The sequence below is a fragment of the Nitratireductor aquibiodomus genome, from assembly GCF_900105565.1.
GTDB lineage: Bacteria > Pseudomonadota > Alphaproteobacteria > Rhizobiales > Rhizobiaceae > Nitratireductor > Nitratireductor aquibiodomus.
In genome coordinates this window covers 1-56,353 of the sequence record NZ_FNSL01000002.1, presented here as the reverse complement: position 1 = coordinate 56,353, position 56,353 = coordinate 1, and the positions used below count along the sequence as shown (strand labels likewise).

Here is a 56,353-nt window from a genome sequence, read left to right as displayed (position 1 = left end):
AGGTCGGCATCAAAGTGGAGATCAACATCATCACCGCGAATGAGTGGTACACGAAGATCTACCAGGCGCAGGATTTCCAGGCGACGCTGCAGGAGCACGTGAACCACCGCGACATCGTGTTCTACGGCAATCCCAATTTCTACTGGGGTTACAACAACCCGCAAGTGGTGGAATTGATTGCATCGGCCGAGGCGGGCAGCTCGGAAGCGGAGCGCGATGAGAAACTCAAGGAGGCGAACCGCCTTATCGCCGAGGATGCCGCCAGCGGATGGCTTTATCTCTATCCGCAGATTGTGGTATCGACCGCGTCGGTCAGTGGCTATCCGGTCAATGGCCTGAACTCGCAGTTCTTCGCGTACGATATCGTCAAGCAGGCTCAGTAACCGATCCGGCGAGCCGCCATACGGTTCCACATCGCGTGGAACTGTCCTGAGGGAGGTTCCGATCCTCGTTTACATCGCCCGGCGGCTCGCCATTCTGTTTTTCTCGCTTCTGGCGGCCTGTGTGGTTCTGTTCATACTGCTCAGGCTCCTGCCCGGTGATCCGGCCAATTCGCTGATCTCCGTTGGCGCCGACGAAGCGCAGATCGCGGCCGCGCGGCGGCAGGTCGGTTCCGATCTGCCGCTCGCCCAGCAATTTCTCCAGTTCATCACCAGTCTGGCGCGTTTCGATCTCGGCACGTCCTTTATCAGCCGCACGCCGGTGCTGCCCGAGATCATGGACCGTCTCGCCGTTACGCTGCCGCTGACCGTGCTGTCGTTCCTGCTGGCGCTGGTAATCGCCGTGCCGCTTGGCATTCTTTCGGCAGTCAAGGCCGACCGCTGGTATGGCGCGGCCATCTCGGTTGTCTCGCAGCTCGGCATCGCCATCCCCGTTTTCTGGGTGGGCATTCTTCTGGTCACGCTGTTTGCCGTCAATCTGCGCCTCTTTCCCTCCGGCGGCTTTCCGCCGCGCGGGTGGGGCGCGCCGGTCGAGGCGCTGCGCACGCTGTTTCTGCCGATCCTCACCATCGCCATCGTGATGTCCGCCTCGCTTCTGCGCTATGTGCGCTCGGCCACGCAGGATGTGCTGGGCAGCGACTATCTGCGCACGGCGCGCGCGCTTGGCGCAGGCTTTTCCGAAGCGCTGGTGCGCCACGGCATCCGCAACGGCGCGGTGCCGGTGATGTCGATTCTCGGCATCGAGCTTGCAACCGCCCTTCTGGGCGCGGTGGTGGTTGAACGGGTGTTCAACCTGCCGGGGCTCGGCTCCATGCTGCTGCTTGCCATCGAGCAGCGCGATTATCCGAACATTCAGGGCGTTCTCTTCATCTCCACGCTGCTGGTTCTCCTGATCGGTTTCCTTGCCGATCTCGGCCAGCGGCTGGTCGATCCGAGGCTGCGTGAGAGCCGGGGAGCGCGGTCATGAGTGGGCAGGTGGAAACGGCGACAATGCCGAACAGGCGCGGTTCCCTCACGCTTACTGTCGGGCTGGTTCTCGTCGGACTTCATGTGGCGGTCGCGCTGCTGACACTGATGTGGACGCCCTACGACCCCACGGGCATGTCCGGCGGGCGGCTTGAAGCGCCGTCGCTTGCCCACTGGGCCGGCACGGATCGTCTTGGCCGCGATCTCTTCACGCAGATCATGATCGGCTCGCGCATCGCTCTGATCGTCGGTTTCGGTGCGGTGGCCATCGCGGCCACGATCGGTGTGACGCTTGGCGTTCTGTCGGCTTTTGCCACGCGTTATCTGGATGACATTCTGGCTGCCGCCTTCGACATTCTGATCGCCTTCCCGACGCTGCTTCTGGCCATGCTGGTGGTCGCGGCAACCGAGAGCGCGAGCCTGTTTTCCGCCACGCTGGCGCTGGGCATCGCCATCTCGGCCATCGTCGCGCGGCTGACCCGCATTCTCGCCAAGCGCATCCTGTCGATGGATTACATCACCGCGGCGCGCACGGCCGGGGCCTCCTGGCCAAGCATCGTCTTCCGCCATCTCCTGCCCAATATCTGGCCCATGCTGGCGGTGAATTTCGCATTGCAGTTCGGCCTCGCCGTCATTGCGGAGGCTTCGCTCTCCTATCTCGGTCTCGGCGCACCGCCGCCCAACGCCTCGTGGGGACGTCTCCTTCAGGAGGCGCAAGGCACCGTCTACACCGCGCCCTTCGGCGCAATCGCGCCGGGCATCGCGCTTGTCACGCTGGTGATTGGCATGAACCTTCTGGCCGATGGCCTGCGCGACGCGGGCGACCCGACCCGGAGGGGCCGGCAATGAGCCTTCTCGATATTCGCGGCCTGACGCTGAGCACTGGCGGTCAGACACTGGTTTCCGATGTCTCCTTTTCCATCGCGCCGGGTGAACGGCTCGGCCTGATCGGCGAATCCGGCTCCGGCAAATCGCTCACCGCACTTGCCACCATTGGCCTTCTGCCGCGTGGGTTCCGGGTTCAAGGCTCCATCAAACTCGATGGTCACGAGGTCGTGGGAGCATCCGAAAGCGCGATGATCGCCCTGCGTGGTGCGACGGCGGCCACCGTGTTTCAGGAGCCGCTTACCGCGCTCAACCCCTTGATGAAGGTGGGGAAGCAGGTTGCCGAGCCGGTTGTCCGCAGGCATCGCCGCGCCGGCGAAACGGTTGATCGCGCAGCCGTCGCACGCGAGGTGCATTCGCTTCTCGAACGTGTTTCATTGCCGGACATCGACCGGATCGTAAAATCCTACCCTTACGAGATTTCCGGTGGGCAGCGGCAGCGCGTGGCCATTGCCATGGCGCTCGCCTGCCGTCCGAAACTGCTGATCGCGGACGAACCCACCACGGCGCTCGACGTCACCACGCAGGTGGAAATCCTCGATCTTCTCTCGGGTCTCGTTCGCGAGGACGACATGGCGCTTCTCTTCATCAGCCACGATCTTCCGGTGGTGGCGCGCGTGACGGAAAACGTTGTCGTGTTGCGCCGTGGCGAGGTGATCGAGCGCGGGCAGGTTCACGCGGTGTTCGATGAACCGAAACACGAATACACGCGTTCTCTGGTCGATGCGGCCACCGCGTTCGACAAGGCGCTGGGGCCTGCAAGATGAGCCTGATTTCACTCGACAATGTGGCCTTTGGCTACTCACGCAAACAGCAGGTTCTGCACGATGTCTCGTTCAACCTGCGCTCCGGCGTGAATGTTGGGCTGGTGGGGGAGTCCGGCTCCGGCAAATCCACGATCCTGAAGCTTCTGCTCGGTCTGGCACGTCCGACCGGCGGGCGAATTCAATTCGGCGACGCCGAACTCAACCCCGGCGACCGCGCCTTCATGCGCGATTACCGCAGGGCGGTTCAGGCTGTCTTTCAGGATCCCTATTCCTCGCTCGACCCGCGCCAGAAGGTGCAGTCGATCATCGCCGAGCCGTTGCGGGCGCTGCGCATTCCCGGGTCTCATCAGGAGGCGGTTGAAAAGGCGATCCACGATGTCGGCCTGCCGGTGGACGCCATCGACCGCTATCCGCATGAATTCTCCGGCGGTCAACGCCAGCGCATTGCCATTGCGCGCGCCATCGTCGCGCGGCCGCAACTCATTCTGGCGGACGAGGCGGTGAGCGCGCTCGACCTGTCGACGCGGGCCCGTATTGTCGATCTTCTCAAGGCGCTGTCGGAAGAGATGACGATCCTGCTTGTCTCGCACGATCTGGCCGTTGTCGCGGCGCTTTGCGAGGAGATCGTCATTCTGGAAAAGGGGAAGGTCGTCGAAAGCGGCAGGACCGCCGACATTCTTGCAAACCCCGCGCATCCCTACACGCAGAAACTTCTGGCGAGCGTGCCGCGAATGCCGGCCTGAGGCCGGCACCCGCAGTAAAAACTAGAGTTCGATCTCAACCCATAGCGGCTGATGGTCCGAGCCCTGCGCATCCATGTCGATCCATGCACGTTTCACGCTGCCGGCCATGTTGCTGCTAACCACGCAATGGTCGATGCGCTCGCCCGAGCCGATGAAGCTCACGCCTTCGTCCTCGTCATTGCCTGCAGCCACCCATGCGTCGGTGAAACCGCCGTCCTGCACGAGGCGGCCATGCTTCTCCACGCGGTCGCCAATCAGCAACGCGTATTCCTCGCTGTCGGGCGTGAAGTTGAAGTCGCCCATCACGATTGTGCGGCCGGGCACGGGCGGCGGCGGGATTTCATACCAGTCGCCGGCGATGTTTCCGCCCCATGCCGAACCACGATGCGACGCGTTGAGGAGAAGGTCCATCGCCTGATGCACCTGTGGCAGTCGCGTCTGCGGGCCGATGTGATCGAAATGCACGGAGCAGAAACGCAGTGGCCTCATATCCGTGTCCACCACGGTTTCGATCATGGCGCGTTGCTGGTGATACTGGTTCACCAAAGCCATCTTCGGCAGAAGATGGTTCATGGATGAGAGGATAGGCCAGCGCGACAACACCATGTTGCCGACCTGCCGGCGACGATGCGTGACCGTGCCGTCATCGCCCACGATGGAGGCGTCGATATCGATGCCCGGTCCATAGACCCAGTGATAATCGGGCAGGCGTGCGCCGATCTCGCGCGCCTGATGAACGAGGCCGGTGCGCGGGAAATGGGTTTCCACTTCCTGCAGGGCGATCAGGTCCGCGCCCTCGATTTCCGAGACGATACGGTCGATGTCGAACTGTTCGTCCTTGCCCTTGGAATACTGGATGTTGTAGCTGACGAGCTTCATTGAATGGCTCCGGAAACGGTGAGGTCGCTGGTCTTCTGGAAGGTTGCGGGCAGGGCACCTGTCTGGCCGGCTTTCGTGCCTGCGCCCGCGATGCGTTTTTCGGTGGTAGGGTCGAAGAGATGCACGCTTTCCGCCGTTATCGAGAGCGAGCAGGGTGTGCCTGGTGCCGGGTGCTTGCGCCCTGCGGAGTGCAGCACGAAGTCGCGCCCAGCGAGACGGCCATGCATCAATCGGCCACTGCCCTGCTCTTCGGAGAAGTCGAAAGCGACGGTCAGAAGGTTCGGGTCGTTGGCTTCGGGTGCGATCTTCAGGTCTTCCGGCCGCAGCCCGACGATCACCGACTGGCCGGCGATGCTCCTGCCGATATTGGGGTCTATCGGCAGGCGGAAGCTGGTGTTGTCGATCACCGCGAAGGTGCCGTCCTCGGACACGCCGCAGGGCAGGAAGTTCATGGCAGGCGAACCGATGAAACCGCCGACATAGACGCTTGCAGGCGCATGATAGACTTCTTCCGGCGTGCCGACCTGCTCGATCCGGCCCCCGTTCATCACCACAAGACGGTCGGCGAGCGACATGGCTTCCACCTGATCGTGTGTCACGAAGACGGAAGTGGCCTTGAGCGCGCGGTGAAGGCGGCGGATTTCAAGACGCATCTGTACACGCAGCTTGGCGTCGAGGTTGGAGAGCGGCTCGTCGAACAGGAACACTTTGGGCTCGCGCACGATGGCGCGGCCCATGGCGACGCGCTGGCGCTGCCCGCCCGAAAGCTGTGCCGGCTTGCGGTCGAGGAGCTGGTCGAGGCCGAGGCTCTTTGCTGTGGCTTCCACCTTCTGCATCCGTTCGGCCTTTCGCATGCCGCCAACCTTCAGCGCATAGCCGATGTTCTGCGCCACGGTCATGTGCGGGTAGAGCGCGTAGTTCTGGAACACCATGGCGCAGCCGCGCTCGCGCGGTTCGAGCCGGTTCACAACCGTGTTCTCGATGGCGATCTCGCCAGCGCTGATTTCCTCAAGCCCCGCGATCATGCGCAGAAGCGTGGACTTGCCGCAGCCCGAAGGGCCGAGAATGACGATGAACTCGCCATTGCGGATATCGAGGTCGACACCGTGGACGACCTGGTTTTTCCCGTAGAATTTCTCGACTTTGCGAATGTTGATATCGGCCATGACGACAGCCTTTCCTAACGTTATTTTTCGGTGCTGATGAGGCCGCGCACGAACCAGCGTTGCATCAGGACAACGACGAGCAGCGGCGGCAGCATGACGATGAGTGTGCCGGCCATGGCGACGTTCCAGTCGGCAATGGCGTCAGGGCCGGGGATGAGACGGCGCAACTCCATCACCACAGTGGAGTAGTTGGCCCGGTCGGTGATGATGAGCAGTGGCCAGAGATACTGGTTCCACGCATAGACGAACATGATGGTGGCAAGGGCCGCGATGTTGGTGCGCGACAGCGGCAGAAGCACTTCGATGAAGAAGCGGAAGGGGCCGGAGCCGTCCATCTTGGCCGCCTCCACCAGTTCGTCGGGAATGGTGAGGAAGAACTGGCGGTAGAGGAATGTGCCGGTGGCCGTGGCCACCAGTGGCAGGATCAGACCGGTGTAGGAGTTCAGCATGTTCCATTCGAGCGAGAGCTCGACGCCGGAGATTTGCGCGATGAGCCAGCTTATGCCCGTTGCATCGAGAATGGTCTGGAACGGGTAAAGCGCGTTGGCGGCCACCGAGTAGGTGGGCACGATGCGCACTTCCAGCGGCAACATCAGGGTGATGAAGATCACCCAGAAACACACCATGCGCAGGCGGTAGTTGAAGAACACGATGGAGAAGGCGCTGATGGCCGAGATGATCACCTTGCCGATCACGACGGCGATGGCGACGATCATGGAATTCATGAACTTCACGCCGAATTCGGCACGGGTCCATGCGGCGGTGAGGTTGGTCCACAATTCGCCGCCAGGCAGGTAATGCACGTCCGGCGAGTTGACCTCGGCGACCGTCAGCGTGGCGGCGACAAAGGCCATCCAGATCGGCACGACAAGCAGAAGCGCGCCGAGGATCAGGATCGCGTGGGTGACAATGTTGAGGAGTGGGGTGCGTTCGATCATGGCTGGCTCCTCACGTGTAGTGCACGCGGCGTTCGATGAAGCGGAACTGGAAGAAGGTCATGAGGATGACGAGCCCCATGAGAACCAGTGATTGCGCAGCGGCACCGGAGTAATCGAGCCCCTGAAAGCCATCCACATAGATCTTGTAGACCATGAGCTCGGTGGCGCGGGCCGGACCGCCTTCGGTCAGAATGTCGACGATGCCGAAGGAGTCCGTGAAGGAATCCGTCATGTTGATGACCAGCAGGAAGAAGATGTTCGGCGCGAGCAGCGGAAGCTGCAGATCGACCATGCGGCGCATCACGCGCGCGCCGTCCATGGAGCCTGCCTCGATCAGCGAGCGCGGAATGGACTGGAGGCCGGCGAGAAAGAAGATGAAGGAATAGGAGACCTGTTTCCACGCCTGAGTGATGATGATCGCGGTCATGGCATCGACGCCGGAAAGCGCCGGGTTCCAGAGGCCGGGGGAAAGCGTGTTCAGATAGGCGAAGACGCCCGACTGCGGATTAAAAAGAAAGCGGAACGCGAGCGCGGCGGCTGGTGCCGCGATGGCATAGGGCCAGATCATGCCGACGCGAAAGAAGCGATAACCGCGTAACTGCCGGTCGGCAAAGAGCGCCAGTACCAGCGCCAGAGACATGGCAAGCCCGGTCGAAAGCACGGCAAAGACGATGCTGCGCCAGATCGAGGCCCAGTAGGTCTCGTCGGAGAAAACCGCCTTGAAGTTGTCGAGCCCGACCCACTGATTGCCGCCGCCGAAGGGTTGTTCAAGGGTGAAAGCCCAATACATGGCCTGGGATGCCGGCCAGTAGAAGAACACGAAGATGATCAACAACTGGGGGGCGATGAAGAGATAGGCCAGCCAGTTGGCTTTGAAATAAGCGCGCTTTTGCATGGACGTTCCGGGGGTTGCGAAGGTCGCTGGAGGTCGGGCTCAAATGGAACGCGCCACGGCCTGGATGAGCCGCGGCGCGCTGTTTCTGGCCTGCCTCAGGGAAGCGTCTTGCCGTTGTAGGTACGCTCGAACTTGCGCAGGATCGTGTTGGAACGCTTGGCTGCGTCGTCCAGTGCTTCCTGCGGGGTCTTCTGTCCGCTCAGGACTGCCTGCATCTGCGAGGTCCACTCGGCGCGAATCTGCACGAAATTGCCGAGACGGATGCCACGGGTCAGCGGGGTGACCGGCGAGTAGGTGAGCGATTCGATGGCTTTCTCGCGGCCCTTGTAGGGGCGTTCGTCGTAGAAGCCTTTTTTGACCAGATAGTCGAAGCCTTCATCGGTCACCGGAATGTAACCGGTAACGGTGCTCCAGAACTCTGCAGATTCGGGCTTGGCGAGGAATTGGAAATACTCGGCAGCGCCGCGATACTGTTCGTCGGTCTTGCCCGAGAGCGTCCAGAGCGATGCACCGCCCACGACCGAGTTCTTGCGCTCCGTGCCCTCGTAGACTGGCAACATGGCAACGTCCCAGAGGAAACCCTCGCCGACCTGCTCGGTGACGGCCTGGTGGCTTGCGATGGAACCGAAGTAGTGCGCGCACTCGCCCGCTGCAAAGGCATCACGCGTGGAAAGGCCGGTTTCGCGTGTCTTGATGAGAAGAAGGCCCTCATCGATCCAGCGCTTGATGTCTTTCATGTGCTTGGCATGAAGCGTGGTGTTGAACACGATTTCGGCGTCAAGGCCGTCATAGCCATTGTTCTTCGTGGCGATCGGCTCGCCATGGACCATGGAAAACTGTTCGAGATCGACCCAGGAAGACGGCGCGTAGCCAGCGGGGCAGGCGTTGCCGGCTTCCTTGAGCTCGCGGAGAACCTGCTCATATTCTTCCCAGGTCTTCGGCGCTTCGTCGCGGCCGATGGATTTGTATGCGTCTACATTCCAGTACATCATCGCCGTCGAGGAATTGAACGGCATGGACCAGAGGCGGCCCTGCGAATCCGCATAATAGTTGGCGATGCCGGGAAAGTAGGAATCCCAGTTGATGTCAAAGCCGTGGTCTTCCATCAGCTTGTAAGCCGGATAAACCTGCCCGGAGAGCATCAGGTCAGGTGCCGAGACCTCGACGCCCTGCACGATGGTCGGATGCTTCTTGGCGCGGAAAGCGGCGATGGTGTTCTGTAGAGCCGTGGCATAGTCGCCCTGGCTGACGCAGGAAATTTCGTATTTGTCCTGGGAGGCGTTGAAACGGTCGCAGGTGGCCTGGACCTGGTCGCCCAACTGGCCTGTCAGGCCATACCAGTATTCGAATTTCACCTTCTCGGCCATGGCTGACGTTGTCAGCGCCAGAAGCGCGAATGTGCTTGCGATGAGGGTTTTCTGCATCTTGGTTCTCTCAGATGGGAAAGGAGCGGTCGCCGGCTTCAGCACCGGTCGCGCCTTGGCTATCGGTGCGCCTTGACAGTCGGGTGACCGCAAAATGAAAGTTATTTGAAAGCTGTGGATCGACTTCTTTAGCCGGCCACTTTTTCGCGCTCAGCACCGTCGTCGGCGTGCCTGCGCCGTTTGCCGAACAGGCCGTCGGCCATTTCCGCGTGGCGGTGAATGTAGTCATGGAAATGCACGAGCGTGCTGTGCTCGTCAGCCAGAACCACGGCGTACTGAGCGGGGCCATCGAGCCGCAGCGGCTGGCCGGGCATGCCTGGCAGGTGCGCGTTGACATCGTAGTGGTTGCCCGAAATCGTGGTCAGCGGGATGCCGTGCCACAGGCCCGTTGTCTGGCGGTGCACATGGCCGGCGATAACCTGACGAATGTCGGGGTGCGTCTTCAGAACATCGCGGAAGCGGTCTGATTCCTGCAGCTTGATCTGGTCCACGGGCATGTGGAGATCGTTTGCATGGTGATGCATGACGATGATGACGGGCTGGTCCTTCGCCTCTTCGAGGCGTGCAGCGAGCCATGACAACCGCGTTTCGCACAGAACGCCGCTGACAATCTCCGGCTCGGAGGAATCGATGACGATGACGCGATAGCCCTTCACATCGATGGCCTTCTGGATATGGCCGTTCTCGTCGTCGTGCAGGGTGCCGAAGACCTGCTTGAAGCGATCGCGGTGATCGTGATTGCCGAGCGTGAGAACGACGGGCATGTTGAGCTGGTCGATCAACCGGTCAAGGATCTCATAGGCGGGCACTTCACCACGGTCGGCAAGGTCGCCGGCAAAGATGCAGAAATCTGCGTCGCCATGGTTGGTGTTGGCGCTGTCGATTGCCGCCTGAAGGCGCCTGGTCGTGTCCAGGCCGTTTGTGGCGACACCCTCGGGTGAAAGATGGATGTCGCTCATGACGATGAATTTCAGCATGACTGTCCCGCTTTTGTGTTGGGTCTTGATTCATGGGCCGGGTGGCCGATGAGCAGCGGGTATCATTGCTCTGTGTCGGGCAACTGACAGATTTGTTGCGGCTGCACGACAGTGCGTTGACTGGAGGCGCGGAACCGGAAGAGAGGCTTCAGGCTTCGGCTGGGATGGCGTATTTCTCGATCATGGTTTCGAGGTAGCTCGCCGCTTCATCGCCCTTGAGCGCATCGCCCCAGAGACCTTCGGCGATGTCTTCATGCAGTTTCATCGCTTCGGGAGCGGAGGTGATGAGCGCCACGCCAACGCGAATGTTCGGCTGTTCGCCGAGCCGGAACGGGCTGATCGCCAGAACCGAACGGTCCTGTTGGCGGAATATCTGGAAACTCGTAGCCGGGACGGGCTCGCGCACGATGCCGATCTGGATGCCGATGGGCTGTTCGCGCAGCATGGAGAGGATGTATTCGGCTTCACGTCGGGCTTGGAGGCGGCGTTTGTTCACCACGTCTGGCGGCAGGTCATGCCGGCCGATCAGACCGTGCAACAGGAACCCTTCGAGATCGGACGAGGCGATCAGGCTCACGATCAGTGGCCGGCGGAGGCGAAACGCTTTCTTGCGCGCACGCAGGATGTCGATCAGTGCATCCACCACCTCTCCGGCGCTGCCTTCGGGGTCGATTTCCGGCGGCACGGATTCGCGCAGCACTTCCTGCAGCGCGTCGTCATAAGCATCCGAGGTGAGAAGATAGGAGACAGGACTGAACAGGCCGATCACCTGCTGGCAGTCGTCTTCGAGTTGCCGCATGCGCTCGAAAAAGGCGATGGCGCTTGACACATACTCCACGCCGACGCCCATCAGGCTTGGCAGCGAAACGCCCAGCACATCGGCGATGCTGGTGAGCATCTCGATCTTCCGAATTTCGCCTTTTTCCGCGCGATAAAGCGCGGCACGCGAGATGCCGAGCTTTTCTGCCAGTTCATCGGGAGCAAGCCCCTTGCCGAGACGATACGCGCGCAGCCGGGCACCGATGTCGCTGAATCTGATCAAGTCGCCCTGTGACACGCTTTTTTCTCGCAAGTTCCCGTTCCTTCCGTTATCGGGTGCCCTGTATCGGCTTGTCAACGAAGATGCTCAAATAAGCGTTGAAAGCTCATAAATTGGACAAAAATACAGTTCGTCTCAATTTTGAGAATTTCGTTGACAGGCTTTTTCGGGGCTCGTAGTCTGCGTTTTCAAAAATGCAATGGAGGCGGAACAATGAAACATCTCATTCGTAAACTGGCTGCAACGACCGTGATGGGCGTGGCTGGCGCGGCATTCGCGACAGGCGTCTGGGCGGCGGATTTCGTGGCCAAGATCGGTCACCTAGAATCGGCGCAGCAGTCGCGTCACGTTCATCTTGAGAAGGTGGCCAAGCTGGTCAATGAGCGCACCGACGGTGCGGTTGAGTTTCAGCTCTTCCCGCAGGGCCAGCTCGGCCAGCAGCGCGAAATGACCGAGGGTGTCCAGCTTGGCACGCTAGAGGCAACGGTTGCTCCGGCTGCCTTCCTTGGCGGCTTCAACCCTGCCGTCTCCATTATGGACATCCCCTTCCTGCTTCCCGACAATGACGAGACCGCACAGAAGATCCGCGGCGGTGCATTCGGTGAGGCGCTCTGCGATTCCTTCAATTCGCGCGGCGTGACCTGCATCGGTCTGTGGCCGAACGGCAAGAAGAACTTCACCTCTTCCAAGCCGCTCGCAAGCCTTGACGACTTTGCCGGCCAGAAGTTCCGCGTGATGGATTCCAACATCCTGATCGAGCAGTTCAACTCGCTTGGCGCATCGGCCATCGCGCTGCCGTTCGGCGAGCTTTACACCGCGCTTCAGACCGGCGTTGTCGATGGCGAGGAAAACCCGCTCGACACGATCCAGCGCATGAAGTTCTACGAAGTGCAGAAGCACCTCGTGCTTTCCGATCATGGCGCGATGGAAGACGTGATCCTGTTCAATCCGGCCTGGTGGGCAAGCCTGCCTGAGGAGCACCAGAAAACCATCGTCGACACGTTCAACGAGGTCATTCCGGACCTGATCGCCCACAAGGCCGAGGCCGTTGCCGCAGCGCTTGAGGAGATCAAGGCTTCGGGCATCGACATTCGCGAGATGAGCGACGACGAGAAGGCCGCGTTCCGCGACAAGATGTATCCGGCTGGCCGCGACGCCTATGTAGAGCGCGCCGGCGAAGAGGGCGAAAACCTGATCGCCGTCTATGAGAAAGAGTACGAGGCGGCCACCGCGCAGTAAGCGCGAGCCTCTAACCAAACCGAAGCATTGACTTTCATATGCCGGGCTCCACCGTGAGCCCGGCAACGGTTCCCTTTTTCCAAGGAATGAGACCTTGAAAGCACTTGCCATCATCAGAACAGCCGAGCGCGCCGCAGCGGTCTCCATCTTCCTTGTCATGGTCGCGCTCTACTTCGCCAATGTGCTGGCGCGGCAGGTTGGCGGCACGTTCGCCTCCGAGTTCGCCTGGGTCGAGGAAGCCGTGCGGCTGATGAGCCTTTTCCTCGTCTTTCTCACGGTCGGTCTTGCCCTTGAGAAGGGGCGTCACGCCGGCGTTCACACCTGGCGCGACCGCATCGCGCGGGCTACGGGCCTGCCGCTCAGAAAGATCGTCGACGCGGTCGGCTTCGTGTTCTGCATCTATCTCGTCTGGCTCGGCTACCAGATGACCGCCTTCGTTTACGGCATGGGCCAGAAAAGCCCGACGCTGAACATCCCGGTCTTCTGGATCTATCTCGCGCCCACCATCGGTTTTGCGCTCATGGCGCTGCGCTTCGCGCTCAGCTTCTTCGGCCGCATCGATCGTTTTGCCGGACAGGCGTCGGAGGAACAATGATCCTTTTCGCACTCGTCATCATCGTCGCGGTCCTGCTGCTGGTTCTCGGTTTCGAGATGTTTCTCGTGCTGGGCGTGCCGGCGCTCATGATTAAGGAATTCTTCTATGGAAACCTCCCCGATCCGGTGGTGATCCAGAAGGTTCTCGGCGGCATCAACCACACGACGCTTCTGGCCATCCCCTTCTTCATTCTCGCTGCCGAGCTGATGGGCGAAGGGCAGATCGCGCGCCGCCTTACAGGTCTGGTCAAGGTGCTCGTCGGTCATTTGCGTGGCGGCATGGGCTACACCACAATCGGCGGTTCCATGGCGTTCGGCTCGGTTTCCGGGTCAGCTCCGGCCACGGTCGCGGCTATGGCGCGCATGGTCTATCCGGAAATGCGCAAGGCCGGTTTCAGCGACAAATTCTCGCTCGGCCTGATCGTTTCCAGCGCCGAGACGGCGCTGCTCATTCCGCCGTCCATCACTTTCATCATCTATGGCTGGATGACGGGCACCTCCGTTGCCAAGCTCTTTGTCGGTGGTCTTGCCGTGGGGCTGGTGCTTGGTCTCGCCTTCGCCATCATGGCGGCTCTCGAAGCGCGGCGCTCCGGCGTCGAGCGCGGGCCGCGCACAAGCTGGAAGGAGCGCGTTCTCGCAATACGCGACGCCGGCTGGGCGCTCGGCATGCCGATCATCATTCTTGGTGGCATCTACAGTGGCTATTTCACGCCGACCGAGGCGGCGGCTGTCAGTGTCGTCTACGCAATCTTTGTGGAAGGGGTGATCTTCCGCGAACTGACGCTGCGCAAGCTTTTCGCCGTCACCGAGCGTGCTGCGATCTCCACCGCGATCATCTTCATTCTGCTGGCGATGGGCGGGCTTCTTTCCTATTTCATCACGCTGGCGCAGGTGCCTTCGGCCATCACCGCTTTTCTTGAAGCGATCCATGCCGGGCCGATCATGTTTCTGCTGATCGTCAATGTCAGCTTCCTGATCGCGGGCATGTTCATCGACCCGAATTCAGCGCTGCTGATCCTCGTTCCGCCGCTTTATCCGGTGGCTCTGGCGCTCGGCATTGATCCCGTCCATTTCGGCATGATCGTCACGCTTAACATCTCCATAGGCATGATAACGCCGCCCTTCGGGCTCGACATCTTCGTGGCGTCCTCGACGCTCTCGAAGCCGGTTCTGACGATCATTTCGGGCCTCTGGCCCTTCATCATCGCGAACCTCATCGTGCTGGCGATCATCACCTATGTGCCGGACATTTCCACCTTCCTGCCCAACCTCGTGTTCGGCTGACGGGAATGCCAGAAAGGATTGAAACGATGGACGACGTGCCGTCAATCAAGGCTTTCGAGCTGCCACTCTCGGTCAAGAGCAATGAACCGGTCAATGGCGAATACCGTCTTCTGGTTCTTGCAGCGCCACACGACATATTGAAGCGTTGCCGTGCAGGGCAGTTCTTTCATCTCCTGTGCCCGCAGGCGGGTGGTGAGACGCCATATCTGCGCCGCCCGATGAGCATTTACGGCTTCTATCCCGATCGGGGAGAGCTGCATTTCCTCTACAAGGTGACGGGAGCTGGCACCCGCGCGCTGGCAACGCTGGCGCTGGGCGACAGGCTCAATGTGCTGGGGCCACTCGGCGAGCCCTTCACCATCGCCGACGACTGGCAGAACCTCGTTCTGGTGGCGCGCGGCGTCGGGCTTGCCACGCTTGCACCGCTGGCGCTGGAGGCCAACCGGCTTGGCCGCAAGCTCACGGCCATCTGTAGCGCGCGCCATCCCGATTATCTGATGTCGACGGATTATTTCGCGTCGCTGGGCGCAGACGTCATAACCCTGACCGATGCGGAAGGCACGTCCGATCTGGACAATCTCGAAAAGGTTATCGAGGGGTTGATCGCGGACGGGCGCGCCGACGCATTCTACACCTGCGGGTCCAACCGCATGCTCAGGCTGTTGCAGATCATCGGCGAACGCCGCGGCATTCCCGGCCAGATCGCGCTGGAACAGCAGATGGCCTGCGGCATCGGCATGTGCCATTGCTGCGTGCGCCCGTTCAATCGCGGCGACCGGCAGGTGCATCTGAGAGTATGTCGCGAAGGCCCCGTCTTCGACATGATGGAGGCGATTGCATGGTAGATCTTTCGGTCGATATTTCCGGGCTCAAGCTCAAGAACCCGATCATGCCGGCATCCGGCACCTTCTCCGAGGATCTGGCGGAGGTGTTTGATCTCGACCGGCTTGGCGCGCATGTGACGAAGACCATCACCCGTGGCTGGCGCGACGGCAACCCGACGCCGCGCGTCTGCGAGGTGAACGGATCGATGCTCAACTCCATCGGCATTCCGAGCAAGGGCGTCGGTGCCTTCATCGAAAAGGTCGTTCCGTTCTACGCGCATTACGAGACGCCGCTTGTGGTCTCCATTTCCGGCAACACGGCGGATGAATTTGCAACCCTGTGTTCCGAGGTGAGCGTTCCCGGCGTCGCGGCCATCGAAGTGAACATCTCGTGCCCGAACATCGAGGAAGACGGCAAGGCGTTCGCCATCCGCCCATCCTCCACCCATGACGTGATGCGCAAGCTGCGCGCGGCGACCGAGTTGCCGTTGTGGGCGAAGCTCACCCCCAATACGGGCGAGACCTCGGAAGTAGCGCGCGCCGCGGAAGAAGGTGGCGCCGATGCGCTGGTGGTGGCCAACACCATCCTGTCCATGGCCATCGACATCAACACACGTCGGCCCAAGCTCGGCAATCTCATGGGTGGCCTGTCGGGCCCCAGCCTGAAGCCCATTGCGCTGCGCATGGCCTATCAGTGTGCGCGGGCGACCGGCATTCCCGTCATCGGCTGCGGCGGCATTTCCACCGTTGAAGACGTGATCGAATATCTGATCGCCGGGGCGAGCGCTGTTCAGGTGGGAACGGCCACCTTCATTCATCCGACGATCATGCTGTCGCTGATCGATGGCCTGGAAGACTGGCTCGCCAATCAGGGGCTTTCCTCGGTGAAAGACTTGATCGGCACGGTGATCGACGGCGAACAGGACGAGGCCGTCGTCTTCATGGAAGCGGCGCCATGAACGCGCAACCCGCTCCTTTTGCCGATGTCCGGGCGCAGGATCACGCGCTGGCTGCGCGGCTGTTCGATGATGTTGCGCGCCTGTCGCCGGATGTGGAAGGCGTCAGTCGTCCGGCCTTTTCCGAGATCGAGACGCGGACGCTGAAATATCTGGAGGATGTGGCGAAGGCCGAGGGGCTGGCGGTCTGGTACGATGCAGGCTGTAACGCGCTTTTCTCGCTTCCGGAGGATCGCGATGCCGAACGTTTCGTCGTCGTCGGCTCGCATGTGGACAGCGTGCCTTTCGGCGGCAATTTCGACGGGCTGGCCGGTGTTGTCGCGGGGCTCATCTGCCTGATCCGCGCCCGGCGCGAGGGCCGCCGTTTTGCTAAACCGGTGCATGTGCTCGCCATGCGGGGCGAGGAAAGCGCGTGGTTCGGCCCGTGCTATATCGGCTCCAAAGCGCTGACAGGCACGCTCGCAAAGCCCGAGATCGAAGCGCGGCACAAGGGCGATGGCCGCACGCTGGAAGCGCATATGGCCGATATCGGCCTGCCGGTCGAAGACATTCGCGCGGGCAAGCCGCTGATGGATGTGAACCGCATCGAGGCCTATCTGGAACTCCACATCGAGCAGGGACCATTGCTGATCGGCAAGAACATTCCGGCAGCCGCTGTCTCGGGTATTCGCGGCAATATCCGCTACCGCTCGATCACCTGCCACGGCGAAGCCGGCCATTCCGGCGCGGTGCCCAAAGCCTACCGGCGCGATCCCGTTCTGGCGATGGCCGATCTTCTGGTGCGGCTCGACGAGAGCTGGACGACGATCCTCAACAAGGGCGACGATCTGGTGCTCACAAGCGGCATCGTGGCGACCGATCCGGAAAAACACGCCATGTCGCGCATTCCCGACAGCGTGTCCTTCAGCCTCGACATGCGCAGCCAGAAGCCGGAAACGCTGGACGACATGCGCGCGCTCTTGAAGAGCGAGATAAAGGAGATCGAACGCGACCGGCGGGTGCGGTTCGAGCTTGGCGAAGAGCTTCGTGTCGAACCGGCGCTGTGCGACAAGGGGCTCGTCGCAGGCCTCGAAGAGGCCATGCGCCAGGTCGGACAGGAGCCTTTCGTCATGCCGAGCGGCGGCGGGCACGACGCAGCCGTGTTTGCCGCCGCCGGCGTTCCTTCCGCCATGGTGTTCGTGCGCAATCGCAACGGCTCGCACAATCCTCAGGAAGCGATGGAGATCGACGATTTCCTTGCCGGTGTGGACATCCTTTCCGCCTTTCTTGCGAGGGCGGAGTAGGCGTGTGGTTTCTCCCGCACGCGAATCCCTGCATTGCCGGGCTGGCTCAGGCAGGAGATAGCTGTTAGCGAAAAGGCCCGATCAACGAACAGGACCACGATATGTTCTCCAACACCTTTCCCGATCAGACTGCCATTTCGCAGATGGTCGCCCGCATGCTTCTGGAGATCGAGGCGGTGCATTTTCGCGCCGAGCAGCCGTTCACCTTCACATCTGGTCTTGCAAGTCCGGTCTATATCGATTGCCGCAAGCTGATTTCCTATCCGCGCGTTCGCGCCGCGATCATGGATTTCGCGGCATCGATCATTTTCCGCAATGTCGGCTTCGAGCAGTTCGACGCCGTGGCGGGCGGCGAGACGGCGGGCATTCCCTTTGCCGCCTGGCTTGCCGAGCGCATGGGATTGCCCATGCAATATGTGCGCAAAAAGCCGAAAGGCTTTGGCCGCGATGCGCAGATCGAGGGCGCGTTGAACGAAGGCGCGCGTGTGCTTCTGGTCGAGGATCTGACCACCGACGGTGGCAGCAAGATCAAGTTCGCCGAAGCCGTGGCGCGCACCGGCGCGCAGGTCACCGACACGTTCGCTGTCTTCTACTATGATATCTTCCCCGACACGCCGAAGCGGCTTGAAGCCGCCGGCATGCGCCTGCATCATCTGGCCACCTGGTGGGATGTGCTCGCCGTCTGCAAGGAAGAAAACCGCTTTTCGCCGGAAACGATCGCTGAGGTCGAAAAATTCCTGAATGCGCCAACCGAATGGTCGGCGAACCATGGCGGCATTTCAGAACTGCCGCAGTAAATCCCAAAGGACCTGGATCATGTTTGATACGTTTTTGAAGGATCTGAACGAGCAGGGCGGAAGCGTTCGCGCCTATGAAGGCTGCGCGGTCAAGGCCCATGCCCGCATCACCAGCGAGCCGGAAAACGCCGCTGCCCTTCTGCTCATCGCCTATGCCGCCCAGCGCTTTGTAGAGGCCTATGACGATCAGCCGCTCACCATGACGGCGGCGGACGAAGAGCTGGAGCTCTTCACCGAGATCGTCAACACGCTCGATGCCGCCTACAGGGATGGAGCCGAGGACGCAAAGCTTGCGGCCCTCAACAAGGCTTCGGCGCGACTGGCCGCCACGATCAAAGCCGGATAACAGGCTTCAAACCACTGGCATGTCACGCGCTCGCCGGATATCTCCGGCGAGCGATTTCGTTGCGCGCCGGTTTCGACCAAATAGCCGTTTCCTTTCCTCCACGCATGCGATAGCGTCGCGCCCGAATTCGCATGGGAGCCGGGTTTGCATCTGTATTTGAGGTTTTGCGCCGTGCTGGATCGGCTGGCGACGGCGTTTTGTGTCATTGCCTGCCTGGCCCTGACGGCCAGCGTGCTTGCCATCGTGGTGATGCGATATGGTTTTGGCATCGGCTTCATCGAGCTGCAGGATTTCGCTTCCTACACATTTGCCGTGCTTCTGATCTTCTCCGTGCCGGTCTGTCTTCGCAGGGGCGGGCATGTGCGCGTTGAGGTTCTTTCTGAGAATCTTTCACCCACCTACGCGCGTATCGCGGATGCGGTTGCGGTGCTCCTGTTTCTCATACCGGTGTTCGGGCTGATCATCTGGGCCGACTGGGCGGACCTTGCCTACTCCTGGTCCATCCGCGAGGCTTCGGTTGAAACGGGCGGGCTTCCGGGGCTGTTCATCGTCAAGACGGCCCTGCCGCTCGGGGCTGCGATGATGATCCTGCAGGGTATTGCGATGGTGCTCGCGCCGGACGCACAACGCACCGCCGAAGACGAGCCGGCCCTATGACCCTTTCCGAACTCTTTTTGTGCCTGATGCTGGTCGGGCTCTTCGCCGGCATTCTGAGTGGCATTCCGGCCATGCTCGCCATTGCCGGTGTGCCCTTCGTCGTCGCGGTCATTGCCAGCCTCTTCGGCGCGTTCGATCTGTCTTTTCTCGATTTCTTTCCAAGCCGCGTCTGGGGCGTGATGAGCAACACGCTTTTGATGTCGGTGCCGCTCTTCATTCTGATGGGGGTGGTGCTGGAGCGGTCGCAGCTTGCCGAGCGCATGCTGGAAGTGCTGCGTGAAATGCTTGGCGCATCGCCACGCGGCCTTGCCCTTTCCGTGTTGCTCTTCAGCGCGCTCATTGCGGCGTCCACCGGCATTGTCGGCGCGACTGTCGTCATGCTCGGCCTCGTCAGCCTGCCGGCCATGCTGCAGGCGGGTGTTTCGCCGCGCGTGTCGAGCGGCATCATCTGTGCCAGCGGCACGCTGGGCCAGATCATTCCGCCTTCCATCCTGCTCGTGCTTCTGGGCGACCAGATCGGCAACACCTATCTGGAGGCGCAGCAGAAGGCCGGAAACTTCGCGCCTGATGCCGTTTCCGTGGGTGATCTGTTTGCCGGCGCACTTCTGCCGGGTCTGCTGCTCGTCGGCCTCTATGGTATCTATATCCTGTTTACTCTGCGCGGCGCGCACGCGGCCATTGACGATACCGGACGCAAGCGGGTTCCGCTGAGCCGTATTCTGGGCGTCTTCCTGCCGCCGCTCCTGCTAATTCTGGCAGTGCTGGGGTCCATTCTCGGCGGTGTTGCGACCACAACGGAGGCGGCGGGACTGGGTGCCGTGGGCACGATCCTGCTGGCCGGTTACACGCGTGGCGGTGTTGGCCGGGCGGGGCGGGGCGTCATCCTCTCTGCCGTTGTCGCGGGCGGCGTGCTGGTGCTCCTGCGCGCTTTCGGGTTTGTACCGCCATCCGGGCTAGGCACTCCGGCCGGCTTCGTTGCGCTCCTTGCTGCCGCGCTGATCGCCGCAGGCGTCGTTTTCTCTGGCTGGCGGCTGATGCGTACGGATGTTCTCGTTCCCGCCGTCATCGATACGCTGCGCATCTCCGGCATGGTGTTCGGCATCGTCATCGCCGCCTCCATGCTGTCTCTGGTGTTTCGCGGTTTTGGCGGCGATGAGCTGGTGGCCGGTTTTCTGGAGCAGGTGCCGGGCGGCAAGTGGGGCGCGCTCGCGCTCGTCATGGTGGTGGTTTTCTTCCTTGGCTTCATTTTGGAAGCCGTGGAGATCATCTACATCGTCGTGCCGCTGCTCGGCGCGCCCATTCTGGCAACGGATTTTTCGCCCGTCTGGTTTGCCGTCCTGCTCGCCATGAACCTGCAGACCTCGTTTCTGACGCCCCCCTTTGGCTTTGCACTTTTCTATTACCGCTCGGTTGCGCCGCGCAGCATCACGACGATGGAGATTTACCGCTCGGTGATCCCGTTCGTGGCCATACAGCTTGTCGCTCTGGCGCTTCTCATCACATTCCCGGCTGTGGTTACATGGCTGCCGGACATGCTCTTCAGATAGTTGTTGTTCAGGAGGAAACCCGACATGAAACGCAGAACATTCCTTACGGCTGGGGCTGGTGCCACGGCTGCGGCGCTCGCCACCCCGGCCATTGCGCAGGGCAAGATCGAGTGGAACCTGCCCACCAGCTTTCCCAAGAATGCGCCGGGCGTGGGCACGAATGTCACCGGCTTTGCCGAGAAGGTGGCTGCCATGTCCGATGGCCGCCTGACCTTCAAGGTTTTCGGTGGTGGCGAGCTGGTTCCGCCCTTCGGTGTTGAAGATGCCGTGCAGCAGGGCAAGGCCCCTGTCGGGCACAACCCGCCCTATTATGCCGCCGGCAAGAACCCGTCGCTGCACTGGTTCACCGCGGTGCCCTTCGGCATGACGGCAGCCGAGCATTATGCATGGCTGCGCTATGGCGGCGGTCAGGAGCTGTGGGACGACATTTACGCCCAGCGCAACCTGAAGCCGCTCTATTCCGGCAATTCCAACACGCAGAGCGCCGGCTGGTTCAAATCCGAGATCAATTCGCTGGACGACCTCAAGGGTCTCAACATGCGCATTGCCGGTCTCGGTGGCGAGATGTACCGCAAGCTCGGCGTCAACGCCGTTTTGATGCCCCCGCCGGAGATTTTCCAGGCGCTCCAGTCCGGTGCGCTCGATGCTGCCGAATGGGTCGGCCCGTTCCTCGACCAGGCGTTCGGCCTGCAGAAGATCACCAAGAACTGCTACCTGCCGGCCTACAACGAGCCGAGCGCGGCACTCGCCATCGTCTTCAACAAGGACGCATGGGCCGAGCTTTCGCCAGACCTTCAGGCGATCTGTGAGGCGGCGGCCCTCGCGGCCAGCCAGGAGGCGCTGGCCCAGTTCGACTACCACAACGCCCGCGCCATGGCCGCGCTCGAAGCCGAGGGCGTCATCTTCCGCGATGTCCCGGACGATGTGGCCGAAGGCCTCAAGAGCGCGTGGGAAGAGGTTCGTGATGAACTGACCGCCCAGAGCGAGGACGTTGCCCGCGTGCGCGAGAGCTACGACACCTTCCTGGCCGAAAGCGTGAAATATGCCAACGCCATGAACATGCCGCTTCTCAAGCGGCGCTAAGAGAAGCAGCTTTTGCAGTGGGCGCGCGTTTTCGCCCACTGCAATCCAGAGTGCAGCATTCGTCGCAGTGACACGTCTGCCGAAATGTGTCACGAAGCTTCCATGAAACTCATGCGTGACATGCTGAAGGATCGCCTTGCGACTGGCCTGATTGCCGGTCTTCTGGCCTATTTCCTCATCATGCAGGGTTTTGCCGCCGCCTTCGCCCAAGGGACGATGGCAGGTACTGGCGGCATTCCCGGTTTCATCATCTGCACGCCGAGCGGCATTGGCCTTGCCGAAAGCGATGATCCTGCGCCGGCGCGCAGCGCGCATGACTGCTGCACCACGCTCTGCCAGACAGGCTGTGCCGTATCGCCGGCCCTGCCGGGTGAACATGCGGGGCTAGACTGTGCCTCCCGTGATGCTTTCTCCATTGCGCGCCTGCCCGGTGCGCTAGTTCTTCATCCTGTTGCGCTTGGCTTTCTTGCAGAGGCGCGCGCGCCACCGGTTTTCTCCATCTGACGCATTGAATCATGAAAACGTCCACGGGTGACCGTGGCCGGTATCTGCGCTTATGGAGACAAGACATGCGCATTTTGACCCGTACCCTAACGGCTGCAATGCTGTTCATTGCCGCCCCCGCATTCGCTGGCGATTACACGCTCGGCAAACTGGAGCTCGACCAGCCCTGGACCCGTGCGACACCGCCCGGTGCCAAAGCCGCGGGCGGCTTCGTTACCATCGTCAATGGTGGCGAAGAAGACGACCGTCTGGTCAGCGCCGAGGCCGCTTTTGCGGGCCGCGTGGAACTGCACACGATGGACATGACCGATGGTGTCATGAAGATGCGTCATCTGCCTGATGGCATCCCGGTGCCGGCGGGCGAGACGGTCAATCTCGCACCGGGCGGCCTGCATGTGATGTTCATGGAACTGAAGAAGCCGATTGCCGAGGGAGCGCCGGTTTCCGTCACGCTCACCTTCGAGAAGGCGGGCTCAATCGAGGTGGAGATGTCTGTGGCGAAACCGGGCGCACCTGCCCCTGAAGGCCACAGCCACATGCACAGCGAGAGCAAGAGCTGATGTCTCGCCGCTCGCTTTCAATCCTGGCCGGCGCGGTTCTCGCGCTGGTCCTTGCCATCGTGGCTGTGGCGACGATGAACATCACCCCCGGCGGCAGGGCCGGCGGGGGAACCGGCACCGCCGATATAGGCGGTGCGTTCACGCTCACTGGAGAGGGCGGAGAGACCGTCACCGAGGCTGATTTCCTTGGCAAGCCGACGGCGATTTTCTTCGGTTTTACCTTCTGCCCGGATGTTTGCCCGACCACGCTTTTTGAGCTGTCAGGCCTGATCGAGGCGTTGGGCTCCGACGCAGATAAGCTGAATTATGCGTTCGTTTCGGTCGATTGGGAAAGGGACGGACCCGAGGACCTTGCCCGCTACACATCAAGCTTCGACGATCGGATCAGGGGGTTGGCTGGAACCGAGGAGCAGATCGAGGCGATCACCAAAGCCTATCGGGTCTATTACAAAAAAGTCCCGACGGAGGATGGGGACTACACGATCGATCACTCTGCGTCGGTCTATCTGATGGATGCCGAAGGCGGCTTCGTGGGCACACTGTCCTATGGCGAGACGCACGATTCCATGCTGGAAAAGCTGAAGCGTCTGGCAACGCAGAGCTGAGGGGGGATTATGAGCAATACCGATACACAGGCGCTTCCCGGCCTGCCGACGCACGAGGCGACCGGCAAGACGCTGACGCGCAAACTCTATCTGGCGGCATGGCGCTGGCATTTCTATGCCGGTCTCTACGTGGCGCCTTTCCTGGCGATGCTCGCCATTACCGGGCTGATCATGCTCTGGGTGAGTGCCATAGACGGTCGGGACGGCGAAAAGATTGCTGTGACGCCACAGGGTGAACAAACCAGCATTCTTGCACAGGCCTCCGCCGCGCAGACAGCGCTGCACGAAGGCCATGTGGTCGAATATATCGCGCCGACCGCTGCCGACCGCTCCGCCGTTTTCCGCGTGAACAGCGGGGGTGAGGCGAAGATGGTTGCTGTCGATCCCTACACGTCCGAGGTGCTTCAAATCTGGAGCCGTCAGGCCGGCTGGTACGACTTTGCGTCAGACATTCACGGAACGCTGCTGATCGGCGATCTGGGTGACCGGTTGATCGAAATAGCCGCCGGTTTCGGCATCGTCCTGATCGTGACCGGGCTTTATCTGTGGTGGCCGCGTGACGGGCAAGGGCTTGGCAAGGCGCTTCGCCCCGATCTCGGTGCGCGGGGCCGCTCGTTCTGGAAGTCGCTGCACAAGACCACCGGGCTCTACGTCGCGGTGCTTCTCGTTGTGTTTCTCCTCAGTGGGCTTTCATGGGCCGGCGTCTGGGGAGAAAAATTCGTCCAGGCATGGAGCACCTTTCCGGCGGAGAAATGGGACAATGTGCCTCTTTCCGACAAGACGCATGCCTCGCTCAATCATGGAGCGATCAAGGATGTGCCCTGGGCGCTGGAGCAGACGCCGCTTCCTGCGTCGGGATCTGATGCAGGCCGTGCCGGACTGCCGGCTCCCGGTCCGTTCAATCTTGATGAGATCGTCGCGTTCGGGCGCAGCCTTGGCTATGAGGGGCGCTTCCGCGTCGCCACGCCGCGCGGTGATACGGGCGTGTGGACGCTTGCTCAGGATTCCATGAGCAACGATTCCACCGACCCCGCGTCCGACAGGACGGTGCATATCGACCAGTACACCGGCAATGTTCTCGCTGATGTGGGCTTCGCCGACTATTCGCCGGCAGGCAAGGCGATGGCAGTCGGTATCGCTTTCCACGAAGGCGACATGGGGCTGTGGAACCTTGTGCTGAACACGGTTTTCTGCCTGTCCGTTATCTTCCTGTCGGTCAGCGGCCTCGTCATGTGGTGGATGCGCCGGCCCTCGCGCGCGCTGCGGCTCGCCGCTCCACCGCTACCGGCCAACCTTCCCCTGTGGAAAGGGGCGGTGGCCGTGATGCTTCTGGTGTCGCTGCTGTTTCCATTGGTGGGCATCACGCTGCTGGCGCTTCTTGCGTTTGATGTGCTGGTGATCCAGCGTGTTAAACCTCTTGCACGCCTTCTTGCCTAACGCGTTGTTTGAAAGTGGTATCGCCGGGCGGCGCTTTCCGATTGAGCGCCGCCCGCTCTCGTCCTATGATCGCCGCGAATGGAGAGTGCGATGCAAAGCGAAAAGCCCCCGAGAGTTTCGTCTCTGATCAACAAGGTTCTGGCCAACGCGCCGCAGCCGAACGATATCCGCCTTCTGGCGCAGCGCCTGCATGACCACGCGCTCGAGCCGCGCTCGACGCCGGAGGAGACGCAGGCGCTTGTCACGGACCTGGGTTACAGGAACATCGCGGCATTTTGCGAGGCGGCCGGTCTTCCAAGCCATCTGGCGGATCGCTGGCAGCGCTTTGGTATTTCCGGTGAGATGCGGCAGGTGCTTCTGCTGCTGGCGGCCCAGCGCCGCGCAATGGTTGAGGCGGTGCGCGAGTTCGAAACCATTACCCATGTCGGTCTCGATGATTTCATGCGTGAGCGCGGCCTGATCTGATCGCCTGCCGGCTTTCAGAGCCGGTCTTCATCTGCCTTTTCAAGCAGCATCCTTGCAGTAGCGGCATCCGTGATGAGTGCCGCTGCAGACACCGTGCGCAGGGCCGCCAGGATTGCGGAAACCTTCTGTTCGCCGCCGGCAGCGAGAATGACATGCGGAATGCGCGCCACGACATCGAGATCGATGGCCATGATCCGCTGGTTCACCTCATGATCGACCATCTGTCCCGCCGCATCCACGAAATAGCAAAGAATGTTGGCCACCGCGCCCCTGTCGCGCAGCGGTTCGATCAGCGCTTTCGGCACGATGCCGTGACGGAAGATCGTCGCGTCGGGTGAGATCGCGCCCACGGTCAGGAGCGCCATATCCGCCCTGGCGGCGCGCTCGCGCACGTCACGCAGGGAAGGCTGTTCCCACAGGCGCTCGCGCAGGTCTGGATCATCCACCACCACCGGCGCGCTGATCTGGTAGCTGTCCACTTTGAAGCGCTCCGCCACCTTTGTGGCGACAATGGAGGGATTGACCCATTTGGAATGTGGCAGGCTGCCCACGAGACCGATCACGGTCGAGCCGGTCAATTCGCGCTGCGCCATGAAGCTCAGGCTCGAATGCAATGTCGCGCCGCCGCCGATCGCCAGCGTCATGCCGGGCTTCATCTGCTCTTCGAGATAGCGCGCCACGGCATGCCCGATTGCCCGCTCGAGATTGTCTTCTTCCTCCGGGGCGGGCACCACGATGGCGCTTTTCAGGCCCCAGCGCTTTTCCAGCTTGCGCTCCAGCGCCACCTGCTCGGCCGTATCGGCGTTGATCGTGGTCACCACCATATGGCTCTCTGCACTGGCCGCGAGCGCCCGCATCACCTTCATCCGGCTCACATTGAGCAGGCTGGCGATCTTTTCCTGCGTCAGGCCTTCCACATGATAAAGCCAGGCCATCTTCACATTGATGTCGGCGGAAGACAGCGTCGGCTCGTCTGCCGGTTTTTTTTTGCTTTTTCGCGGCACGGCGGTGATTCCCTCTCTCATCGCGCAATGGTTTTAGCACAATGCGACTCTGCCCGCGGTTCATTTGGCCGGCAAATATGCGAAATTTTATTGCGTTCTTTTGTTATTGACGAAAAACATATGTTCATATTCAATGTCCGAGCGCTTTTGTTACAAGCCTGTCATATTGCGCATGCAGGGGAGGAGCTCCGGTGCGAGATGCCCGGAGATGCAAACAGAGGAGTTATCCCATGGGACGCCAGTCCACGATTCGTTCGGTTGCCTTTGCAGCCGCACTGCTCACATCCACCGCCGCTTTCGCCGACAACCTCGTGCTCTACACGTCGCAGCCCGACGCTGACGCCGCCGAGACGGTTGACGCCTTCAAGGCCGCCAATCCGGGCGTCGAAGTCGAGATCTTCCGCTCCGGCACCAGCGACCTGATGACCAAGCTCGCCGCAGAGTTTGCCGCCGGCAGCCCGCAGCCGGACGTGCTTCTGATCGCCGATGCAGTCAGCATGGAGACGCTCAAGAAGGACGGCCACCTGATGGCCTATCCGGAAGCCAATGTGGAAGGCTTCGAGGAAGCCGCCTATGACGCCGAGAAGACCTATTTCGGCTCCAAGCTCATCACCACCGGCATTGCCTACAACACGGCAGCGGCCGAAAAGCCGGAGCATTGGTCCGATCTGACGGGCGAGGCCTACAAGGACCTCACCATCATGCCGAGCCCGCTCTATTCGGGTGCTGCAGCCTATCTCCTGTCCGCCTTCGTCAATCGCGACGATCTCGGCTGGGACTATTTTGAGAAGCTGAAGGAAAACGGCCACGTTGCCGTGCGCGGCAATGGCGCTGTTCTGAAGTCCGTCGCCAGCGGTGAGAAGGCCTATGGCATGCTCGTCGACTTCATGGCCATGAACGCCAAGAAGGACGGCTCGCCCATCGAGTTCGTGTTCCCCGAGGAAGGCGTGACTGCCGTCACCGAGCCGGTCGCCATCATGTCGACCGCAAAGAACCCGGACGTGGCCAAGAAGTTCGTTGACTTCATTCTCTCCGACGATGGTCAGAAGCTGGCGCTCAAGCAGGGCTACCTGCCGGCGAAGCCTTCTGTCGGTTCGCCCGACTGGCTGCCCGAGGGCACCAAGATCAACGTCATGAGCGTTGACGTGAAGAAGGTTGTCGACGAGATCACCGGCAACAAGGAAAAATTCTCCTCCATGTTCGGCGGCTAAGGAAAAACCTTAATGACCGCAATTCGTAAGGAACGTCAGGGCCAGGATATGGCCCTGACAGCGGGGATCGTCGCGCTTATCGTCATCTTTTCGCTGCTGCCCATGGCGCGGCTTTTGCAGGAAGTCATCCTGCCCGGCGGTCAGTTCTCGCTTGATGTCATTCGCAATGGTCTGATCGACGACACGACCTGGCGCGCCACCTGGAACACGCTGGTGGTTGGCCTGGGCGGAACGATTTTCGCCCTGGTGCTCGGTGTGGCTGTTGCCATTCTCGTTTCGCTGTCGGATGTGCGCCAGCGTCAGGCTTTCGTCCTGTGCTTCGTCACACCGCTCATGATTGCGCCGCAGGTGACCGCGCTCGCCTGGCTGCAGCTTTTCGGCCCCTCCAGCCCGCTTCTGAACATGCTGGGCATGGCGCCGCCGCTTGGCACGCGCAATCCGCTCTATTCGCCGGAAGGCATCGTCTTCCTGCTCGGCATCCAGTATGCGCCGCTCGTCTTTCTGATCGTGCGCGCCGGCATGCGCAAGCTGCCGCGTGAGCTGGTCGAGGCCGCGCAGTCCAGCGGTGCTGGCTGGGTTCGCGTGCTTGGCACCATCATCCTGCCGCTCATGACTCCTTCCATTGTCGGCGCCGCAGCACTCACTTTCGTTTCCTGCGTCGGCAATTTCGGCATTCCCGCCTTTCTGGGTATCCCGGCAAACTATCTTGTCCTGCCGACGCTCATCTATCAGCGTCTGGCCGGTGGCGGACCGGATGTTCTCTCCGATGTCGCATTCCTCTCGGTGCTCATCGGCGTTATCGCCATGGTCGGCATCGTGATGCAGGACCGCATTGCGAGCCGGCGCGATTTCCGCATCACCTCCACCTCGCTGCCTGCCGCGCCATACCAGCTCGGTGTCTGGCGTGTGCCGGTGGAACTCGGCATGTGGGCGCTGATCGCGCTCATTCTCGTGCTGCCGCTGGTGGGACTCATCCTCACATCGCTGGTGCGGGGCTATGGCGTGACACTGACGGCTGAAACGGCCACGCTGGAGAACTACTATTTCGTGATCTTCCAGCATGCGGCGGCAAGCCGTGCCTTTCTCAACAGTCTGTATCTCTCGGCAGGGGCGTCCATCTTCGCCGTCTTCGTCGCGATCCCGCTCGGCTATGTGATTGCCTGGGGCAACAAACGCTGGATCAAGGCACTCAACCTTGCCATTGAGCTGCCCTATGCGCTGCCGGGCGTGGTGCTCGCCATCGCCTCGCTGCTCCTGTTCCTTAAGCCCATGCCGATCACAGGCATCCAGATCTACAACACGGTCTGGATCATCCTCTACGCCTACCTCGCGCGCTTCCTGATCCTGGCGGTCAGGCCGACGATCACGGGCTATTTTCAGCTCGACCGGGCGCTTGAGGAGGCTGCACAGGTAGCCGGCGCAGGACTGTTCACGCGCATGCGCACCATCATTTTCCCGCTCATCGCTCCGGCGGCCATTGCCGGCGGCCTGCTGATCTTCATGACAGCGCTGTGCGAGCTGACGGTGTCGGCACTTCTGTGGTCCTCCGGCTCGGAGACCATCGGCGTTGTCATCTTCTCTTTCGAACAGGGCGGGGATTCCAAGTATGCGGCGGCGGTTTCCGCCATCATGGTCGCAACCACCTTCCTTCTGATGCTGCTCGCCAGCCTCTTTGCAAACAAACTACCGGACGGAGTTCTTCCATGGCGGGACTGAGCATTAAGAACGTCACCAAGACTTTTGGCGAGGCGAAGGCCCTCGACAATGTCTCCATCGATGTCGCGGATGGCGAGTTCCTTGCTGTCCTCGGTCCCTCGGGCTGCGGCAAGACCACGCTCCTGCGCATGATCGCCGGTTTCGAGACCGTGACCGGCGGTAACATCCATATCGGCGATCGTGAGGTCTCGTCGGCCGAGGCGAACGTCCCGCCGGAAAAGCGCCGCGTGGGCATCGTCTTCCAGAATTACGCGCTCTGGCCGCACATGAGCGTGTCCGAGAACATCGGTTATGCGCTCAAGGTGGCGCGCGTCCCCCGGGCGGAGCGCGAGGAGCGGGTGAAGAATGCGCTGGCGCTCGTCAACATGGAACAGTATGGCGACCGCCGCCCGGCAAACCTGTCCGGCGGTCAGCGGCAGCGCGTGGCGCTGGCGCGCTGTCTCGTGGCCGAGCCACGGCTGGTGCTGTTCGATGAACCGCTGGCCAATCTCGATGTGCATCTGCGCGCCTCGATGGAGGACGAGTTCGCCGACTTCCACAAGCGCACGGGCACGACCATTCTCTACATCACCCACGACCAGGCCGAGGCCATGGCGCTGGCAGACCGCATCGCGGTCATGGATCATGGCCGTCTGATGCAGCTTGCCACGCCGCGCGAGCTTTATCATGAGCCGGCAAATGAGATGGTCGCCTCCTTTATCTCGCAGGGCATGGTGCTGCCGGCGAATGTCGAAACGGCGGAAGCCGACGGACAGTGCCGCGTCACCGTGCTTGGCCAGGAGCTGGTGGTGCGTTGTCGAAAGGGCGAGAAGCCGCGCAAGGATGCGCGCATTTGTTGCCGCGCATCGCAGATCCAGTCGGTCGGCACCAGCCAGCCCGGTTTCGAAGGCACCATCACACGGGCGGTGTATCGCGGCGGTTCGGCGCGCATCGAGTTCGAGCCCGAGGCGGCGCCCCATCTCGGCCTGCATTTTGATCAGCCCGATCCGGTGTCTTTCGCGGCGGGAGAGCGCGCCAGGCTTGCCATCACATCGGGTTGGCTGATCCCGGCTGATGGGGCCGCCTGATGTTGCAGGTCGATCTTCAGGGCGGGTTCGGTGAGAAAGGGCGCACCAGCGTCGCCGTCAGCGACGGCAACACATGCATCATGCTCGATGCCGGCATAAAGGTGGGGGCGACAGGGGACGAATACTACCCTGTGCTCGCCCGCCCGGTTGGCGAGATCGACGCGCTTTTCATCTCTCATGCCCATGAAGATCACATCGGCGCGCTCTGCCATTTGCTGCGGCAGGGTTACGCCGGGCCCATTTACATGACCGAGGAAACACATTCGGAGATGCCGGCGACGCTCGCGCAATATGCGGACGCCGCCGATCTGGCAGAGTTCCCGCCGCGTGCGCAGCAGATCCGGCTGTTTCGACCTGGCGAAACGGTGTCCGTCGGTGCACTGAATGTGTCGACCGGTGCCTCCGGCCATGTGGTTGGTGGCGTCTGGTTTTGTGTCGAGGGGGCGGGAAAGCGTGTGGTGTTTACCGCCGACATCGTCCCCGAGAGTGCTGTTTTTCCAATGCAGGCTTTGCCCGTCTGCGACCTTCTCGTTCTCGACACATCCTACGGTGCCGACCCTATTCCGGGGGCGGAGCGTGCGCGACAGATCGGAGAATGGGTCGCCGGATATGCCGATGGCTGTCTCCTTCCAACGCCGCTCTCCGGTCGCTCACTTGAGCTGATTGCGGCCATCGACGTGCCTTTTGCAATCGAGGCCGGCATGCGTTCAGCGCTGTCAGCGCAAATCCTGGCGCCGTCTGCCGTTCATCAGGATCGCGTGTCGATCCTTTCCGAGCGGTTGGAGGCCGCGCGCGACTGGAATGTAGGCGATCCGCTGCCGGACTGTCCGCTTCTGGTTCATGATGGCATGGGTGTCGCAGGGCCGTCGCGCCCGGCGCTTGCCGCTGCAGAGGCTGCGGGCTTTCCCATTCTCTTAAGCGGACATCTGCCGGCAGGCTCGCCCGGCGCGCGGCTTGTCGATGAGGGCAAGGCTGCCTGGATACGCATGCCAACACACCCAACACTGCCCGAGAACATCGCCCTGTGGGAGGCGGCTGGCCGCCCGCGACTTATCGGCCATTCCTGCGATGCTGCCGCGCTTGATGCGCTCTGTCAGCACATTCCCGCCCTTCTGACCGGTGCCCGCACCGGTGACACCTATCAGATTGATGAAGAGACGATACATGCGCATTCTGATTTCCAATGACGACGGCATCGAGGCTCCCGGCATTGCGCTGGCAGCTGAAGCGGCATCACTCCTGACGGACGATGTCTGGGTGGTCGCGCCGGACGGCAAACGCACCGCCGCCGGCCCGTCGCTAACGGTCGCCCGGCCGCTCACCATGCGCCGTCTCGGCGAGCGCCGCTTTTCCTGCTCGGGCACGCCGGCGGACTGTATCGTGACCTCCATGGGCTGGCTCTTCAACGATGGCAGGAAGCCCGATCTCGTTGTCGGCGGCGTCAATGACGGGCGCAATGTCGGCGAGGATCTTGCCTATTCCGGCACGCTTGGCATCGCCCGCGAAGCGACCTTCTGGGGCATTCCCGCGATCGGGTTCTCCCGCGTGAAGGAGGCGAATGTGCGTGAAGGAGACGCGGCATGGCTGGCTCGCTTCATCGAGCGCCTCTGGCAGACACGCAATGAGTGGTCTCTCGAAGGTCACTGGCTGAGCGTCAATCTTCCGGCAGATCTTCCGGCATCCGTCTCCCAGCCTTCGATCGGCCGGGATAAGATCGCCCGCAAGGTGGAGGTTCTGCGTGAGGACGGCGATGAGATCGAACTGGTTGTGCCGCGCGGTCGCGAGCATGCAAGCCGAAAGGGCGATGAGAACAGTCTCATCGCCGAGGGTTTCGCCACGGTGAACCGGCTCAACTGGTTCGGCGAAACCCAGCTTGCAGGCGCCTTCATGGAAGGGCTCAGATCGGCGACGAAATAGTCTGTGCACACGGCATTAGCGGTTGTTCGTCTGATATTCTTTCACCCATTCCGAAGTGCGTTGTTGTCTGGATTGCGATGTCCCCGTGATCGATGTCTCGTCAAAGCGGGTCCTGATCATTTCTTCTCCTGCGTGACCTTGCGTTTCAGCAAGCCATGCATCTGGTATCGTCAGGTTTTCTGGCTCATCTGCATTGTTCAGCCAAATCTCATTCAACCATTTTTGGACGCGCGTTTGGAACGCTTCCTGAAAATCGGGAGGAGTTGGGGATTGAGAGGGGGTGTTTGCTTCAATGACATCTTCCGGTTCTTCTATTTCTTCCGGCATCTCGTGCTGCATCGATCGTGAGGAGCCCGGTTGCGGTTCTTCAACGGCGGTGCCAGTGGTGGGAATACCATCCACCCATTCCTGGGTGCGCTTCTGCCCACGTTTTGTCATATCGAGAGATTTGAGGCTGTCGCTGGCTTCGCCAGTTGCCATGGAACTTTCTGGCAACTCTGGCGGCGGGCTCGCATCAAGAGTGATCCGCCCTAGCCTGAAATCTTCGTAGACCTGGAGAGGGATGCCGTAAGTCGTGTTGACTGAGCGGGAAGCGGCAAGCTCTGCGATGGTTTTTCTGATGTTCTCGTCTGAAGAGTCCAGCAGATAGACGTTCTTGGCTGGCGGTGGCGGAAAGTGCACTTCATCCAGGAATTCGTAGTCGTAGCCTCCACCGTCTACGAAAGAGCCCACTTTCCTGCCTTCTGTCACGATGGCATATTGATACATGACACCGTCAGCCGAGTCGTATTGCCAGATGTCCAGCACATTGTTGCTGGCGGCGAGAGATGCGCTACCAATGGTTGCTGGCCTCTCGAGCATGTTGACAACTGCGTGGAAATCTCGGGATGGGCGAAACCAGCCAGCCGCAAGAAGCTGGTCGGGTCTTAGATTGTCCACGCGATAGACGAGGTGATAGGTGCCGATCCGGCCGTTTTTTTCGGCTTCACGGCCCAGGTCCTCGAGTTTGAACCGCAGCGCATCCACACGTTCCTTCATGGCTTCGATCTGGTCGAGAGCAGCACTTTCGTCCGCATCCGCGATGACATAGTAACCACGTCTGTTCAGCGATTGCTTGATTTGGGCTGCGCGCTGACCCTGATAGGGGGGGCGATCAGGACCGGCACCATTGGCGGTTATACGCTTCCAGCCACCATTGCCATCCCCATGCAGAATCGCCACAGACTTTCGTGTTTCCGGGTCGATAACGTTTACGTAGCCATCACGCAGCTTGAAGTCGCTTCTGATTTCGTAGACGCGGGAAACGCCTGTTGTGTCGCTGTGTCGAATAAAATACCGCTCGCCTGACTGATAGATGTTCGCACTGTTTGGAGTGCGCCCGTCGATAAGCGACGGATCAACCTCATGGTCGGATATATTTCCGATACGAAGCGGCTGTTCCCCGGCAGGGGGACGGACGGCCGAAGTCGGAATTGTGTCGCCACCGCCAGCAGAAACCGGCTCAGCTCTTGAAAGAGCTCTGACGGCGGCCCCAAGGGCCGTTCCCGCGAGCAGGGTGCTTCCTGTCGAGACGACACCGACAGCACCTGCTTTCCGCTCTTCGTAGGTATCTCCTGCGACCGCCTGCTCAGTTTCGAGAACAAGTTCGCTCCCCATGGTGGTTGCCAGTGTTGCAAACTCGAGCTCGGGGGCGAGCATCAGGATCGGCCAGAACACCTTGTTGAATGTGCGCAGGTTCCCGATCCAGATGTCACGCGTGACTTCGCTGTCGGACTTGATCAGTATGTCGGCGTCGGAAAGGCTCCGCTGCCGCATGTTTTCTGCAAGCTCGGAGAACAGGTTGTCAGAATAGGGGCGGTTCTTGGAATCAACACCGGTGCTCCAGGCGCCTGACCCGAGCTTCTCCAGGCCATTGGCAACGCCCGTGTACCAAAAGCCATCCTGTAGATTATAGAGTGAAAAATGGTGCGAGAGTCGCGTGCGCTCCTCCGGAGACGCTGCCATCTCCCTGACCCAGCGGTCGAGCGCCTCTTCACTGCCGAACTCATGGAATGATGGCGCTTCGCCCGGAATGTAGAGCACCGTGTGCTGGTTTGAGCGGGTGAACCGGACAATGTCGCTGGAAGGGTAGCCGTTTATGTCGAAGGCCGTGACCTCTACGTTGTCCGCGCTTTCCGGTTCAGCGACGATCCCGTTGGAGAGCGCTGCCAGAAGCTGATCGACATCTGCTCTCGCACCTCGCATGACCATTATGACACCGGAAAGCGAAAGGTCCGACTCCTCAAGGGCACGCATCGCGGATACCGCGAACTGGACCTTGGCCAGAAGCACGATGTCGCCCTGATGGCTGGCCCAGAATTCGTTCAGACTGGAGAGAACCTCCGACTGGAAGTCGGCCTTCCATATAGCCTCTCGAAGACTGGAAGCCAAAACCCTGAATTCGTTCGGCGTTCCGTAGAAGCCCTCACCCGGCCCATGCGTGTAGACCCCTTCATAGGCATCCAGCGCCGTGGACTGGAGTGTCTGTCGCTCAGCACCGAAATTTTCGAGAAGCAGATTTGTCAACGATGTTGACGAGTTCGGTTCGCCCGTGTGCTCGACGCCGGTGAAACTGGTCTGGGATGAGACCGCCGAACTGAACGTGTTCAAATAGAGCGCGTCGGGATTGGCATCCTGTCCGGTCAGTTCTTTTATGATAGCGCTCATTCTCGCCCGCGCCATTGCGTGAATGTTGGGAAGATCCTGACGGACGGTACGGGAAACCCTGCTGATTTCCGACTGTTGTTCTTCCGTCAGAGTGCATCTGAGAAATTGCACATGGGGCGGTATGCGGAGGGTCGTTTCACGCGCATCGACGCGCGCTGGCGGTGACCTGGTTCCCTGCGATAGCCCTTCAGGGCGTTCCGCCAGCTTTCGCGCTGAAGGCGTCGTGATTCTTCCGTTTGGGTTATTGGTTATTATGAAGCCTGATTGTATCATTATATATCAATCCAAAACAAAACAAGTATTATTAATACTTATATTTATTTTTAAGATTTAATACTAATGATGAGGTTTGTCTATTTATTCAAAACTGCAATGAAGAAGAGAAATAGCCGACCCCGGTTTTGACAGGATCGGCTTTGATGTTTTGGGCTGCTGACCCCAAAAGGGGGAGTGGCTTTCAGGTCGCTTTCAGGCGCGAGCCGCTCAGCAGTCCACGCTCTTCGAGCACCGGATATGCAAATGTCGCCAGAAGCGAGTTGATCTGCTTCAGGTCGCGGATCGTATCAAGGTGGATCGAGCTTGTTTCCACGCTCTGTTCCGTGCCCTGTCTCAAGCGTTCGAAGTGGCGCTGGCTGGTTTCCTTCTCGACATCCCGCAGGCGGTCTTTTTCCATCACCAGCTCGCGCGCGGTCTCGGTGTCCTGGGTGACCAGCAGGTTGAAAGCCAGGCGTGCATTGGCAAGAACGGAGGCATGGAAACCGGCGAGCTCCCGCCAGCCTTCACTGGTAAACTCGACGCCGCGTTCCATCTTCTTCTGCACATGGGCGAGCATGTTGCGGACAATGATGTCGCCCACCTGCTCGAGTTTGACGCACACGCCGAGCAGTTCCTGGCAGCGTCGTGCATCGTCTTCCGTCATTTCATGGCGTGTGATGCGGGCGAGATAGAGCTTGATGGCCGCGTGGCGCCGGTCCACCGTATCGTCGACGGCGGCCAGTGCGGCGATCGATTTCCGATCCGCCTTTTCGTAGAGTTCAAGAATCCGGCACAGCATGAACTCCACCGTTTCGCACATGCGGACGGTTTCCCGCGTCACATTGGCGAGCGCCTGATGCGGTGTGTCCAGTGCCGTGACGTCCAGCGCGCTGGTTTCCGTCACTTGTGCTTCGCTTTCCTCACTGGCCCCTTCGGCTTCGCTTCCTGACTGCAGGGAGACCAGCGCCTGCGTCGCTTTGAGGATCAGGCCTGAAAGCGGAATACCGACAATCAGTATCAGCACGTTGAAGGCGATGTGTGTGTGGATGATGCGGTCCGCAGGGTCGCTGCCCAGCCGCTCCAGGCTGGGATCGAAGACAATGAAGGCCACCAGAAGCACAACGGACCCGAGGCCACGCATGAGGAGGTTGCCAAGGGGAACGATGCGGTAGCTTGGCGGTGAGCTCCGCGTCAGCATCGGTGCGATGAAGGAACTGCCGAGATTGACGCCCAGAACCATAACGATGCCGAGCTCGGGGGAGACGATGCCGCGCGCGGCGAACGTGGTCAGCAGGAGCACGGCGGCGATGCTTGAATGAAAGAGATAGGTGGTCACTGCGGCCAGCAGGAACGCGGTGATCGGATCGTCTGAGAGATATCCCACGATAAGCGGCACGATGGTGCTCTGCCTGAGTGGCTCAGAGGCCTCGCCCATCATTTCGAGCGACAGGATGAGCAGGCCTACCCCGACAAGAATACGGCCGAACTGGCGCCACTGCCGGCGTTCTGTCGCAAGAAAAATAACGGTCCCGGTGAGGATGCAGAGCGGGACGAGAAGTGTCAGGTCGAAGCTCAGTATCTTGACGACCAGCGCCGAGCCGACTTCCGCGCCCCGCACGGCCAGAATGCCCGACAGGCCCGTAACGATCCCGAGCCCGGCGAAGGAACCGATCAGAAGTGTAACAGCGGTCGAACTCTGCAGGGCGATGGACAAAGCCAGTCCCGTCAGAGCTGCGAGCACCGGGTTGCCCAGTGTCTGCCGCAGCCGTTGGCGCAGCACATTCCCGTAGGCGCGTTCAACGCCTGTTCGCACCATGCGCGTCGCCCAGAGCAGCAATGCCACTGCCCCGGCCATATGCAGAAAAAAGACGGAACCGCTCATATCGCCTCGAACAAGTCTAACACAAATCTGGTTCTGCAGAGAGCCTGAAGCGAATCCTGCGGTGAATCGCGGCGTTTCCTTCAGGGCAGTCGAGCGAGCCAGGGCAGCATGTTACATTTGTTATTTCTATTTAGCAAATGTTCAATCTCGGTCGCCCTCGCTGGGCCGTCCGCCAGATTCCCGAGCAAAGCAAAAATCAGGTTGACCTATTGAGTAAAATAAACTCAAGTGAAAATGCATTTTCTGAACGGAAAGTGCAAGTAGTAATGAAAGATAATTTTATTTTAATAAAGGAGCTTTTTATGAATATTTCCGTAGAACGTCATGATAATCTTCATTCGCCATACAGTTATGGCGGCGGCGGATCGTCGTTTGGAGCCATAGCGACGGGTGGCGGCTTTGGTCTGGCCGTGGGTAGCCCCATTGGAGCGGCCTTTGGCACCGCGGGTGGAGCGCTGGCTGGTGGCATCGCCGGCGGTGTTCTGGGGTCTGTCTTCCCCGTTGTTGGAACCTTCGCTGGCGCTGCGACGGGCGCCGGGCTCGGTGCGACGATCGGAACGGCCGTTGGCACCGCTACCGGGGCCGCGCTCGGTGCCCTCACAGGCGGTACGGCGGGTGCGATCACCGCGCGATTATAAGATTGATTGTTGGTGCGTGTCGTCTGCTCTGGCGCACGTGACATCATCCTTCAAGAAAAGGAGCCCGGCGCTGTGCCGGGCTCCCCGACTTTGCCATCGGCGCGCGAATCCGTCCGTTGCTACAGCGTCAGATGATCCGTTTACGCAGCCAGGCCGAAACAATTTCACCAAGCACCACGAGCGCGAGGATTGCCAGGAGGACAGTGGCCGCTTCCTGCCAGTTGAACGTGTCGATGGCACTTTGCAGGATGATGCCGATGCCGCCCGCGCCCACGAGGCCGAGCACGGTCGATTCCCGCAGATTGATATCCCAGCGCAGGATGGCCACGGCCCAGAAGGTGGGCATCACCTGCGGCACGATGGCGTAGAGGATCACCTTGAAGCGCGATGCGCCGGTCGCTTCCAGCGCTTCCACCGGGCGACGGTCGATCTCTTCGATGGCCTCGCCCAGAAGCTTGCCGATGAAACCGATGGAGCGGAACATGATGGCGATGATGCCGGCCACGATGCCGGGGCCGAATATGGCCACGAAAAGAAGCGCCCAGATGATCGTGTTGACCGAGCGGCTGGACACGAGGATGAAGCGCCCGAGCCACAGCGTCGCGGCGTTTGGCGTCGTGTTCTGCGCGGCGATATAGGCGACGGGCAGCGACACAAACACGGCGATTGCCGTTGCGATGGTGGCGATGTTCACAGTCTCAACCAGCACCCACAAAATGCTCGGCAGGTTCGTCACATCCGGCGGCACCATGCGGCTGAACAGGTCGCCCATCTGCTGCGGCGCATCGAACACCCAGGGCCAGATCACGTCGATGCTGGTCAGGGCCCAGACGATCGTGATCACGGCAAACAGAAAAATCGCATAGCGTTGCATGCGCTCGCGTGGCGTGTAGCGCGCCCAGTCTTCGAGGGACGTTTCCATGCTCACCATACCCGTTTCCTGATCTGACCGCTGATCGCCTCGCTGACCAGAATGACGGCGACGATCACCATGGTGATGGCCAGTGCAAAGTCGTAGTCATAGCGGCCGAAGGCGTTGGCCAGCGTCGAGCCGATGCCACCAGCTCCGACGATGCCGACCACGGCGGAGGCGCGCAGATTGCTGTCGAGCTGATAGATGCTCAGACCGATTTGGCGCGGCATGATCTGCGGAAAAACCGCGTAGATCAGCGTCGGGAAATAGCCCGCACCCACCGCGCGCATGGCTTCCACCTGGCCCCAGTCGATCTCTTCGATGCGCTCGGCCAGCATCTTGGCGACGAAGCCGATGGAATAGACGATGAGGGTCAGGACGCCGGCGAAGGGGCCGAAGCCCACGGCCTTCACGAAGATGATCGCGACAATGACCGGGTGAAAGCTGCGGGCAACGATGATGAGGCCGCGGCCAAGCAGATAGACCGGTCTCGGCGCAAGGTTCTTGGCGGCCATGAATGCGATGGGGATCGACAGGAGCACGCCGCCGACCGTGGCAAGGATCGCGATCTTCAGGCTCTCCAGGAACCCGTCGATCAAAAGCCCGCTGCGCTCGAAACTTGGCGGAAACGCGCCGCTGAAGATGCGTGCCGCGCGCGTCATGCCCTGTGAAATGCGTTCCCAGTCTATCGGCAGCATGAAGAAGGCCCAGCCGATATAGATCACCACCGCCGCCAGCAACCCGTAGCGCAGCACGGGATTGGCGATCATCGGCGGCTTGCGCCAGGTATCGGGGAGGGAAGGGGTCTCGGCGCTCATGCCTTCTGGGCCCTCAGCGGCGTGACGTTGTCCATTTCGCCGCGCTCTTCGGCGGGTACTCCGGCATAGATCTCATCCATTGCATCCTTGTCGAGTGCATCGGGTTCGGCATCGAAGATGATGCGGCCATAGCGCATGCCGACAATGCGGTCGGTGTATTGCTTGGCCTCCGCCACATTGTGGATGTTGATGAGCACCGGCAGGGAAAACTCGCGCGAGAGCGCGCGCAGCAGTTCCATGATCTGTTCCGAGGTTTTCGGGTCGAGCGAGGCGGTGGGCTCGTCTGCGAGAAGGATTTCCGGTTCCTGCATCAGCGCGCGCACCACGCCCACGCGCTGGCGCTCGCCGCCGGAGAGCTCGTCCGCACGCTTGTTGGCGTAATGGGCGATGCCCACGCGCTCCATCAGTTCATAGGCGCGGCGGATGTCTTCTTTCGGATAGCGCCGCATCGCCGCGCGCCAAAGCGGCAGATAGCCGAGCCGGCCCGACTGCACGTTCTCCATCACCGTCAGCCGGTCCACCAGATTGAATCCCTGAAAGATCATGCCGATGCGCCGGCGGGCGGCGCGCAGCTTCGCGCCTTTCAGGTCCGTGAGCATCAGCCCGTTCAGCTCGATCGTGCCGGAGCTTGGCTCCACCAGCCTGTTGATGCAGCGCAACAGGGTGCTCTTGCCCGCGCCCGACGCGCCGATGATGGACACCACGCTGTCGCCAGGCACTTCCAGATCCAGGCCTTTCAGCACGGGCGCGCCATTGCCATAGCGCTTCACCAGCTGCGAGATTTTCAGCATGCATCAACTCCGAAAACAGTGAGCGATCGATCAGAAAAATCGGGCGCGAGACCAAGCCCCGGCATCTCGCGCCCGCAGGAGGATCACTCTTTCGCCAGACCCTGGGGCGTGTATTCCACGCCGTTCGCCTTCTGGATCTCGCGGATCACGGCCCAGTCCTTCTGGTAGGTGACGGGCACGAATTTGCTGACACCGGAGAACTCCTCGCCGAGTGCCGTTCCGGCAAAATCGAACGAGAAGAAGGCTTCCTTGATCTTTTCCACCAGCGCCGGATCGAGATCATGCGCATAGGTGTAGGAGGTGGTCGGGAACGGATCGGATTCCCAGACGATCTTCACCTCTTCCGGATCGTAGAGATCACGCTCGGCCATGCGGTCCACGACTTCGGAAGCCACCGGTGCGGCGTCATAGTCGCCTGCCACGACGCCGAGCATGGACTGGTCGTGCGAGCCGGAATAGACCACTTCATAGTCCTGTTCCGGCACGACACCGAGCCCGGGGAAGAGCGCGCGCGGCGCGAGATTGCCCGAATTCGAGGTCGGCGAAGTGTGGGCGATGCGCTTGCCCTTCAGGTCCGCCATCTCGTTGATGCCGGAATCCTTGCGGGTGTAGACCTGCAGCTTGTAGCCGAAACGACCGTCTTCCGATCCCATGATGGCAAAGGGCACCGCGCCGGCGAGGTTGACGGCAAAGGGCGTCGGACCCGTCGAGAAACCGGCGATGTGCAGGCGCCCGCTGCGCATGGCCTCCACCTCGGCGGAGTTCGACTGCACGGCGAAGAACTGCACGTCCTTGCCCGTCACCTCTTCCAGATGCTCGATGAAGGGCTCCCAGATATCCTCATAGATCGCCGGGTCTTCCACCGGCGTGTAGGCGAAAACCAGCGTGTCCGGGTTGGAAAGCTTTGACGGATCGCTCGGCGTGTCCGCCACCAGGTCTTCGTTGGCGTCGCAATACATGACGTCGAGCTGGCCGCGATTGGCGCAGTCCTGTGCCTGCGCGGTGGTGCCGGCAAGCAGCGCGGAAAGGCCGAAGAGAGCAGCGGCAGCGCCTCCGGCAAGACGGGTATCTGTCACGATAGACATGAGTTTCCTCCTCCAGTGCGGGCGCGCGCCCGCTTCTCCCAAAAAGAGTGCGTCTAACGGCACCCATTTGCCGAAAGCGTATCGAATTTTTGTGGTAGTTTGCAATATTCAAATAAAGAAAATTTGGAATACCCTCGAAAATTCCAAAAAATGTGACTAAAAGCTTGGCATATCGCTCGGCGAAGGGGAGAGGCGTGTGGTGGCAGACATGACGGCGAAGCTTGTTCCGGAGGAGGCGATGTTGCCCCGACCATTCGGTGAGATGAGCACGCAGCGACTGGCGGAGGTCGATTTCGTGCTTACCGACATTGACGACACGCTGACGACGGCTGGCCGCCTGCCCAGTCTTGCCTATCACGCGCTGGAACGCCTGCATCACGCCGGCATTGTCGTCATTCCCGTCACGGGCCGCCCCGCGGGATGGTGCGACCTGATCGCCAGACTGTGGCCCGTTGATGCGGTCGTCGGGGAAAATGGTGCGTTCTATTTCGTGTGTTCTCCCAAGGGCGGCATGGTCCGGGAGTTCGCCCAATCCACCGAAGAGCGCCGCGAGGGACGCCGGCGCCTAGACCGGCTGGCCGCTTCCATCCTGACGGCGGTCCCCGGTGCGCGCCTCTCGGCGGACCAGACGTTCCGCGAGGCCGACCTTGCGATCGATTTTGCCGAGGACGGCCCCAGGCTGAAAGACGCGGACATCGCCCGCATTGTAAGCTGCTTCGAGGAAGCCGGTGCTGTCGCAAAAGTGTCATCCATCCATGTCAATGGATGGTTCGGTCGCTATGACAAGCTGGCGATGACACGTCGCCTGTTTTCCAGGCACTATGGCCTCGACCTCGACAAGGCGGACCGGAACGTGATCTTCGTCGGCGACTCACCCAATGACGCGCCCATGTTCGGCTTCTTCCAGAACAGCGTTGGCGTGGCCAATTTTGCCGACTTCCTCGACGGTACGGCGACACCGCCCAAGTGGATTACACAACAGGCCGGTGGTGCCGGCTTTGCTGAGGTCGCCGATGCCATTCTGCGCGCCAAAGGGGGCGCCAGAGGGGCCTCCAGAGGGAACCAATGACGCGTCTTAGAAAATCCGCGCGCCGCGAGCAGATCATCCTTGAACTGCAGCATCATCCCCATGTGCGCACGTCGGAACTGGCTGCCCGGTTCGGCGTCTCCACGGAGACCGTTCGCCGCGACGTCGAGGCGCTCAGCCAGGAGGGGCTGATCCGTCGCGCCTATGGCGGTGCCTCTGCGGCGCCGATGGGCGCGCAGCCACCCTTTGGCGAGCGCGATCAGGCGCGCATCGAGGAGCGCGTGCAGATCGCTGCGCGTGCGGCCGCACTCGTGCGCCCCGGCGAAGTGCTGATGATCGATGCCGGCTCGACCACCCATCAGTTCGCTCTCAATCTGGCTGCCATGGCGCGCGATCTGACGGTCCTCACCAACAGCGTTGCGGTGGCCTCGGCCCTTGCCCAAAACGAAACCATTCAGGTGGTCATCTGTCCCGGAGACTTCATGGCGCGCGAGGTCGGGATCTACGGTGCGGAGACCATTGATTTCATCGCCCGGCACAATGCCAACCGCGCCTTCATCGGCGCGAGCGGCCTGACGGCCAGCGGTATCACCGAGGCAAACCGCCTTGCCGTTGGCGTCAAGCGCGCCATGATCCGCCAGTCCCACGAGAGCTATCTTCTGGTCGATCACTCCAAGTTTGACGTCAATCTCGTTGCGACGGTTGAGCCGCTCTCCGCCCTCACGGCGATCATCACAAACGAGCAGCCCACGGGCCGCCTGGCAAAGGCACTGGCCGATGCCCATGTGGATGTGCATCTGGCCGGCTAAGAAACCACCTCTTTCCACCTGGCGATGATGCATCGGCCGGCGGTCTGGTGCATAGTGCCGCCTCGTTTTACGAACCGGAGACTTGAAGCATGTCGAAAGCGGATATCGGCCTGATCGGCCTTGGCGTGATGGGAGCAAACCTTGCCCTGAACATCGCTGAAAAAGGCCATACGATCGCCGTCAACAACCGCTCCACCCCCAGGATCGATGCGTTCGTCGAGGCAGCGCAGGCTGAGGGGCTTGGCGAGCGCGTCCTGCCTGAGGCCGATCTCGTAGCCTTCGTGCAATCGGTGAAGAAACCGCGCTCCATCATCATCATGGTCAAGGCCGGCAAGCCGGTCGATGACATGATCGAGCAGCTTCTGCCGCTGCTCGATGAGGGCGACGCGATCCTTGAATGTGGCAACTCGCTCTTCAGCGACACGCAGCGCCGCTTCGATTATCTGAAGCCCAAGGGCATCGGATATCTCGGCGTCGGCGTTTCCGGCGGCGCGGAAGGCGCGCGCCATGGTCCCTCGATCATGGTCGGCGGCTCAAAGGCGCAATGGCACGATGCGGAAGCCGTGCTCACCTCCATTGCGGCAAAATTCAAGGGCGAGCCCTGCGTTGCCTGGCTCGGCGAGGGCGGGGCCGGCCATTTCGTCAAGACGATCCACAACGGCATCGAATATGGCGACATGCAGATGATCGCCGAGGTCTATGGCGTGATGCGCGACGGGCTCGGCATGGACGCCGCAGCCTGCGCCGAAGTCTTCAAGCGCTGGAATGAGGGCCCGCTCAACTCCTATCTGATCGAGATCACGGGTCATGTTCTTGAAGCCATGGACGGCGAGAGCGCCGCGCCGCTCGTCGACATGATCCTCGACAGGGCAGGTCAGAAGGGCACCGGCGTCTGGTCGGCGATAGCCGCGCAGCAGCTCGGCGTGCCAGCCACGGCCATTGAGGGTGCAGTCGCTGCCCGTTCCATCTCTTCGCGCAAGCAGGAGCGCATTGCCGCAGAAGCGCTCTATGGTAGGCGCCAGGGCAAGGTGGACATCACGATCGATGATCTGGAGCAGGCACTGCTGGCCGGCAAGATCGTTTCCTATACGCAGGGATTTTCGGTCATCGCCAGCGCGTCCGAAGAGCAGGGCTGGGGGCTTGAGCTCGCCACCATCGCCAGGATCTGGCGCGCCGGCTGCATCATCCGCTCCCGCTTCCTCGATCAGATGGCGAGCGCCTTTGCCGGCGACGCGGCGACCAATCTCCTGATGGTGCCGGATTTCGCGGAACTGATGAAGGAGGCCAGCCCTGCGCTGCGCCGCGTGGTTTCCGCCGGTGCGCTTGGCGAACTTCCGCTGATCTGCCTTTCGTCATCGCTCGCCTATTTCGACAGCTACCGTCAGGCGCGGGGCACGGCCAATCTCATTCAGGGCCAGCGCGATTTCTTCGGTTCGCATGGTTTCGAGATCGAGGGGCGTGGCGCCGACCTGCATGGCGACTGGCCATCTCTCATCGAACAGGCTGCCGAGTAAAAGAAAAGGCCCGGGCGGCGATGCCATCCGGGCCTTTCAATTCGATGCTTCAAGAAGCTTAGGCAGCCTGCGCTTCGCCGGCCTTCAGAGCTTCCAGAACGGTCTGCGGCGAAGAAACGCCATACGGATCGCTGTCGCAGTTGTCGGAGAAACCTTCCTCCTCGAACCACTTCTCGATCACGCCGTTGTTGACCACGGCGGCGTAGCGCCAGGAGCGCATGCCAAAGCCGAGGTTGTCCTTGGCGACGAGCATGCCCATCTTGCGGGTGAACTCACCCGAGCCATCCGGAATGAGCTTGACGTTGTTCAGGCCCTGCGCCTTGCCCCAGGCGTTCATCACGAAAGCGTCGTTGACGGAGATGCAGTAGATCTCGTCGATGCCCTCGGCCTGGAATTCCGGGTAGAGCTTCTCAAAGTCGGGAAGCTGGTAGGTCGAGCAGGTGGGGGTGAAGGCGCCCGGCAGGGAGAACAGGACAACGCGCTTGCCGCCAAAGAAGTCGGCAGTCGTCTTGTCTTCCCAGCGGAACGGGTTCGGGCCTTCGATCGACTCGTCGCGAACGCGCGTGCGAAACGTGACGTCGGGAACTTTTCTCACGGTCATTGCTAATCCTCTGGCACAAACAAAGCGCATCCCGACCGGATGCCGGGCAGCTTGGGTTATGAAACTTTGAACTCCGGCTGCCGGGAGGGTGCGCCGGATGAGACGGCCGGAATAGAACATTTTGTCGCGGCGAAGTGAAGGCCTGACACTGCGGCAATCCGCAGCATTTTTCCCTCGATTCCGAACCTAATTACGTGAAACCGCCATGGTTCCGCCTGAAACGATCAGAACGGCACCCACCAGGCGGTTCAAATGGACGAAAACGCGCTCGGATTTCAGCATTTTCCCAAGCACGACGCCGCTGACCACATAAAGCGCGACGGCAACCACTTCCAGCGCGAGAAACACCCCGCCCATGGCGGCAAGCTGGCTCCAGGCGGGCTGCGATGCGTCGATGAACTGGGGGAAGAAGGCGGTGAAAACGGCGATCGCCTTCGGGTTGCTGATGGCGATCACGAAATCGCGGCGCATCAGTTTTCCAATGGCAGAGTCCAGCGAACTGGCGTTCGCCAGCGCGCGCGCCTTGCGCCAGAACTGGATGCCCACATAAATGAGATAGGCTGCCCCCACCAGTTTGATGACGGTGAAGGCCGTGGCAGACGCCGCCAGCACCGCGCCGAGCCCGACAATGGTGACCGTGATCAGGAAAATGAAAGCCGGCATGCGGCCAAGTCCGCCCAAAAGGCAGGCACGAGGCCCAGCCGCGCGGCATTGGAAAAGGCGAGCATGTTGTTCGGACCGGGCGCGCAGTTCAGCGCGAAACAGGCCGGAACGAAGATAGACCAGGCAATCATCTGGGGTATCCTTGGCGAGAAAGCTGCGGCGATCCTTAAACAGATCGCCGCACTGAGCCAAGAATTCAGATCGGGAAAAGCGTTACGCCATCTGCTTTGAGCGTACGCCGTCAGCAAGCCCTTTGACGAGGGTCGCAACGGCCTCTGCGGGGTCTTCGATCCGCTTGCCGTTCGCGTCATAGCACTGCGCGATGGCCGCCACGATGGCGCTGCCAACGACAACGCCGTCCGCCGCCTCGCCAATCGCCCGCGCCTGGCGCGCCGTCTTCACGCCGAAGCCCACGCAGATCGGCAGGTCCGTGTGTTCCTTGATGCGCGAAACCGCCGCCGAAACATTGTTCGTGTCCGGCAGGGCCGAGCCCGTCACACCCGTCATCGACACGTAATAGACGAAGCCCGACGTGTTCTCCAGCACCTTCGGCAGCCGCTCTTCGTCGGTCGTCGGTGTTGCAAGGCGAATGAAATTCAGCCCGGCCTTGATGGCTGGAACGCAAAGCTCCTGATCCATCTCCGGCGGCAGGTCGACGATGATCAGCCCGTCAATGCCGGCCTCCTTTGCATCGGTGAGGAAGCGCTCAACCCCATAGATGTAAATCGGGTTGTAATAGCCCATCATCACGATGGGCGTGTCGTCGTCGTCTTCACGAAAGTCGCGCGCCATCTGGAGCGTTTTCGCCAGCGTCTGCCCGCCCTTGAGCGCGCGCAGGCCGGCGGCCTGAATGGCCGGGCCATCGGCCATCGGGTCGGAGAAGGGCATGCCCAGCTCGATCACGTCGCTGCCCGCCGCAGGCAGCGCCTTCATGATCGAAAGCGCGGTCTCATAGTCCGGGTCGCCGCCCATGAAATAGGTCACGAGCGCGGGACGGTTCTCTTCCTTCAGCCGCGCAAAGCGGCGGTCGATGCGGGTGGTCATGGGAGGATGCTTTCTCTTCGGACAGATTGTGGGTTCGGATCCTGCGGCTCAGATCTCCATGCCGAGCATCTTTCCAACGGTATGCACGTCCTTGTCTCCGCGACCGGAGAAATTGACGATCATGATCTGGTCCTTGCCCATGGTCGGCGCAAGCTTGATCGCATGGGCAATCGCATGGGCCGATTCCAGCGCCGGGATGATGCCCTCAAGACGCGTCGTCATCTGAAACGCCTCGATCGCCTCATCGTCCAGAATGGGCGAATAGATCACACGGCCTGAATCCTTCAGCCAGCTGTGCTCCGGCCCAACGCCAGGATAATCGAGCCCCGCAGAGACCGAATGCCCGTCGAGGATCTGCCCGTCGTCATTCTGCAGAAGATAAGTGCGGTTGCCATGCAGCACACCGGGGCGGCCCGCCGTCATGGAGGCGCAGTGCTCGTCACCCTCCAGCCCGTGTCCGCCGGCCTCGACGCCGTGGATTTCCACCTGGCGGTCATCAAGGAAGGGGTGGAACAGGCCGATGGCGTTCGAGCCGCCGCCCACCGCCGCCACGATGGCGTCGGGCAGCCGGCCTTCCAATTCCTTAATCTGCTCGCGCGCTTCCGTGCCGATCACCGATTGCAGCTCGCGCACGAGTTCAGGATAGGGATGCGGGCCTGCCGCCGTGCCGATCAGATAATAGGTGTCCTCCACATTGGTCACCCAGTCACGCAGCGCCTCGTTCATGGCATCTTTCAGCGTGCCATGGCCGGACGAGACCGGCTTCACCTCGGCGCCCAGAAGATGCATGCGGAAGACGTTCGGCTTCTGCCGCTCCACGTCTGTCGCGCCCATATAGACAATGCAGGGCAGGCCGAAGCGGGCGGCCACGGTGGCCGAAGCCACGCCATGCTGGCCGGCGCCGGTCTCGGCGATGATGCGGGTCTTGCCCATGCGCTTGGCGAGCAGGATCTGGCCAAGGCAATTGTTGATCTTGTGCGAGCCGGTGTGGTTCAGATCCTCACGCTTGAAGTAGATTTTCGCGCCGCCCAGATGTTCGGTCAGGCGTTCGGCGAAATAGAGCGGCGAGGGGCGGCCCGTATAGTGACGGCCCAGATGCTCGAGCTCGGCGCGAAACGCCGGATCGTCCTTCGCCTCGTTCCAGTGCTTCTCCAGATCGAGGATCAGCGGCATCAGCGTCTCGGCCACAAACCGGCCGCCGAAGATCCCATACATGCCCTCATCATCAGGGCCGATCCGGAAGGAATTGGGTTCCATGGGTGCAGTCATACGCGCAACGTCCCTTTTTCGCTTTTCCCGATTGAGGCATGGCCGGGCGGGACAAGTCAAACACCTGTCTCGAATATGAGAACCGGATAGTGTGTTGAAAATAAAAGGGAAAATTGGATTATCCCGCGTGGCATGAAAAGCGACTTGTTCCTTTCGCGGCTCAGCTTTTTCTAGACAGCTTCCATAGTCCTGTTATCCTCGCAGCCATGGTGGTGGCTGATCTCATCGATGCATCGCAAAGGCTTGGCCGGGTTCCCGGACTTCATTCGCTCGACCTTGCGGAGGCCGAGGCTGCCATCGGCGCGCGCTACAGGCCGCATCGCCTTCTGATGCCATCCGGCGAAGCGTCGCTCGACTTCCGGCACCATGCCGTCGCAGGCGAGGGGGCATCCCTCAATCTCCTGCGCTATGGCCCCGACATCGAGATCGAGGCCGGCATTTTCGACACGTTCTATATGCTGGAGTTCCCGCTTTCCGGCGGGGTGGACATTCTCTATGGGCGCGACCGTGTCGCGTCGCGTCCCGGTCATGGGCTCATCCTGTCGCCCGGCCCCTTCGTGCGTTCCAACTGGCGTCCCGGCACCACGCAGGTGATGCTCCGGCTGGAGCGCGATTTCGTGGAGCGCGCCTGGCAGCGCTACACGGGTGACCCGGTGCGCCGCACGCCGTTCTTCAAGCCGGAAATCGATCTCGACACGCCCGTGGGGCGACGGCTGGCGCGTCTCTTCGGGCTCATGGTCGCGGAAGAAATCGAGGCCGCCGACAGCACGGCGCTTTCGCCCATGCCGCTCGTCAATGCGGTTCTGGAAACACTCTTTGCCCATGTCCCCTGCCGCGAGGCGGAGCCCTCGGCGCTCGCTGCCGCCGGTCCGCTGCCGCATTATGTGCTGAGCTTCAAGGCGCTGCTCGATGATCCCTCAGCGCTGCCGCTCACCGTATCGACGCTGTGCGAACGGCTCGAGGTGTCCCAGCGCACGCTGACGACGGGCATGCGGCGGTTCACCGGGCTTTCCCCGCATGATTATCTCACCATGCGCCGCATGGAGCACGCCCGGCATTTGCTCGAACGGGATGGCCTGCCGGTCGCGGCGGTGGCCGCGCGCGTCGGCTACGCCCATGCTGGCCGCTTTGCCGCTGCCTTTCGCCGCCATTGCGGCCACAGCCCCGCCGGCACCCGCGCAACCTGACGCATTTTCGGAAGTCGTTATCCCTTTCGGGAAATGAAATGGCGTTGCTCCCTCCCTTCTTGTTGACACGGCACGTTTTCCGGCCCGCACTCGTGGATCACTGCGCGAAACCGGGGAACGGACCTTGCAAAAAGGCCAGCGCGCGGCGACACGGTGGACGTTGAATTCGTCCACCCCATGAGAGGGAGGTTGGTTTGAGCCGGACCGTTCTGGCCATTGATATCGGGTCTTCGGCCCTGAAAGCCGTTCTGTTTTCGCAGCATGGCGCGATGCTGGCTGTCCGGTCGGCTTCCATCGCCACAGCGTCCGGGGCAGACCGGTCGCAGACGCAGGACCCCGCCGGCTGGTGGGCGGCACTTGTCTCCGCGCTGGCAGACATGCCGGACAGAGAAGATATTGAAGCGCTCGTCTTCACGGGCTCCATGCAAAACCTGATCGTTCTGTCACCGGAGGGCGAAGCGCTGGCGCCTGCCGCGCTCTATTCCGACCGCCGCCTCGATGAAGACGAGATTGCCGAACTCCAAGCCCGCCTGCCGGGCGATTATGCACGGCGTGTCGGCAATCACCCGGACCCGGCCCACACGATTTTCAAACTCATGCGGCTTGACCGTTTCGCGCCCGATCTTCCTGTTGAACACCGCTTCTTCTTCGGTGCGAAGGATGCTGTCACCTTCCGGCTGACCGGCCGTGCCGCAATCGATCCAACCGTCGCCTCCACCACCGGCCTGATGAACATCGCGGAGCGGTGCTGGGATGCCGAACTGCTCGCCACTGCGGGTGTCGAAGCGTCGCGCCTGCCCGAAATCCTCCCGGCCGACGAGATCCTTGGCCCGTTGCGCGCAGAAGCCGCTGCAAAGCTCGGCCTGAGCGAAGGCATCCCCGTGTTCAATGGCGCAGGCGATGCGGCAGCGGCCACATGGGGTGCAGCCGCTGACGCGCCTGGACGCGCCTATGCCTATCTCGGAACCACCGGCTGGGTTGCGGCGACGCTTGACCTCAAGGATGCCGCGCCCCCGCGTGACATCTACACACTTGCCGATCCGGTCCATCCCGACCGCGCCATCATCATCTCGCCATTTCTGACGGCGGGCGCTGCCATGGACTGGCTGGCCGAAATCACGGGCGAAAGTGTCGAAGCCCTGTTGGAAGCGGCTGCGACGGCGGATGATGCGCGCGCCGCACCGCTCTTTCTGCCCTATCTCTCGGGCGAACGTGCGCCTTTCGAGGATCAGCGCGTGCGCGGCGCATTCCTTGGCCTCGACCGCACTCATGGCAAGGGCGCGATGGCGCGCGCCGTGCTTGAAGGCGTGGCTTTCGCCATCCGCCACAATCTGGAAACCGCCGGCCTGCCGCCTTCGCCGCTCACCGTCATTGGCGGCGCGGCGCGCGATGCACTCCAGCGGCGCACGCTCGCCAGTGTTCTAAATCGCGAGATCGCCTTTCCCGATGCAAGTCAGGAGATGACGGCGCTAGGCGGGCTGCGCATGATCGCCGCAAAGGCCGGTCTCTCGCTTGCCGCCATGGATGCGCCGCCCGTTCTCGCGCCTGATACAACCCATGACGCCCCTCATGCCGAACGCTGCGACAGTCGCTATGAGGCTTATCTCGCAGCCTCCCGTTTTGCGCGGGAACAGGCCCGCCGAATGACGTAAACGAAAGAAACGAAAACCGTTCAACGGATCGGAGGAAATGATGAAACGCCTGCTTCTCACCACAGCCGCACTGGCCGGTCTTGCTCACGCAACGGCAGCCAATGCCGAAGACATCGCGGTGCTGACACCCTATTTGAGCTCCGTCGCCACCAATGAAATGGTCGAGACCTTCACGAAGGAATCGCAGGCGAAGGGCTGGACGGTCAATGTGGTCGACACGCGCGGCGATTTCCAGCAGCTCGCAAGCCGTGTCGAGGACGTCACGAATGCGGGCGCGGACGCCATCGTGCTGGTGAGCGTAGATCCCAACCAGATCGGCGATCAGATTGCGGCAGCGGCGGGCAAGAACATTCCCGTTTTCGTGCTGGACGGCGCGCTTGCCGATGGCGTGACCGCCAACATCACCACCGACAATTTCGCGCTTGGCACCATCCTCTCGGATTATCTGTTCGAGGCGCTGGGCGGCGAAGGCAAGATCGTCAAATTCTTCCACTCGGCGCATCCGGGCGTTCGCCAGCGTGAGCTGGCGCTGGATGAAGCGCTGAAGAAGGATCCGGATTTCGAGGTCATCGCCGAGCATTACGTGCAGGTGCCGGGGCCCATCGACAATGCGCGCCAGGCCATGGAGACCTTCATTCGCCAGTATGGCGAAGAGATCGACGGCGTCTGGGCCGCCTGGGATGAGCCCGCCGTCGGCGCACTGCTCGCCATCCAGAGCGACATGCCCGATGCAGACATCGTGATCGCCGGCATTGACGGCAACCCGCAGGCGGTGGACCTCATCGAACAGTGCACCAATCTCGCTGCCACGGTGCGGCAGGATTTTCCGGGCATTGCGAGCGCCGCAGTCGGTGAAATCGAGGCGGTGCTTGGCGGCGGCGAGCCTTCCTCCCGCGAGATTTTCGTGGAGGCCAAGGTGATCGATCGCGAAACGCTCGGCGCAAACTGCGAGTAAAACCCGCACCGATGCTTGAGATCGAAGGGTTCACCAAACGGTTCGGCGGCGTCACGGCGCTCGATGGCGTGCGTCTCGACGTCGCGGCCGGCCGTGTGCATGCCCTTCTGGGGGAGAACGGGGCGGGCAAATCCACCCTGCTCAAGTGTCTTTCGGGCGTGCACCGTGCGGATGCCGGAACGATGCAGATTTCCGGCAGGACGTATCAGCCGGCAGATCCACGCGCGGCGGAAGCCGCCGGGCTGCGCACCGTGCATCAGGAGCTCAATCTCGTTCCGGGCTTCACGGCCTATGAAAACGCCTATGTGGGCCGGGCTTACCCCCGTCGTTTCGGCCGCGTTGACTGGAAGGCGATGCGCGCGCGCTTCGCGGCCCTGCGTGACCGTTACCGGCTCGATCTGGATATCGACGCGCCGGTTGGCCGCCTCTCGGTGGCCAAATGCCAGATCGTGGAGATCCTGCGCGCGCTGATGGACGATGCGCAGGTGCTGATCCTGGACGAACCCACCGCCTCGCTGAGCGAGGATGAGGCGACCGTCCTGCGCCGCATCGTGCGCGATCTGGCCAATCAGGGCTGCGCCATCATCTTCGTGTCGCACCGGCTCGATGAGGTGTTCGCGCTGGCTGATGACTACACGGTGCTGCGCAATGGCCAATCCGTCGGCAGCGGGCAGATCGCCGACACCTCGCGCGACGAGATCGTCGCGCTCATGGCGGGCGAGGCGTTTCGCCACGAGCGCCATGGCGATGCGCGCGCGCCGGGCGACCCCGTTCTGGAGCTATCCGGTTTCCGTGTGAGCCCGGTCCGCGCCCCCATCGATCTAACGGTGCATGCCGGCGAAATCGTGGGTCTTTATGGCGTGGTCGGCAGTGGCCGCTCCAGTCTCCTGAAAGCCGTCTGGGGAGCAAGCGGCGTGGCTGAGGGCGACATCGCGCTTGAAGGTGCGCCGCTCCCGGCCTCCGGCATCGAAAGCCGCAAACGCGCCGGCGTTGCCTATGTCTGCGAAGACCGGCGCCACACCGGCCTCGTCATGCATCATTCCATTCTCGACAATGCTGTCCTGCCGCATCTCGATCACCATCGCGCCGTCGGCTCTCTGCCCATTGTCTCGTGGCGGCGGGCGCGGGCCGGCATTCGCTCCGCGCTTGAAGGGCTTAGCGTCAAATATGGCGGCCTCGGCGACCGCATCTCCACCCTGTCGGGCGGCAATCAGCAGAAGATCATGATCGGCCGCTGGTTCGATCCGTCGCTGAAACTCTTCCTGCTCGATGAGCCGACGCGCGGCGTGGATGTGCGCTCCAAGGCGGAAATCCACGCCCTGTGCAATCGCCTTGCAGGCGAGGGCGCGGCCGTTCTCTTCGCCACCAGCGATCTTGAAGAACTCCTGATGCTCGCAAGCCGCGTCGTGGTCATGGCGCAGGGGGCTGTCACGCTCGATGCGCCCAACAGCGCCGTCTCACGCCAGTCCGTCATCGACGCCACATTCCACGCGCCGCCTCAGCCATCAAAGCCGGAGATAAGAGTTTGAGCTTTTCCGCCCGCTACGGAACCCTGATCGGCCTTCTGGCCATCGTCACCCTCTTTGCGGCGCTTTCGCCGGAGGCCTTCGCCAAGGGCTCGAACCTCATCAACATCACCCAGCAGATGTCATTGCTCGCCATCGTTGCGCTGGGGGCCACCTTCGTCATGTCGCTGTCGGAGTTCGATCTTTCGGTTGGCGCGGTGGTTTCCATGGCGGGCATTGTTTCCGTCACGCTGTTCGGCGCCGGCTGGGGCATCGTGCCCGTCATGCTGGTCACGCTCATTGCAGGCTTTGCCGTCGGCGCGGTCAGCGGCCTCGCCATCGCAACCTATCGCATGCCCAGCTTCATCGTCACGCTTGCCATGGGCACCATTGTCGGCGGCATCACCTACTGGATCAGCGATGGCGCGACTTTGTTCGGGAACATTCCGGTGGGCTTCCGCGATCTGGGGCGCGGCTATCTCGCCGGCATTCCCGTTCTGACCCTCTGGGCGCTCGCGGCGACGCTGTTTGCCGCCTTCATTCTCGACCACACGGAGCTTGGCCGCCGCATCCTCGCCATTGGCGGCAACCGCGAGGCGGCGCGGCTCACCGGCGTGCGCATCGTGCCAAACAGTGTCTGGGCCTTCGGCCTGTGCACGCTTTTTGCCGCCCTTGCCGGCCTGCTCCTCACCGCGCGCCTCGGCAGCGCCCATCCGACCGGCGGCAACGGTTTCCTGCTTCAGGCCTATGCGGCTGTCTTCCTCGGCATGACCGCCTTCCGCGACGGGCAGGCCAATGCGCTCGGCACGCTTCTGGGGGCGGCGATCATCGCAGTGGTCGCCAATGGCCTCACCATTCTCGGTGTGCCGAACTACCTGCAGGACATCTTCACCGGCTTGATCATCATCGGCGCGGTGCTGGTGCGAAACATCGGCGGCAGGGCGGCCTGAGCGCATGGGAGCGGACCACGCCTATCAGCGTCTCGCCAGCCGGCTCATCCGCGAGCTGACTGGCGGGCTGTGGCGCAATGGCGATCCGCTTCCCTCCGAACATGCACTGGCGTCGGCCTATGCCGTCTCGCGGCGCACCGTGCGTCAGGCGCTGGAGCTGCTCCAGCGCGAGGGTTTCGTCTCCAAGGGGCAGGGGCGCAGCACGGTTTACCGTGAACGCGCCATCGGACGCAGCGGCGAAAAGCTGGTGGATTTTCCCACTGCCGCCCGCGAGGCGGGCTTTCGTCCGTCAACGCGCCTCATCTCGACGGGGCATGTCGAGGCGGGTCTCTCTATCGCCCACGCTCTTTGTGTCCCGCTCGGAAGCGAGGTGTTCGAAATTCGCCGGGTGCGTCTTCTGGAGGGCCGTCCAGTCGTTCATCAGACCTCGCTCCTGCCGGCCCGTCTGGCCGGGAAGCTGGATGTCGCCACGCTGGCAGATACCTCGCTTTACACCATGTTGCGCGCGGCGCTGGGGGGCGAAATCTTCCTCGCCCGCGAACATGTCTCGCTTCTGTCGGCGTCGGAAGAAGAGGCCGCGGCACTGTCGATCCCGAAGGCCTCTCCGCTGCTCAGGGTCCAGCGCGTGGTGGTGGATGGCGAAGGCCGGGCCGTCGAATACTCCAACTCGGCCCTGCAGGATTCATTCTTCCGGTTCTAGCGACTGACCCTAAAGCCGCTCTACGAGTTTCACCTGAAACGTGTGCATCTGCCCCTGCCGGGAGATCGAGATATACTCGCCCTGCCGAAATCGTTCTTCGCCGAGGCGAAAGCCGATCTCGTCGTCGCGTTCTCCCTCCTCATAGTCGAAATACCATTGCCCGCCCGGCTTGCGGCGCAGGCGGCCGATCTTGTCTTCCGCGTGCGGCTCGAAGCGGCGCACGCGACACTGCGCCTGATGCTTTTTCCATTCAGCCGCGTCGAGATGCCCCTCAACATCGAGCGGAACCAGGAGATCGTAGCCCTCATCATGGTCGCCCATGGGGTGTCCCTTCTCCCGGGCGAGCTCAAGCCGCACATGCCGGAATTTGGGAGAGAGATCAGAAGCTGTGGTCATGCTGGATCCTTTCGTTCTCCATCACCCTATGGTGTGATTCTGGTCCTGCTTTTGCAAAGATCAAGCAGAGAAGCCTTCGTTTCCTTGATCGCGGTCAAATCCTTTCACCGGATCGGTGCGGCATGGCGAGGTCGCGCGCCTAACCCTGCACCGTCACACGCCGCCCCTCGCGCGCTGAAGCGGCGATGGCGTGGATCACCTTTTCGAATTCCAGCGCATCCGCGAAGTCAGGACCGACCTTCTCGCCGCCGGCGATTTCACGCAGGAACGCGCCCGCCTCCAGCACCTTGAGCTCGTTGAAGCCCAGTTGATGTCCGGGCGCAGGGCAGAATGCCGCGTAGGCCCCGTGCGCCGGCCCGGTGAGGATCGTCCGAAAGCCCTGTTCAGCGGCCGGGCCCTCGTTCTGGTAAAGCTGCAGTTCGTTCATGCGCTCCTGCTCGAAAGCGATCATGCCTTTGGTCCCGTGCACCTCGAAGCCGAGCCTGTTTTTCCGGCCCCAGGCGGAGCGTGAGGTGGAAAGCACGCCCTGCGCACCGTTCCCAAAGCGCACCAGTGCCGAAGCGACGTCTTCATTTTCCACCCTTCCACGCCCGCTTCCATCGGGCATGGGGCGTGTTTCGTGGATGGTCTGCATGTCGGCGACCAGGCTTTCCAGCGGCCCCATCAGCCCGTAAGCCATGGACACAAGATGGCAGCCAAGGTCGCCCAGAGCACCGAGTCCCGCCTCATCGATGCGCGCCCGCCATGTCCATGCGAGTTCCGGATCGGCCTGATAATC

57 protein-coding genes (1 of these 57 cut by a window edge) are annotated in these 56,353 nt (G+C 61.6%); 37 read left to right on the top strand and 20 right to left on the bottom strand.

Annotated elements, in window-relative coordinates:
* The 5 genes from BLW55_RS19425 to BLW55_RS19405 form a co-directional block, all read left to right on the top strand.
* On the top strand, positions 1-383 hold the 3' portion of the coding sequence (locus BLW55_RS19425; protein WP_090330093.1) for an ABC transporter substrate-binding protein. The gene continues 1,132 nt to the left of window position 1, outside the view; 383 of the gene's 1,515 nt are visible here — the last part of the coding sequence; the start codon falls outside the window, past its left edge; the stop codon is at positions 381-383.
* A gap of 73 nt (positions 384-456) precedes the next feature.
* Entirely contained in the window at positions 457-1,407 is a 951-nt protein-coding gene (locus BLW55_RS19420) for an ABC transporter permease (protein WP_025029367.1), read from the top strand.
* A complete protein-coding gene (locus tag BLW55_RS19415; RefSeq protein ID WP_025029366.1) occupies positions 1,404-2,255 on the top strand; it encodes an ABC transporter permease in 852 nt (283 codons plus the stop codon). The genes BLW55_RS19420 and BLW55_RS19415 overlap by 4 nt, the downstream gene beginning before the upstream one ends.
* A complete protein-coding gene (locus tag BLW55_RS19410; protein ID WP_025029365.1) occupies positions 2,252-3,058 on the top strand; it encodes an ATP-binding cassette domain-containing protein in 807 nt (268 codons plus the stop codon). Before BLW55_RS19415 ends, BLW55_RS19410 begins: the two co-directional genes overlap by 4 nt.
* Entirely contained in the window at positions 3,055-3,801 is a 747-nt protein-coding gene (locus BLW55_RS19405) for an ABC transporter ATP-binding protein (RefSeq protein ID WP_025029364.1), read from the top strand. The genes BLW55_RS19410 and BLW55_RS19405 overlap by 4 nt, the downstream gene beginning before the upstream one ends.
* Before the next feature lie 21 nt (positions 3,802-3,822).
* Here the strand turns inward: BLW55_RS19405 and BLW55_RS19400 are convergent, their stop codons facing one another.
* The 7 genes from BLW55_RS19400 to BLW55_RS19370 form a co-directional block, all read right to left on the bottom strand.
* Positions 3,823-4,680, bottom strand: coding sequence for an endonuclease/exonuclease/phosphatase family protein (locus BLW55_RS19400; protein ID WP_090330092.1), 858 nt, complete (start codon positions 4,678-4,680; stop codon positions 3,823-3,825).
* Positions 4,677-5,846, bottom strand: coding sequence for a sn-glycerol-3-phosphate ABC transporter ATP-binding protein UgpC (gene ugpC, locus BLW55_RS19395; RefSeq protein ID WP_090330091.1), 1,170 nt, complete (start codon positions 5,844-5,846; stop codon positions 4,677-4,679). The genes BLW55_RS19400 and ugpC overlap by 4 nt, the downstream gene beginning before the upstream one ends.
* A gap of 20 nt (positions 5,847-5,866) precedes the next feature.
* The gene (locus BLW55_RS19390; protein WP_090330090.1) at positions 5,867-6,784 is read right to left on the bottom strand and encodes an ABC transporter permease subunit; all 918 of its coding nucleotides are present in this window, start codon (positions 6,782-6,784) and stop codon (positions 5,867-5,869) included.
* A 10-nt stretch (positions 6,785-6,794) separates the two neighbouring features.
* Positions 6,795-7,679 carry an ABC transporter permease subunit gene (locus BLW55_RS19385; RefSeq protein WP_090330089.1) on the bottom strand — a complete coding sequence of 295 codons (885 nt, stop codon included), beginning with the start codon at positions 7,677-7,679 and terminating at the stop codon, positions 6,795-6,797.
* 95 nt (positions 7,680-7,774) lie between these two features.
* Positions 7,775-9,103 carry an extracellular solute-binding protein gene (locus tag BLW55_RS19380; protein ID WP_090330088.1) on the bottom strand — a complete coding sequence of 443 codons (1,329 nt, stop codon included), beginning with the start codon at positions 9,101-9,103 and terminating at the stop codon, positions 7,775-7,777.
* 128 nt (positions 9,104-9,231) lie between these two features.
* Positions 9,232-10,080 carry a metallophosphoesterase gene (locus BLW55_RS19375; protein WP_025029360.1) on the bottom strand — a complete coding sequence of 283 codons (849 nt, stop codon included), beginning with the start codon at positions 10,078-10,080 and terminating at the stop codon, positions 9,232-9,234.
* 148 nt (positions 10,081-10,228) lie between these two features.
* Positions 10,229-11,122, bottom strand: coding sequence for a helix-turn-helix domain-containing protein (locus tag BLW55_RS19370; RefSeq protein ID WP_025029359.1), 894 nt, complete (start codon positions 11,120-11,122; stop codon positions 10,229-10,231).
* 210 nt (positions 11,123-11,332) lie between these two features.
* On the opposite strand from BLW55_RS19370, the gene BLW55_RS19365 reads away from it, so the two are divergent.
* From BLW55_RS19365 to BLW55_RS19290, 16 genes are all read left to right on the top strand, one after another.
* Positions 11,333-12,358, top strand: coding sequence for a TRAP transporter substrate-binding protein (locus BLW55_RS19365; protein ID WP_007010752.1), 1,026 nt, complete (start codon positions 11,333-11,335; stop codon positions 12,356-12,358).
* Between the two features lie 94 nt (positions 12,359-12,452).
* A complete protein-coding gene (locus BLW55_RS19360; protein ID WP_090330087.1) occupies positions 12,453-12,953 on the top strand; it encodes a TRAP transporter small permease in 501 nt (166 codons plus the stop codon).
* On the top strand, positions 12,950-14,236 hold the full coding sequence (locus tag BLW55_RS19355; protein WP_090330086.1) for a TRAP transporter large permease: 1,287 nt from the start codon (positions 12,950-12,952) through the stop codon (positions 14,234-14,236). The genes BLW55_RS19360 and BLW55_RS19355 overlap by 4 nt, the downstream gene beginning before the upstream one ends.
* Before the next feature lie 26 nt (positions 14,237-14,262).
* Positions 14,263-15,081: a dihydroorotate dehydrogenase electron transfer subunit gene (locus BLW55_RS19350; RefSeq protein ID WP_090330085.1), complete on the top strand. Its 819-nt coding sequence runs from the start codon at positions 14,263-14,265 to the stop codon at positions 15,079-15,081.
* Entirely contained in the window at positions 15,075-16,019 is a 945-nt protein-coding gene (locus BLW55_RS19345; protein WP_090330084.1) for a dihydroorotate dehydrogenase, read from the top strand. The genes BLW55_RS19350 and BLW55_RS19345 overlap by 7 nt, the downstream gene beginning before the upstream one ends.
* Complete coding sequence (locus BLW55_RS19340) at positions 16,016-17,299, top strand: Zn-dependent hydrolase (RefSeq protein WP_090330083.1); 1,284 nt, start codon at positions 16,016-16,018, stop codon at positions 17,297-17,299. The genes BLW55_RS19345 and BLW55_RS19340 overlap by 4 nt, the downstream gene beginning before the upstream one ends.
* A 101-nt stretch (positions 17,300-17,400) precedes the next feature.
* Positions 17,401-18,096, top strand: a complete 696-nt coding sequence (locus BLW55_RS19335) for an orotate phosphoribosyltransferase (protein ID WP_025029353.1) — start codon at positions 17,401-17,403, stop codon at positions 18,094-18,096.
* Between the two features lie 19 nt (positions 18,097-18,115).
* Positions 18,116-18,442 carry a hypothetical protein gene (locus tag BLW55_RS19330; RefSeq protein ID WP_007010759.1) on the top strand — a complete coding sequence of 109 codons (327 nt, stop codon included), beginning with the start codon at positions 18,116-18,118 and terminating at the stop codon, positions 18,440-18,442.
* Between the two features lie 171 nt (positions 18,443-18,613).
* Positions 18,614-19,099, top strand: a complete 486-nt coding sequence (locus tag BLW55_RS19325) for a TRAP transporter small permease subunit (protein ID WP_007010760.1) — start codon at positions 18,614-18,616, stop codon at positions 19,097-19,099.
* Positions 19,096-20,646, top strand: a complete 1,551-nt coding sequence (locus tag BLW55_RS19320) for a TRAP transporter large permease (RefSeq protein WP_090330082.1) — start codon at positions 19,096-19,098, stop codon at positions 20,644-20,646. Before BLW55_RS19325 ends, BLW55_RS19320 begins: the two co-directional genes overlap by 4 nt.
* Before the next feature lie 24 nt (positions 20,647-20,670).
* The gene (locus BLW55_RS19315) at positions 20,671-21,729 is read left to right on the top strand and encodes a TRAP transporter substrate-binding protein (RefSeq protein WP_090330081.1); all 1,059 of its coding nucleotides are present in this window, start codon (positions 20,671-20,673) and stop codon (positions 21,727-21,729) included.
* 102 nt (positions 21,730-21,831) lie between these two features.
* Entirely contained in the window at positions 21,832-22,233 is a 402-nt protein-coding gene (locus tag BLW55_RS19310; RefSeq protein ID WP_143038471.1) for a hypothetical protein, read from the top strand.
* Positions 22,234-22,298: 65 nt separating this feature from the next.
* Positions 22,299-22,793: a copper chaperone PCu(A)C gene (locus tag BLW55_RS19305; RefSeq protein WP_090330079.1), complete on the top strand. Its 495-nt coding sequence runs from the start codon at positions 22,299-22,301 to the stop codon at positions 22,791-22,793.
* A complete protein-coding gene (locus BLW55_RS19300) occupies positions 22,793-23,398 on the top strand; it encodes an SCO family protein (RefSeq protein ID WP_090330078.1) in 606 nt (201 codons plus the stop codon). The genes BLW55_RS19305 and BLW55_RS19300 overlap by 1 nt, the downstream gene beginning before the upstream one ends.
* 9 nt (positions 23,399-23,407) lie before the next feature.
* A complete protein-coding gene (locus BLW55_RS19295) occupies positions 23,408-24,835 on the top strand; it encodes a PepSY-associated TM helix domain-containing protein (RefSeq protein WP_090330077.1) in 1,428 nt (475 codons plus the stop codon).
* A gap of 90 nt (positions 24,836-24,925) precedes the next feature.
* Complete coding sequence (locus BLW55_RS19290; protein WP_007010766.1) at positions 24,926-25,300, top strand: hypothetical protein; 375 nt, start codon at positions 24,926-24,928, stop codon at positions 25,298-25,300.
* A 14-nt stretch (positions 25,301-25,314) separates the two neighbouring features.
* Here the strand turns inward: BLW55_RS19290 and BLW55_RS19285 are convergent, their stop codons facing one another.
* Positions 25,315-26,325, bottom strand: a complete 1,011-nt coding sequence (locus BLW55_RS19285) for a sugar-binding transcriptional regulator (protein WP_090330076.1) — start codon at positions 26,323-26,325, stop codon at positions 25,315-25,317.
* A gap of 209 nt (positions 26,326-26,534) precedes the next feature.
* On the opposite strand from BLW55_RS19285, the gene BLW55_RS19280 reads away from it, so the two are divergent.
* Genes BLW55_RS19280 through BLW55_RS19260 form a run of 5 tightly spaced genes read left to right on the top strand, consistent with a single transcriptional unit; the run spans position 26,535 to position 32,215 of the window.
* Complete coding sequence (locus BLW55_RS19280; RefSeq protein WP_090330075.1) at positions 26,535-27,515, top strand: ABC transporter substrate-binding protein; 981 nt, start codon at positions 26,535-26,537, stop codon at positions 27,513-27,515.
* 12 nt (positions 27,516-27,527) lie between these two features.
* Positions 27,528-29,231, top strand: a complete 1,704-nt coding sequence (locus tag BLW55_RS19275) for an ABC transporter permease (protein WP_007010769.1) — start codon at positions 27,528-27,530, stop codon at positions 29,229-29,231.
* Positions 29,219-30,298: an ABC transporter ATP-binding protein gene (locus tag BLW55_RS19270; RefSeq protein WP_007010770.1), complete on the top strand. Its 1,080-nt coding sequence runs from the start codon at positions 29,219-29,221 to the stop codon at positions 30,296-30,298. Before BLW55_RS19275 ends, BLW55_RS19270 begins: the two co-directional genes overlap by 13 nt.
* Positions 30,298-31,485 (top strand): MBL fold metallo-hydrolase, encoded by a 1,188-nt coding sequence (locus BLW55_RS19265; RefSeq protein ID WP_036539389.1) that lies wholly within the window; start codon positions 30,298-30,300, stop codon positions 31,483-31,485. Before BLW55_RS19270 ends, BLW55_RS19265 begins: the two co-directional genes overlap by 1 nt.
* Positions 31,463-32,215, top strand: coding sequence for a 5'/3'-nucleotidase SurE (locus BLW55_RS19260; RefSeq protein WP_007010772.1), 753 nt, complete (start codon positions 31,463-31,465; stop codon positions 32,213-32,215). The genes BLW55_RS19265 and BLW55_RS19260 overlap by 23 nt, the downstream gene beginning before the upstream one ends.
* A gap of 15 nt (positions 32,216-32,230) precedes the next feature.
* On the opposite strand, the gene BLW55_RS19255 is transcribed toward BLW55_RS19260, so the two are convergent.
* Both BLW55_RS19255 and BLW55_RS19250 read right to left on the bottom strand, forming a co-directional pair.
* The gene (locus BLW55_RS19255; RefSeq protein ID WP_342027756.1) at positions 32,231-35,194 is read right to left on the bottom strand and encodes a dermonecrotic toxin domain-containing protein; all 2,964 of its coding nucleotides are present in this window, start codon (positions 35,192-35,194) and stop codon (positions 32,231-32,233) included.
* Positions 35,195-35,378: 184 nt separating this feature from the next.
* Positions 35,379-37,058 carry a Na/Pi cotransporter family protein gene (locus BLW55_RS19250; RefSeq protein WP_007010567.1) on the bottom strand — a complete coding sequence of 560 codons (1,680 nt, stop codon included), beginning with the start codon at positions 37,056-37,058 and terminating at the stop codon, positions 35,379-35,381.
* Between the two features lie 302 nt (positions 37,059-37,360).
* Here BLW55_RS19250 and BLW55_RS19245 point away from each other — a divergent pair, with 302 nt between their 5' ends.
* Positions 37,361-37,696 carry a hypothetical protein gene (locus BLW55_RS19245; RefSeq protein WP_244509186.1) on the top strand — a complete coding sequence of 112 codons (336 nt, stop codon included), beginning with the start codon at positions 37,361-37,363 and terminating at the stop codon, positions 37,694-37,696.
* Positions 37,697-37,823: 127 nt separating this feature from the next.
* Here the strand turns inward: BLW55_RS19245 and phnE (BLW55_RS19240) are convergent, their stop codons facing one another.
* From phnE (BLW55_RS19240) to phnD, 4 genes are all read right to left on the bottom strand, one after another.
* On the bottom strand, positions 37,824-38,627 hold the full coding sequence (gene phnE, locus BLW55_RS19240) for a phosphonate ABC transporter, permease protein PhnE (protein WP_025031354.1): 804 nt from the start codon (positions 38,625-38,627) through the stop codon (positions 37,824-37,826).
* A complete protein-coding gene (gene phnE / locus BLW55_RS19235; protein ID WP_090330073.1) occupies positions 38,621-39,427 on the bottom strand; it encodes a phosphonate ABC transporter, permease protein PhnE in 807 nt (268 codons plus the stop codon). Before phnE (BLW55_RS19235) ends, phnE (BLW55_RS19240) begins: the two co-directional genes overlap by 7 nt.
* Positions 39,424-40,218, bottom strand: coding sequence for a phosphonate ABC transporter ATP-binding protein (gene phnC / locus BLW55_RS19230; protein ID WP_025031353.1), 795 nt, complete (start codon positions 40,216-40,218; stop codon positions 39,424-39,426). The genes phnE (BLW55_RS19235) and phnC overlap by 4 nt, the downstream gene beginning before the upstream one ends.
* An 83-nt stretch (positions 40,219-40,301) precedes the next feature.
* Positions 40,302-41,303 (bottom strand): phosphate/phosphite/phosphonate ABC transporter substrate-binding protein, encoded by a 1,002-nt coding sequence (gene phnD / locus BLW55_RS19225; RefSeq protein ID WP_025031352.1) that lies wholly within the window; start codon positions 41,301-41,303, stop codon positions 40,302-40,304.
* Between the two features lie 208 nt (positions 41,304-41,511).
* Between phnD and BLW55_RS19220 the strand changes: the two genes are divergently transcribed.
* The 3 genes from BLW55_RS19220 to gndA all read left to right on the top strand — a co-directional run bounded on the left by BLW55_RS19220 (position 41,512) and on the right by gndA (position 44,653).
* On the top strand, positions 41,512-42,372 hold the full coding sequence (locus tag BLW55_RS19220; RefSeq protein ID WP_425286785.1) for an HAD-IIB family hydrolase: 861 nt from the start codon (positions 41,512-41,514) through the stop codon (positions 42,370-42,372).
* Complete coding sequence (locus BLW55_RS19215) at positions 42,369-43,139, top strand: DeoR/GlpR family DNA-binding transcription regulator (protein ID WP_090330071.1); 771 nt, start codon at positions 42,369-42,371, stop codon at positions 43,137-43,139. The genes BLW55_RS19220 and BLW55_RS19215 overlap by 4 nt, the downstream gene beginning before the upstream one ends.
* A gap of 89 nt (positions 43,140-43,228) precedes the next feature.
* Positions 43,229-44,653: an NADP-dependent phosphogluconate dehydrogenase gene (gene gndA, locus BLW55_RS19210; protein WP_090330070.1), complete on the top strand. Its 1,425-nt coding sequence runs from the start codon at positions 43,229-43,231 to the stop codon at positions 44,651-44,653.
* 58 nt (positions 44,654-44,711) lie between these two features.
* On the opposite strand, the gene BLW55_RS19205 is transcribed toward gndA, so the two are convergent.
* Entirely contained in the window at positions 44,712-45,254 is a 543-nt protein-coding gene (locus BLW55_RS19205; protein WP_007010577.1) for a peroxiredoxin, read from the bottom strand.
* A 186-nt stretch (positions 45,255-45,440) separates the two neighbouring features.
* On the bottom strand, positions 45,441-45,917 hold the full coding sequence (locus BLW55_RS19200; protein WP_244509185.1) for a LysE family translocator: 477 nt from the start codon (positions 45,915-45,917) through the stop codon (positions 45,441-45,443).
* A gap of 63 nt (positions 45,918-45,980) precedes the next feature.
* Between BLW55_RS19200 and BLW55_RS20865 the strand changes: the two genes are divergently transcribed.
* A complete protein-coding gene (locus tag BLW55_RS20865) occupies positions 45,981-46,148 on the top strand; it encodes a hypothetical protein (protein WP_177175147.1) in 168 nt (55 codons plus the stop codon).
* Here the strand turns inward: BLW55_RS20865 and trpA are convergent.
* Positions 46,131-46,961: a tryptophan synthase subunit alpha gene (gene trpA, locus BLW55_RS19195; protein WP_090330069.1), complete on the bottom strand. Its 831-nt coding sequence runs from the start codon at positions 46,959-46,961 to the stop codon at positions 46,131-46,133. The genes BLW55_RS20865 and trpA overlap by 18 nt on opposite strands.
* A 48-nt stretch (positions 46,962-47,009) precedes the next feature.
* Complete coding sequence (gene trpB, locus BLW55_RS19190) at positions 47,010-48,230, bottom strand: tryptophan synthase subunit beta (protein WP_090330068.1); 1,221 nt, start codon at positions 48,228-48,230, stop codon at positions 47,010-47,012.
* A gap of 206 nt (positions 48,231-48,436) precedes the next feature.
* Between trpB and BLW55_RS19185 the strand changes: the two genes are divergently transcribed.
* The 6 genes from BLW55_RS19185 (at position 48,437) to BLW55_RS19160 (ending at position 55,179) form a co-directional block, all read left to right on the top strand.
* A complete protein-coding gene (locus BLW55_RS19185; RefSeq protein WP_244509184.1) occupies positions 48,437-49,417 on the top strand; it encodes a helix-turn-helix transcriptional regulator in 981 nt (326 codons plus the stop codon).
* Positions 49,418-49,611: 194 nt separating this feature from the next.
* On the top strand, positions 49,612-51,069 hold the full coding sequence (locus BLW55_RS19180) for a xylulokinase (protein ID WP_090330067.1): 1,458 nt from the start codon (positions 49,612-49,614) through the stop codon (positions 51,067-51,069).
* A 40-nt stretch (positions 51,070-51,109) separates the two neighbouring features.
* Complete coding sequence (locus BLW55_RS19175; protein ID WP_244509183.1) at positions 51,110-52,024, top strand: sugar ABC transporter substrate-binding protein; 915 nt, start codon at positions 51,110-51,112, stop codon at positions 52,022-52,024.
* 11 nt (positions 52,025-52,035) lie between these two features.
* Positions 52,036-53,553, top strand: coding sequence for a sugar ABC transporter ATP-binding protein (locus BLW55_RS19170; RefSeq protein WP_090330065.1), 1,518 nt, complete (start codon positions 52,036-52,038; stop codon positions 53,551-53,553).
* A complete protein-coding gene (locus tag BLW55_RS19165; RefSeq protein ID WP_090330064.1) occupies positions 53,550-54,479 on the top strand; it encodes an ABC transporter permease in 930 nt (309 codons plus the stop codon). The genes BLW55_RS19170 and BLW55_RS19165 overlap by 4 nt, the downstream gene beginning before the upstream one ends.
* A 4-nt stretch (positions 54,480-54,483) precedes the next feature.
* Positions 54,484-55,179, top strand: a complete 696-nt coding sequence (locus tag BLW55_RS19160; protein ID WP_090330063.1) for a GntR family transcriptional regulator — start codon at positions 54,484-54,486, stop codon at positions 55,177-55,179.
* 9 nt (positions 55,180-55,188) lie between these two features.
* Here BLW55_RS19160 and BLW55_RS19155 read toward each other — a convergent pair whose 3' ends face one another.
* Positions 55,189-55,575, bottom strand: coding sequence for a hypothetical protein (locus tag BLW55_RS19155; RefSeq protein ID WP_025031636.1), 387 nt, complete (start codon positions 55,573-55,575; stop codon positions 55,189-55,191).
* Positions 55,576-55,714: 139 nt separating this feature from the next.
* Positions 55,715-56,353 (bottom strand): Gfo/Idh/MocA family protein (locus tag BLW55_RS19150; protein WP_143038470.1); only part of this gene is annotated, 639 nt, incomplete at its 5' end.

Coding starts and splice junctions, on each gene's coding strand:
- BLW55_RS19320 (WP_090330082.1), top strand. CDS start 19,096: ATGACCCTTTCCGAACTCTTTTTGTGCCTGATGCTGGTCGGGCTCTTC.
- BLW55_RS19280 (WP_090330075.1), top strand. CDS start 26,535: ATGGGACGCCAGTCCACGATTCGTTCGGTTGCCTTTGCAGCCGCACTG.
- BLW55_RS19215 (WP_090330071.1), top strand. CDS start 42,369: ATGACGCGTCTTAGAAAATCCGCGCGCCGCGAGCAGATCATCCTTGAA.
- phnE (WP_090330073.1), bottom strand. CDS start 39,427: ATGAGCGCCGAGACCCCTTCCCTCCCCGATACCTGGCGCAAGCCGCCG.
- BLW55_RS19285 (WP_090330076.1), bottom strand. CDS start 26,325: ATGAGAGAGGGAATCACCGCCGTGCCGCGAAAAAGCAAAAAAAAACCG.
- BLW55_RS19350 (WP_090330085.1), top strand. CDS start 14,263: ATGGACGACGTGCCGTCAATCAAGGCTTTCGAGCTGCCACTCTCGGTC.
- BLW55_RS19405 (WP_025029364.1), top strand. CDS start 3,055: ATGAGCCTGATTTCACTCGACAATGTGGCCTTTGGCTACTCACGCAAA.
- BLW55_RS19340 (WP_090330083.1), top strand. CDS start 16,016: ATGAACGCGCAACCCGCTCCTTTTGCCGATGTCCGGGCGCAGGATCAC.
- BLW55_RS19410 (WP_025029365.1), top strand. CDS start 2,252: ATGAGCCTTCTCGATATTCGCGGCCTGACGCTGAGCACTGGCGGTCAG.
- BLW55_RS19335 (WP_025029353.1), top strand. CDS start 17,401: ATGTTCTCCAACACCTTTCCCGATCAGACTGCCATTTCGCAGATGGTC.
- BLW55_RS19295 (WP_090330077.1), top strand. CDS start 23,408: ATGAGCAATACCGATACACAGGCGCTTCCCGGCCTGCCGACGCACGAG.
- BLW55_RS19330 (WP_007010759.1), top strand. CDS start 18,116: ATGTTTGATACGTTTTTGAAGGATCTGAACGAGCAGGGCGGAAGCGTT.
- trpB (WP_090330068.1), bottom strand. CDS start 48,230: ATGACTGCACCCATGGAACCCAATTCCTTCCGGATCGGCCCTGATGAT.
- BLW55_RS19250 (WP_007010567.1), bottom strand. CDS start 37,058: ATGAGCGGTTCCGTCTTTTTTCTGCATATGGCCGGGGCAGTGGCATTG.
- BLW55_RS19170 (WP_090330065.1), top strand. CDS start 52,036: ATGCTTGAGATCGAAGGGTTCACCAAACGGTTCGGCGGCGTCACGGCG.
- BLW55_RS19220 (WP_425286785.1), top strand. CDS start 41,512: ATGACGGCGAAGCTTGTTCCGGAGGAGGCGATGTTGCCCCGACCATTC.
- ugpC (WP_090330091.1), bottom strand. CDS start 5,846: ATGGCCGATATCAACATTCGCAAAGTCGAGAAATTCTACGGGAAAAAC.
- BLW55_RS19385 (WP_090330089.1), bottom strand. CDS start 7,679: ATGCAAAAGCGCGCTTATTTCAAAGCCAACTGGCTGGCCTATCTCTTC.
- BLW55_RS19205 (WP_007010577.1), bottom strand. CDS start 45,254: ATGACCGTGAGAAAAGTTCCCGACGTCACGTTTCGCACGCGCGTTCGC.
- phnE (WP_025031354.1), bottom strand. CDS start 38,627: ATGGTGAGCATGGAAACGTCCCTCGAAGACTGGGCGCGCTACACGCCA.
- BLW55_RS20865 (WP_177175147.1), top strand. CDS start 45,981: ATGTTGTTCGGACCGGGCGCGCAGTTCAGCGCGAAACAGGCCGGAACG.
- phnD (WP_025031352.1), bottom strand. CDS start 41,303: ATGTCTATCGTGACAGATACCCGTCTTGCCGGAGGCGCTGCCGCTGCT.
- BLW55_RS19270 (WP_007010770.1), top strand. CDS start 29,219: ATGGCGGGACTGAGCATTAAGAACGTCACCAAGACTTTTGGCGAGGCG.
- BLW55_RS19265 (WP_036539389.1), top strand. CDS start 30,298: ATGTTGCAGGTCGATCTTCAGGGCGGGTTCGGTGAGAAAGGGCGCACC.
- BLW55_RS19290 (WP_007010766.1), top strand. CDS start 24,926: ATGCAAAGCGAAAAGCCCCCGAGAGTTTCGTCTCTGATCAACAAGGTT.
- BLW55_RS19200 (WP_244509185.1), bottom strand. CDS start 45,917: ATGCCGGCTTTCATTTTCCTGATCACGGTCACCATTGTCGGGCTCGGC.
- phnC (WP_025031353.1), bottom strand. CDS start 40,218: ATGCTGAAAATCTCGCAGCTGGTGAAGCGCTATGGCAATGGCGCGCCC.
- BLW55_RS19380 (WP_090330088.1), bottom strand. CDS start 9,103: ATGCAGAAAACCCTCATCGCAAGCACATTCGCGCTTCTGGCGCTGACA.
- BLW55_RS19300 (WP_090330078.1), top strand. CDS start 22,793: ATGTCTCGCCGCTCGCTTTCAATCCTGGCCGGCGCGGTTCTCGCGCTG.
- BLW55_RS19345 (WP_090330084.1), top strand. CDS start 15,075: ATGGTAGATCTTTCGGTCGATATTTCCGGGCTCAAGCTCAAGAACCCG.
- BLW55_RS19275 (WP_007010769.1), top strand. CDS start 27,528: ATGACCGCAATTCGTAAGGAACGTCAGGGCCAGGATATGGCCCTGACA.
- BLW55_RS19400 (WP_090330092.1), bottom strand. CDS start 4,680: ATGAAGCTCGTCAGCTACAACATCCAGTATTCCAAGGGCAAGGACGAA.
- BLW55_RS19175 (WP_244509183.1), top strand. CDS start 51,110: ATGAAACGCCTGCTTCTCACCACAGCCGCACTGGCCGGTCTTGCTCAC.
- BLW55_RS19185 (WP_244509184.1), top strand. CDS start 48,437: ATGGTGGTGGCTGATCTCATCGATGCATCGCAAAGGCTTGGCCGGGTT.
- BLW55_RS19315 (WP_090330081.1), top strand. CDS start 20,671: ATGAAACGCAGAACATTCCTTACGGCTGGGGCTGGTGCCACGGCTGCG.
- BLW55_RS19245 (WP_244509186.1), top strand. CDS start 37,361: ATGAATATTTCCGTAGAACGTCATGATAATCTTCATTCGCCATACAGT.
- BLW55_RS19310 (WP_143038471.1), top strand. CDS start 21,832: ATGAAACTCATGCGTGACATGCTGAAGGATCGCCTTGCGACTGGCCTG.
- BLW55_RS19365 (WP_007010752.1), top strand. CDS start 11,333: ATGAAACATCTCATTCGTAAACTGGCTGCAACGACCGTGATGGGCGTG.
- gndA (WP_090330070.1), top strand. CDS start 43,229: ATGTCGAAAGCGGATATCGGCCTGATCGGCCTTGGCGTGATGGGAGCA.
- trpA (WP_090330069.1), bottom strand. CDS start 46,961: ATGACCACCCGCATCGACCGCCGCTTTGCGCGGCTGAAGGAAGAGAAC.
- BLW55_RS19305 (WP_090330079.1), top strand. CDS start 22,299: ATGCGCATTTTGACCCGTACCCTAACGGCTGCAATGCTGTTCATTGCC.
- BLW55_RS19160 (WP_090330063.1), top strand. CDS start 54,484: ATGGGAGCGGACCACGCCTATCAGCGTCTCGCCAGCCGGCTCATCCGC.
- BLW55_RS19390 (WP_090330090.1), bottom strand. CDS start 6,784: ATGATCGAACGCACCCCACTCCTCAACATTGTCACCCACGCGATCCTG.
- BLW55_RS19375 (WP_025029360.1), bottom strand. CDS start 10,080: ATGCTGAAATTCATCGTCATGAGCGACATCCATCTTTCACCCGAGGGT.
- BLW55_RS19355 (WP_090330086.1), top strand. CDS start 12,950: ATGATCCTTTTCGCACTCGTCATCATCGTCGCGGTCCTGCTGCTGGTT.
- BLW55_RS19260 (WP_007010772.1), top strand. CDS start 31,463: ATGCGCATTCTGATTTCCAATGACGACGGCATCGAGGCTCCCGGCATT.
- BLW55_RS19255 (WP_342027756.1), bottom strand. CDS start 35,194: ATGATACAATCAGGCTTCATAATAACCAATAACCCAAACGGAAGAATC.
- BLW55_RS19155 (WP_025031636.1), bottom strand. CDS start 55,575: ATGACCACAGCTTCTGATCTCTCTCCCAAATTCCGGCATGTGCGGCTT.
- BLW55_RS19415 (WP_025029366.1), top strand. CDS start 1,404: ATGAGTGGGCAGGTGGAAACGGCGACAATGCCGAACAGGCGCGGTTCC.